We start from the raw sequence: 57,671 nt of genomic DNA, 5'->3' as shown, positions 1-57,671 counted from the left end.
GCCGAAGGCGATGAGATAGCTGGGCAGCGGCTGCGTGCGCGCGAAGCGGTAGGTGCGGCCACCGTCCGGGCGCACCTCCTCCGACTCCTGCGGCGTGTTGGTGACGGCCACGACGCCCGCGGGCACGTGGAAGGTGAGCTGCCACGGCACCTTGAAGCCGGGTTCATCGAAGGAGGGGAACACACGGCGCGCGTCCACCGGCTCGAACTGGGTGTAGATGTACCAGTCCCCGCCTTCATTGACGCGGAAGGCGCCGTCCGTCTCCTTCTCCGACGCGACGCCTTCATAGTTGATGACCAGCCTCGCCCGGCCGGCGGCCAGCGGCTTCGCCACAGAGAAGCCGAGGAAGTCCTCCTCGCCCTTCACGGGCGTCCCGATGAAGGCCGAACCGTTCTGGATGAACACGGCCCCCGTCACGTTGAGGCTCTTGGCGTGCAGCCACACCACGGACGTGGGCTTCGTCACGTCGAGCGTGATGTCCATCGCGCCCTTGAACGAGGACACCTTCGGGTCCAGCGTGAGCGCCACCTTGTAGCCGGTGGGGCGCACCTCCGTGGGCAGGCGCAGCTTCGGTGACGGCGGCGTGGCGGAGACGGCCTGTCGTGACGCCTGGGCCAAAGGGGGTTCAGCGGTGGCGGGAGGGTTCTGCCGGGCACCGCACGCACTGAGGAGGGCGACAGCGGCCAGTGCCGCTGGACGGAGCAGGTTGGGCATGGCGCGCAGTGTGTCCCATGCCGGGCAAGCAAGGTAGCGCGCAACAAGCAGGTGTGGCCTTGCCGTCATCTCCACTTCGAGGTGGAGTGCGTCACGTGTCCCAGATTGCGCCTGCATCCCCGCCCCCTGACTCACCCGCCGTGACGCAGAAGCTCCCGTCCGAGCACCTGCGCCGCATCGTCGGCACACCACCTGGACGGGTGGTGGGATTCCTCACGCGCTTTGTCTGGGCGTTCTTGACGTGGCTGTCTCCAGAGTCGCGTGACGCGCTCGCTCGCTTCGTGGGCAACCTCGCATACAGGCTGGGTATCCGTCGTCGCGTGGCGTTGGAAAACCTGGCCATGGCGATGCCGGAGAAAAGTGACGCGGAGCGCCGGGAGATTGCGCGCGGCGCCTACATCAACATGTCGCGCGTGGTGCTGGAGTCGCTGCCCTCCGGCGACCGGCTGCCGCTGGACTGGGCCGAGCAGGGCGTGGAAGGCGATGCGGCCTGGCAGGCGCTGAAGGCGCGCGTGGCCACGGGCAAGGGCGCGCTGCTGGTGACGGCGCACTTCGGCAACTGGGAGTTGCTGGGGGAGATGCTCATCCGCCATGGCGTCCCGCTCGATGCACTGGTGCGTCCGCTGAAGGGCGCGCTCAACACGCGCATCGCGGAGAACCGCGTGAGAATCGGCGCCGGCCTCATCTATCCGCGAGGCGCCATCCAGGAAATCATCGACGCGGTGAATCGCGGCGAGTCCCCCTTCATGCTGCTGGACCAGGCGCTGCCGGCGAAGGGGGCGGCCTTCGTGCCCTTCTTCGGCAAGCTGGCCTCCACCACGCCGGCCATGGCGGTGGCGGCGGCGCGCACGGACGCCCCGGTGTTCGTGGTGATGGGCGTACGCAACGGCCGAGGCGGTGCCCGCTTCCGCATGGAAGTGGAAGGCCCCATCCTCCCGCCCGCGCCGGGTGAGTGCGCCGACCCGATTACGGAGCACACCGCGCGCGTGACGGCCGCGCTGGAGCGCTGCATCCGCAAGTACCCGGACCAGTGGATGTGGCTGCACCGCCGCTGGAAGGTGCAGCCGCCACCGGAGGCCGCCCTGCCCGCCGGGACTACGCCACCACCGTCCGCTTCAGGTGCGCCCCCAGCCGGGTGACGAGTTCGTAGTGAATCGTCTGGGCCCAGCCGGCCAGTGACTCGGCGGGCACGGACTCCTCGCCATCGCGGCCCATCAGGGTGGCCGTCACGGGACGCTCGTCGGATGTGGCGCGTGTCACGTCCACGATGAGGTGATTCATCATCACCCGCCCCAGCACCGGACACCGGCGGCCATTCACCAACACGTGCGCCTTGCCCGACACGAGGCGCGGGTAGCCGTCGTAGTACCCCACCGGCAGCACCGCGATACGCGTGGGCTCCGGACACCGGTACGTGCAGCCGTAGCCCACGTAGCTGCCCGCGGACAGCCACTTCACCACCTGGCTGCGGCACCGCCACGACAGCACCGGCTTGAGCACCGGAACCTCACCCAGCACCAGCCGCGCCGACAGCCGCGTCTCCGGCGACGGCCACAGCCCATAGAGCGAAATCCCCACGCGCAGCGCCTCATAGCGGGCGCGGGGCAACACCAGCGTCGCGGCGCTCGCGGCGATGTGCCTTTGCAGCGGCCGGGCCGGCGCCAGTTGCTCGGAGAGGAACGCCAGCCCCTTCTCGAAGGCGTCCACCTGCGCCAACGCGTAGCCCTGCTCCGTCACATCCTCCGTGTTGGCGAAGTGGCTGAGCACGCCCACCACCTCCAGCACGTCGCGGGACTCCGAGAGGAAACGAGACTCCGTGGGCAGCCCCTCCAGCGTGAAGCCCTCGCGCCCCAGACCGGTGTCGAGGTGGACGTGGACCCGCAGGGGACGCTCCAGCTTCGCCGCGCGCAACACCGCCGCCGCGTCCGCCCAGCCACGGTCCGCCACCACCGCGTCCACGCCCTCGCGCGCCAACACCACCGCCTCATCCGGCGCCACCGCGCCCAGGACGAGCACCTGCCTTGGCCCCAGTCCCTGTGCCCGCTCGTACTCCCGCACCTTCAGCGCGTCCTGCGGGGCAATGACATAGAGGAGGTCCACCTCGCCGTGGACCACGGGCAACACCTGCGCGAGCCCGTGCCCATACGCGTTGCCCTTGAGCACCACCCCCAGTGCTCGCGGCGCCCCCTGCCCCTCCAGGGCCCGGAACACCGCGACGTTGTGCCGCAGGGCGGACGCACTCAACTCCAGCCACGAGGAATGGACTGCGTCTCCTGGGCCACTGCCGATTGACTCCACGTTCACCTCCACCACGCTCGCAGCCATACCAGCAATGCGCGGGCCATGCGCCAGGCGCGGCCCATACGCCACACCCGCCCGCGCGCGGAGCAGGCGGACAGCGGTGGCAACGCCCCGGGTCCATGTCGCCTCCTTGCTGGAAGGGCCGCTGGGGAAGCATTGTCGCCCCCGACGGTTGAACCGCCCGGAGCGGTTTTCCGGAGGCGGTGCCATCGACTCGCGCGTGTCCCCCATGGACTTATCCCTGGCCCAGGCCTTCGTCGCGGCACGCGGTGGCGCGGAGGCGTCTTCGCCGGAGTCGCTGGCCCCACTCCAAGCACGGCTGGCCCGGGCCCTGGACATGGCGCGCGCGCCCTGGCCCGGGGTGGACCTGGAAGGCCGCCGCTTCGTCAGTCACCTCGCCCGGCTGCTCCCCGGTGACGACACGGCGGTGGCGGTGGAGACCCTGAGCCTGCCGGACGTCTACCTCGCTCGCGCGGCGGCGGACGGGCTGCCCACGGCGCTCTCCGCGTTCGAGGCGCGCTACCTCCCGGAGGTGAATCTCGCGGTGGTCCGGCTGAAGCTGCCGCCCTCCGGCCTGGACGAGGTACGCCAACTCTTGCGTCAGCGCATGCTCGTGGGCAGCGCGGAGACACCGGCCCGGCTGGCGGCCTATCCGGGCACGAGGCCCGCTGAGTGGCTGGGTGCGCGCGGCGGCGCTGTGGCTCGCCCTGGACTGGCAGCGGCAGCGCGGCGGACCGGCGGAATCCACGGACGACGGCGACCTGTCGATGCTGGTGTCTCCCGAGGACGACCCCGAGCTGGCCTACCTCAAACGCACGTACCGCGCCGAGTTCAGCGACTGCTTCTCCACCGCGCTCCTCGCGCTGGAGCCGCGCCAGCGCAACGTGCTGCGCCTCAAGTACCTGGACGGCCTGAGCATCGACCAGCTCGCAGCGCTGTACGGCGTGCACCGCTCCACCACGGCGCGCTGGGTGCTGGGCGCGCAGGAGACCCTGCTCCAGCAGACGCGGCAACGGCTCACCGAGCGCCTGCGCCTCACGTCCTCCCAGCTCGACAGCGTACTGCGCCTCATCTCCAGTCAGCTCGACGTGAGCCTCAGCCGCCTGCTGCGCTCGCGGATGAACGACTGACGCGCGCGTCCCATGGCCTGCCTGGATGAAAACACGTTCGTGGCGCTGCTGATGGGGGACCTGCCTCCCGCGCGCGCGACGGAGGTGGATGCGCACCTGGACACCTGCTCCGCCTGCCGCCGCATGGTGGCCGAGGCCCTGCGGGCACAAGCCCCCGACGACGACCCGCCCGGGGCCACCACCCCGCTGACGAACTCCCGGCCGCCCTCGGGAAAAGGTCCCTCGTTGGAGCGAGGCACCGCGGTGGGCCGCTACCTGGTGTTGGAGCGGCTGGCCTCCGGAGGCATGGGCGTCGTCTACAGCGCCTACGACCCGGAGCTGGACCGGCGCGTGGCACTCAAGCTGCTGCGCGTCGCGGCCCTGGGCCTGGAGGCGGAGCAGGGCCGCGCGCACCTGCTGCACGAAGCGCAGGCCATGGCACGCGTCTCCCATCCGCACGTGGTGCCCGTCTACGACGTGGGCACCTTCGGGCCGCAGGTGTTCCTCACCATGGAGCTGGTGGACGCGCGGACGCTGCGCCCCTGGCTGAAGGACGCGCCTCGGACGTGGCGACAGGTGCTGGCGCTGTTCCTGGACGCGGGCCGGGGACTCGCGGCGGCGCACGCGGCGGGCGTGGTCCACGGGGACTTCAAGCCGGAGAACCTGCTGGTGGGCCAGGATGGCCGCGTGCGCGTCACCGACTTCGGGCTCGCGCGCAACGCCAATCCATTGGACGACGTGTCACCCCTGGCGGGAGGCACGCCCGCGTACATGGCTCCCGAACAGATGGAGGCCCACGCGCCCGCGGATGCCCGAAGCGACCAGTTCGCCTTCTGCGTCACGCTCTTCGAAGCCCTCTACGGCGAGCGCCCCTTCGCCGCCACCACCCCACACGAACTGCTGACCGAGGTCCGCGCCGGCAAGGTGCGGCCCGCGCCCCGGGGCACGCACGTCCCGCCGTGGCTGCGGCGCGTGCTGCTGCGGGGGCTGTCCGCCAGCGCCATGGACCGGTACACGGACCTGAATGCCCTGCTGGTGGCGCTTCAGCACGACCCGGCCTCGCGCTGGAAGCGCTGGCTGCCCGCGGTGGGCGGCACGGCGCTGCTGCTGATGGCGGTGGGCCTCACCCACGCGGTGCACGCCAGCCGGGCACGGGCATGCCAGCGCGCCGACGAGGCCATGTCCTCGGTGTGGGGGCCGGAAGCGCAGCAGACCATCGAGTCCGCCTTCCTCGCGACGGGCAAGCCCTTCGCGCCCGCCGCATGGCTCCGCGTGCGGCGCTCGCTGGATGCGTACACCGCGGAGTGGGCGTCGATGCGAACCTCCGCTTGCGAGGCCACGCGCGTACGGGGTGAGCAATCCGAGCAGGTGCTCGCGCGGCGCATGCACTGCCTGGATGGGCGGCTGGCGGAAGTGGCCGCCCTCACGCAGCTCTTCACCCGGGCGGACGCGGGCACCGTGGAGCTGGCCGCGCGCGCCGCGGAGGCCCTGCCGCCGCTGGGCAAGTGCTCGGACCTGGCGGCACTGGCGGCGCGTGAGCCCCAACCCACGGACGGCGCCTCTCTTGAACGGGCACGGACGCTGGTGCGGGTGCGAGCCCTGAAGGCCGCGGGCAAGTACACGGAGGCGGTGGCGCTGCTGGAGCCCGTGGTGAAGGCGGCGAAGGACGCGGATGACCGCCACGGCGGCGCGGACGCCCTGCTGCTGATGGGACAACTGCGGGAGGAGACAGGCCAGCCGCGCGACGCGGAGACCACCTACTTCGACGCCGTGTGGAACGCGGAGGCCGGGCGCAACGACGTGGCGGCCGCGCGCGCCTGGACGCGGCTGGTGCATGCCTCCGGCTATGTGCTGGACCAGCACGCCCTGGGACACCGGTGGCGTGAGCGCGCGGAGGCCGCCATTGAACGACTGGGCGGTGACGGCGTGCTGCGCGCGCAGCTCCAGGCCCGGGTCGGCGCGCTCCTCTTCGCGCAGGGGCGCTACACGGAGGCTGCCGAGCAGCAGGAGTCCGCCCTCTCGCGCTTGGAAGCCACCTATGGGCCCGACAGCCTGGAGGTCACCGACGTCCGGCTCGAGCTGGGCGCCACGCGCATGGCGCAGCTGCGCGCCGACGAGGCGATGCGGCTCTTCGAACAGGCGCTGAGCACGCGCCGCGCGGCCCTGGGGCCCAGCCATCCGGACGTGGCACGTGCCCAGTTGGAGCTGGCCTATGCGCACTGGCGCAGGTCTGACGTCGAACAGGTGGAAGCCCTGGCCCGCGGCGCGCTGGAGGTCTTCGAGCGCGCGCTCGGCCCCGAGCACCCGGACGTCGCCTCCGCCATCAATCCCCTGGCCGCGGCCCTCCAGCGGATGAACCGCTCCGATGAGGCGCTGCGGCTCCAGGAGCGCGCGCTGGACATCGCGCTCAAGGTCGAAGGCGCGGACGGCGCGGGAGCGCTCATCACCCTGGGCAACCTGGCCACGCTGATGGCGCGCGTCGGCCGCTCCGAAGAGGCCCTGACCCGCTTCCACACCATGCTCGCGCCGTTGGAGCAGCGGCTGGGCGCCCAACATCCCTACGTGGCCCAGACGCTGAGGGCCACGGGAAAACTCTTGATGATGGACCAGCGCTACACCGAAGCCCTGCCCTACCTCGAGCGCGCCCGCGCCATCCTCGATGCGCGCGAGGATGATGCCTACGGCTACCGGACGGGGACGCTGATGGACCTGGGCCGCGCACTGCTCGCGCTGGACCGGCCTCTTCAGGCCGCCGAACTCCTGGAGCGGGTGGTGGCCAGCGGAGCCCGGTCGCCGCAGGCACCCAGCGAGCAGGCACGCGCGCGATTCTTCCTGGCGCAAGCGCTCTGGAACGCGAAGCGCGACCGGCCTCGCGCGCTTCAGTTGGCGGAGGAAGCCCGTGAGTCATTGGTGACGCTGGGGACGTCAGGACAGGAGGCGCTGGAGGAAGTGGATGCCTGGCGGGCACGCCTGCCCAGGCCCACACACATTCCCGCCGCGCGAGCCCCCTGAATGCCTGACATCCGACAGAGGGTTTCCGGATAGATGCAAAGCGCATTAAAGGGAGGGCGGATGCGAACGCTCTTCATTGGAGACGTGCACGGGTGCGCGGAGGAACTGGACGCGCTTCTGACGCAGTGCGCCTGGCAGCCGGACGACCGCGTGGTGCTGGTGGGGGACCTGGTGGCGAAGGGCCCGGACTCCGCCGGTGTGGTGCGCCGTGCGCGTGAGCAGGGCTTCCTGGCGGTGCGAGGCAACCATGACGCCCACGTGCTGCGCTGGCACGCCGGCCGGGGGCCGCGCGGCAAGAAGCTGAAGCCTGAGCACCAGCAGGTGCTGGATACCCTGACGCCCGAGGACTGGGCGTGGCTGGAGTCCCAGCCGCTGTACCGCTTCTTCCCCGAGCTGAACGTGGTCGCCGTGCACGGCGGGCTGGTGCCAGGCGTGCCGCTGGAGGCGCAGAAGGAAGACGAGCTGCTCAACCTGCGCAGCATCCTGCCGGATGGGACGCCGTCGAAGCGCGTGGACGCGGGCGCGCCCTGGGCCAGCCTGTGGCAGGGGCCGGAGCTGGTCATCTTCGGCCATGACGCCATGCGGGGCATCCAGCGGCACCCGCATGCGGTGGGGCTCGACTCCGGCTGCGTGTACGGCGGCAAGCTCTCCGCCTACGTGATGCCGGAGGGCCGCATCGTGTCCGTCCTGGCGAAGCGCGCCTACGTGGATGTGGACGCTTCCTGATCGAAGGAAGCGTCCACGCGCGTCATCACGTCGCCGGGGGCCGCACCACCAGCACGGGCCGGTCCGTGCGCAGCAGCAGGGACTGCGTCACCGAGCCCAACACGGCGCGCTTCCAGCCCGACCGCCCATGTGTGCCCATGACGATGGCGCTCACACCGAGCCGCTCGGCCGTCTGCGCCAGCGTGGCCACCACGTCCTTGCTGCCGGGGATGATGTTCAGCCGCACGCTCCGGTCGTTCGCGCTCTTGGGGACGAGCGCCGAGAGTTGCTCGCGCATCTGGGCCTCCTCCTCGAGTGACGGCTTCGATTCCGTGGCGTGCACCAGGTGCACCGTGCCGCCCGGAGCCGTCAACGCGAAGGCATGTGCCACCGCGCGGTTGCCCGTCTCCGAGAAGTCCGTGGCCACCATCACCTCGCGGTACTCCGGCAACGGCGTGTCCGTGCCCACCGCCATCGCCTGCGCGGGCACGCACACCACGGACATCCGCGCCAGCCGCAGCGCATGACGCGACACGCTCCACAGCCGCCCCAGCGCGCGGCGGTGGTGCGTGCCCACCACCAGCAGGTCCGCGTGCTCCTGCTCGGCCAGGTCCACCAGGTGGTCGGCGATGCGCCCCACGCCCATCTCCACGCGAGCGCGCACGGGCGTTCCGCCCTGGGCCAGCGGGGCCAGCAACTCCGCGCACTCCCGCTCCAGCACGTGCTGCAGCTCGGGCAGGGCATCACCGAAGGCCAAGGCCTGCCGCAGCCCCAGGCGGCGGGCTTCCTCCTCGGGCCAGTAGACACGTCCGCCCACCACGTCCACCCGGCCACCCTTGCTCAACGTCAGCACCCAGTCGCGCGCCGCCTCGAAGGGCAGGGAGCGGTCCACGCCGAGGAACACCTTCAGGGACCGCTCGCCCCGGACCCACGCCTCCAGCGGTGCGGGGTCACGCATGACGAGCAGGGGCACCGTCAGCGACTGCGCCATCCGGTCCACCGTGCCACCTTCGCCCCCGAAGGGCGATTCGTCCGCGGCTCGCGAGGCCACCACCAGCGAGGCCCCCTGCTCCCGGCAGAACCCCTCCAGCATCACCGCCGGCTCGCCGGTGAGGAGCACGGGCTCCACCTTCACCCCCAGCTGTTCCAGGCGCTTCGTCTCGTCGCTCAGCACCGCCTCGGCGGACCCCAACAGGGCTTTGCCGAAGGCGCGCACGGAGTCGGGGTTGAGGACATGAACCAGCCACAAGGACGTACCGGCCTTGCGAGCCAGCTCCGCGGCCAGCGTGGAGGCCCGCCGCGCGGCGTCGGAGAAGTTGGTGGCACAGACAATGGACATGGCAGCTCCAGGTTCGAATGGGCGTGGAGTGGAAATCAACGCGCGCGGAGCACCTGCTCGGCGCGCACCTCGTTCACCAGGGGCTCGCCACGCTCAAAGGCCTGAAGGCTCGCCAGAGTCGTCTCGGCGATGTTGGCGAGCGCCTCATGGGTGAGGAAGGCCTGATGCGACGTGACGAGCACGTTCGGAAAGGTGAGCAGCCGCGCCAGCACGTCATCCTGGAGCACCTGCCCGGAGAGGTCCTGGAAGAAGACGCCCTCCTCTTCTTCATACACATCCAGTCCGGCGCCGCCGATGTGGCCGGACTTGAGCGCGGCGACCAGCGCCTTGCTGTCGATGAGCGCGCCTCGGCCGGTGTTGACGAGCACCACGCCCCGCTTCATCCGCGCCAGCGCCGCCGCGTCCACCAGGTGCCGCGTTCCCGGCGTCAGCGGGACATGCAGCGAGAGGATGTCCGACTCGGCGAAGAGCGTGTCGAGCGGGGCATAGCGCACGCCCAGCTCGCGCTCGAAGGCCGCGTCCGGCGCCACGTCGCAGCAGAGCACATTGCAACCGAAGCCCTTGAAGATGCGCGCCGCCACGCGGCCGATGCGGCCCGTGCCCACCACGCCCACCGTCTTGCCGGCGAGGTCGAACCCCACCAGCCCGTCGAGCGAGAAGTTCCAATCACGCACGCGAGAGAAGGCACGCGGGATGTGACGGTTGAGGGACAGCACCAACGCCACCGCGTGCTCGGCCACCGCATGGGGTGAGTACTCCGGCACGCGCGTGACACGCATGTCCAGCCGCCGCGCCGCTTCGAGGTCCACGTGGTTGTAGCCCGCGGAGCGCGCCGCCACGAGCCGCACCCCACCCGCGTGCAGCACCTCCAGCGTGGCCGCGTCCACCTTGTCGTTGACGAAGGAACACACGGCGGGGAAGCCCTCCGCCAGTGGCGCCGTCTGGAGCGTCAGGCGCGGCTCGAAGTAGGTGAGCGCATGTCCGAAACGTGCGTTGGCGGCCTCCAGCGCGTCCCGGTCGTATCGGTGTGTGTCGAAGACAGCCACCCGCATGCCCGCTCCCCTGCCCGGCGAGTCATCCTCGCCGCGTGCCACCAGCGTCAATGCAAGGCCTGCTCCATGCAGCCCCCCAGGCCGTCGGACCTCGACAGTCGCGCAAAAGATGCGCAGCCAGGGGGCGTGCTGCAAAAGCTGCACGAGCGGCGGGCGCCTGCTCGCCGGGCAGCGGACTTGCGGGAGCGCGCGTCGAGGCCAGGGCCTAGCTTGAGTTTCAGGCGCCAGTGCCCCTTCGAGCGGAGCCCCGACATGACCTGGCCGGAAGAGACCGCGCTGCTGACAGACCTCTACCAACTGACGATGACGGAGGCCTATCTCGAGGAGGGAATGTGGGACGAGGCCGTGTTCAGCCTCTTCGCGCGCAAGCTCCCGCCCCGGCGGAACTACCTGCTGGCGGCGGGGCTCGACGATGCGCTGAGGTACCTGGAGAAGCTGCGCTTCGGCACGGAGGCGCTGGACTGGCTGGCATCTCGAGGCCGCTTCTCGGACCGGCTGCTCGGGTGGCTCGAACGCTTCCGATTCAGCGGTGACGTGGACGCCGTCGCGGAGGGAACGCCGGTGTTCGCCGAGGAGCCGCTGCTGGAGGTCCGCGCGCCCCTGCCAGAGGCGCAACTGGTGGAGACGTACCTCCTCAACCAGGTGCACTTCCAGACGACCGTGGCCTCGAAGGCCGCGCGCGTGGTGACGGCCGCCGCCGGACGCCACGTCATGGACTTCGGCTTGCGGCGCTACCACGGCACGGACGCCGGGCTGAAGGTGGCGCGCGCGGCGTACGTAGCGGGCGTGGACTCCACCTCCAACGTGCTGGCGGGGAAGACGTATGGGATTCCGCTCGCCGGAACCATGGCGCACAGCTACGTGCAGTCACACGACGACGAACTGGAGGCGTTCCGCGCCTTCGTGCGCGTCCATCCAAACGCCACGCTGCTGGTGGACACCTACGACACGCTGCGCGGCGTGCAGCACGTCATCCGACTGGCGCGGGAGCTGGGCGAGGACTTCCAGGTGCGCTCCATCCGCCTGGACTCGGGCGATTTGCTCGCGTTGTCAAAGGCCGCGCGGGAGATGCTCGATGAAGCCGGCCTGGAGCAGGTGCGCGTGTACGCGAGCGGCGGACTGGACGAAGACGCAGTGGCGAAACTGGTGGCGCGCGGGGCGCCCATCGACAGCTTCGGCGTGGGCACGGCCATGGGAGTTTCGTCGGACGCACCCGCGGTGGACATGGCCTACAAGCTGGTGGCGTACGCAGGGCGACCCCGAGTGAAGCTGTCATCGGGGAAGCTGCTGCTCCCGGGCGCGAAGCAAATCTACCGGCGGGAGGTGGACGGCGTGGCGCGCGGCGACGTGCTCACGTGCAGGCAGGACACCGCGCCCGGAAGGCCCTTGCTCCAACCGGTGATGCGTGGGGGACAGCGGTTGCCCGAGGCATCACCGACACTAGAGGCCATCCGCGAATTCGCGCGAAGCGAACTCTCAAGGCTTCCGCCCGAGATTCGCGCCTTGTCCCCCGCCAAGCCGCCCTATCCCGTGGCGCTGGGACAGGCGCTGCTGCGGGCTCGCGAGCACGAAGTGGAGCTGTGGTCCGCGGCGACGTGAGCCTCGGAGATACGCACGGCGCGGAGTCACTTGCCGGCATTTTTCCGAGGCGGTAGGCAACGCCATGTCGACCAAGAAGACCGCTCCACCACGAGCTTCCTCGGCGAAAGCGAAGAAGCCAGACAAGGCGCCGCCCGTCCCCATTGAGACCGCGTGGCAGGACCTGGAAGCGAGTCTGCGGAACACCTTGGGACAGAACGCCGCGGGCCAGCACCCGGCGGACCTGGAACCCATGCACATGACTTTCGAACATGCGCCTGACCTGAGCTCGCTCCTTCCTGGGCACCTTCCCCCGAGACACGAAGGACATCTTCCTCCTGGGGCGGAAGCTCGGCGTCGTCCCGGAGCTGATCGGCGAGTTCTCCGAGCTGGAGCGCCTGACACTGAAGCACGCACAACTGACGCAGGTGTCCGGCGCGCTGAGCCGGCTCACGAAGCTGAAACAACTCGACCTCGCCTGGAACCCGAAGCTGGAGACGCTTCCTCCCGAGCTCGGGCAGTTGGAGGGACTGGAATCCCTCAACCTGGACAACACCGGCGTCCGCACGCTCCCGGAGGCGGTGGGCCAGCTCACGCGCTTGAGGTCCCTGGGCCTCAAGGCCACGCCCATGACGACCCTGCCGCCATGGCTGTCCCGGATGAGCAGCCTCAAGAGCCTGGACCTCTACCAGACCTCACTTCCACCCGAAGAAGTCGAAGCCCTGCGCAAGGCGCTCCCCGAATGCAACGTGGGCTTCCGGACGTGAAGCGCGAACCCACCATGGAGGCAAGCGACGAGGTCCAGATGACCCCGGTACGCCTTTCGGGTACTCCTGGGGTGGCTTCCTCTGAGGCCCAACCATCTGCCATGGTGGAGGGCCGCTTTCCGCTGGAGCGCAACATGAGTCGCCATCTCGGCCCCGCCGTCATCCTTGGCTCGACGCTGCTTCTGGGCAGCGCCTGCAAGAAGTCCGAGGACCCCGCCCCCGAGCCCTCCGCCACTCCGCCTCCGGCACCCACCGAGCCCGCGCCTGGCTACACCCTGTCCTTCCTCGAAGCGGCGTCGCCCTCGGGATGTACCTGGATTCGCCATGAGTCGTCGGGCACACGCAAGCCGCTCGCCACCGTGGACGCGGTGTGCGAGCGGCTCAAGCTGGCCTGGGGGCCGCGTGGCCGGCAGGGCCTGGTGATGGACCGGGGCAACGGCGAGCTGCCTCCGCGCGCCTGGCAGGTGGACTTCGAGTCCGGCCAGAGCACCCGGCTGCTGCTGCCCGAGCTCGGCCACACCGACACGCTGGGTTTCGACGAAGCGGGCCACGTCGTCGCGCTGGTGTCGCAGTTGGAGGACCTGCCACGGAAGATGGAGAGCGGCAGTGAGTACTTCCTCTTCGACGGCAAGCGCTTCCTCCTCCCGGAGGCGGAAGGCAGCCCGGGCCTGGCACACGCGTACCGCCACGAGGCCGGCCAGTGGAAGCACCTGGAGACGGTGGCCACGCTGTATGAGATGGACGGTGCCCTGGGCACGGAAGCCCTGGCCACGGCCAGCCGGCTGACGTCCTCCACCTTCAGCCAGGATGCGGACCGGCTCTCCGAGTCGGAGTTGGAGGAAGGCAACGAAGACGCGGCCCGGCTGGACGCGGTGGTGAAGGACCGGGGCCACACGGCCTACGGCATGTGGGTCTCCATGGAGACGCACCAGGGCCCGCTCTACTCCTGGGAAGCCACGGGCGAGCTGCCCACGCTCATGCTCCCGCTGCGCTGGGAGGTGAACGACCGACTGGTGGAGCCTGAGCAACTGGCGCTCGCGCCCACGTCGACCGTGGCGCTGCGGATGCGCGGACGCCTGCTGCTGGTCTCCGCCGAGCAGGCCGCCCGCGTCTACGACGCGAAGACGAAGAAGCGCATCGCCGCGTTGGAGAACGTCCACGGCACGCGCTTCTGGCCCCAGCAGCGGACCGTCACCGCGGCGGCGCCCGCCAGCACGGTGACGGAGCCGTAGCACCCGCGCGGCGAACTACCCGCCGATGCTGGCGCCCACGACCGCAATCACCGCGTAGGCAGCGAAGAACAGACCACAGGAGAGCAGCGGCACCGCCAGGGCAGCCACCGCCGCGGTGCTCCAGCCCGTGCGGTGCAGGCTCCGGTACGCGTAGATGCGCAGCCCCAGGGCCCAGAAGGGCGCGCCATACATGCCACAGAAGGGAATCAGCCCCATCATGTAGGGCGACAACGACAGGGCATTGGCGCGCAGGGTGACTACGAAGGGCTGACCGGTGCCATCCATCCGGAACACGACGTGGTCCAGCGCGGAGTTGATGAGCGCGACGAGCATGCCGATGACAGGCGCCAGCACCATCATCACCCCGAACACCCCGACTCCGGCCAGCCGGAACCAGCTCTGGGAGACGTTGTCGCCATCCATCATCTCACGCGGGATGGCGAAGAGGAGGGCCAGGTAGAAGAGCGCCGTGGTGAAGGAGGCGGCCAGGTTGGACAGCGCCACGAAGCCCAGGGAGCTGCCCACCGAACCCTCCGGCCGCGCGCGCTCGAAGGTGGCCGAGGGACGCAGCATCACCGCCACACACGTCTGCCAGTACGCCCGCAGCGTCCCCAGCTCATCGCGCCGGTCCCACGGCAGGGCATCCGCGGGCACGCGGTCATGACACGCGGCGCACAGGGGCTCGTCCCAGGGCCCCTTCCGCAGGCACTGCGCGCACGCGAAGCTGCCGCACCGGCCACACGCATGCAGACTGAGCAGCTCCGGGTGGACGGCACACACGGGGTCCGCGGAGCCTGGCGTGGCCTCCTGCAGAAGAGACGCGCCGCACCACGCGCAGCTCTGCGCGCCTGGGACGGCGAAGGCCTGACAACGGGGACACGGGATGCGCATACGTGCCCTCATCCTCGCACGGGTGCCCGCTGGGAAGTCAGGGTGTCGGCATCACGCTTTCGCCCCACCCCACTCACGCTTAAAGGAGAGACCATGCACATGCCCGGGCTTGTCTCCCTCCTCCTGCTGTCCGCGCCCGTCCTGGCCGCCGAGCCCGCGACGCAGGACAAGGCGGTATTCGAAGCCGAACTCCAGCGCAACCTGGAGGCCTTCGAGAAGAACATGGACCGCAGCATGCCCATCCCCTGCGGCCACCCGCCGATGCGCCCCGAGCGAATCAAGGGAGAGGACCTCCAGTTCGCCCCCTCGCAGCTCACCCGCATCAAGGAGACCACCTATCAGCTCAGATGCACCTTCCATCTCGACGGGACGGCCACCGACTGCCAGATGCTCAAGCCCGGAGTGGACCTGGACGCGAAGAGCCGCGAAACCATCAAGCAGTGGCGCTTCAAGCCGGCCATCTACAAGGACAAGCCCATCGCGACGACCTGCACCGTGTCCGGCAAGCTGAAGCGACGGCCGGAGAACTGAGCCGCCTCCGCCGGAGTCACGGGCTCCGGCGGTGACGCTCACTTCCCCGCGGGCACCAGCCCGTGGTCATCCGGAACGGGGCCGCTGGCGCCCGGCACCTCGGGGACGGAGGGCACCGGCGCGGCTTCCGGCCTGGGCGCCTCACGCGCCCGCTTCGCCTCACGCAGGGCCGCGGTGGCCGCCGCCTTCCGGCCCAGGGACTGCTCCCGCTTCGCCAACGCATCCCACAATTCGGGCGCATCCGGATGCAACGCCACGCCCGCGCGCAGCAGGCCCGCCGCCACCGCGGTGGACTCCGCGTTGATGAGGCGCTTCAGGAAGTTCCGAGGCGCGAGCGCCAATGTGCCCTGCGGCGTGGCCACGGCCTCGCGCAGATGCGGCAGCACGGCCTCCTCCGGGTTCGCCGCGAGCAACGCCTCGGCCAGGGCCCAGCGCGCATCCAGGCCCCGGGGCTGCAGCTCCACCGCCCGCTCCAACCAGCGCCGCCGCGCAGCGGGCTGCTTGCGCCAGGCGAAGCCCTCCGCGATGCGCAGCAACTCGTCTGAGTAATCCGGATGGAACCCCGGCGACGCGGTGACGGACTTGCGCAGCGCGGCCCAGCGCGCCTCCGGGTTCTTCTCCTCGTCCAGGCGCAGGCGCTGGAGCTCGGGCAACTGCGCGCGCTTCCAGCTCGCGGCCAGACGGAGCACGTCCGCGCGCAGCGACTCGCTGATGCGCTCCGCCTCTGGAACCTGCTTCGCGTCACAAGCGGCCAGGTAATCCTCGAAGAACGCCAGCGGTCCTTCGACGGTGTAGTCCTTCAGCCGAGCCCCGCCGTGGACCTTCTCCAACGTGCGGGCCATGTGCGCGCCCACGCGGATGAAGAGGGCGCGCAGACGCGGGTCATGCCCGCTTCGGACACGCTCCAGCGCCGCCCGGGTGTCCCGGCCAATCTCCTTCCGGTTCAGCATCGCGGACACCTGGGCGAAGGCGCCGGGCAGGTCCGTCTCCTCCGGCAGCACGCCCGGGCCTCGCGTGGCCCACTGGTGATAAGACAGCCCATAGCTGGCGACGCGGCTGAGCCCTTCGTGCACCACCGCATCCACCGGGTCCGCCACGTAGACATCGCGGCGGGTGTTGCCCTCTTCCAGCACCTGCTCCAGCAAACGGATGGACAGCCGGCGCATGCGCCGCGCCTCGCCCTCCACGTTGGAGGCCAGGGCAATCACCGTGTCCTCGGCGGGGAGCATCATCAGCAGCGTGGTCGTCTCCGGCTGGCCGCCCGCGTGGGCCACCACGTAGTGGCCGCGCAGCGGATACGTCGCGAAGCCCATGCCGTAGTCGGTGAGGCGCCCGTCGAGGGTGGACATGGACGTCTGCATGCGGCCCATCGTCTCGCGCGACACCAGGGTGTGCGACAGCACGGCGCGGCCGAAGCCCAGCATGTCCCCCACCGTGGCGCGGGTGCCACCACCGGCGAAGCGGCTGGACACGTCGAGGAAGCGCGACGGCTTCAGCGCCGCCCCCTGGATGCGGTAGCCCTTGGCCTGGTGCTCATCGCGCGTGGCGGTGATGTCCAGGTCCGCGTTCGGCATGCCCGCGGGCTTGAAGATGTGCTCGCGCAGGTAGTCGCGGTAGGACTGGCCGGAGGCCGTCTCCACCGCCGCGCCCAGCAGGTTGTAGCCCCACGTCGTGTACAGGTAGCGGGTGCGCGGCTCGAAGGCGAGCGGCTTGCCCGCGAAGGCGGCGATGGCCGCCTCCGTGCTCACCGCCTTCACGTTGCGGGTGGATGCCACCCCGTCATAGGTGGGGACGCCGCTCACGTGGCCCAGCAAGTCCCTCACCGTGACGGGCCACTGCTTGGCCGGATAGGTCGGCACCAGGGTGGAGATGTCCGCGTCCAGGTTCAGCTTCCCCTGCTCCACCAACTGCAGCACCGCCACCGCCGTGAAGGACTTGGTGACGGACGCCATGCGGTACGTGGTGCGCGGCGTCGCGGGCAGCTTGCGGCCCACGTCGCGAAGGCCATAGGCACACACCCAGCGCTCCGCGCCGCGTGTCACGCCCACGGACAGCCCCGCGACGGGCCCCTGTGACAGCTCGGCGCGGACGACCGCGTCCAGGGCGCCGCGCACTTCCTCGGAGAAGGCCCGAGGGGACTGCTCGGCGTCGAGGCTGGCGGGCTCACACACCATCCCCAGCGAGGCCCGAGGCGCCGCCAGGGACACGGGCCCCGCGAGCCCCAGGAGCACCGCGGCCCCGTACCGTACGAACGCAAGTCTCATGGCGTGGCCTCCGCGCTGGGCTCGGACACCCCGGTGGGCGCGGCTCCCGCCCCCGAGGGCGTGGGCATCACCGCCGCGACACCCCGCGCGGACGGCGGCGTCTCCACATAGGCGCGCAGCAGCGCGTCGGTGACCAGGTGCCCCAGCACGTCCAGCCCCGCGCCGCGCGGATGCACCAGGTCGTCATGCATGTAGCCGGACGCATGGAAGCGCGCGAGCGCCCCCTTTCCGCCCATGGCGGCGTAGAAGTCGAAGAATGCACACCCTTCGGCGAGCGCGACCTCCCGCTCGGCGGCGTTGACCGCCTCCAGCGAGGAACGCTGCGTCAGCGCCTGAGCCTTCGCGCCGGGCCCCTTCACCGCGTCCATGGGCCCCACCAGCAGGCACGCGCTCCCGGGCGCCGCCTCCCGCGCGCGGCGGAGCAGCGCCCGCAGGTCCGTGCGCAGCTTCTCCATGTCCAGGCGCTTCCATTCGATGCGCTTGGACTCGTTGCCCCCCAGGAAGAAGACGAGCAACTGGGGCGAACGCTCCGCGAGTTGGGACGTGAGCGTGGCGCCGTCGATGCGTGCATAGAGGCTCGCGTCCGACGAAGGCACGCCCAGCGTGTCCAGGACGATGCCGGGCCGCGCATGCTGCAACACCACGCCCTGCACCACCGCGCCCTGTCCCTCGGCCACCACGTCCAGCGTCTGTGCGTCCTCGGGCAGCTCGAAGTGGGTGGCGCGCGACAAGCCACTTCCCGTGGGCTCGGTCCGCGCCAGCACCTTGCCGCCACTGGAGAGGCTGACCGCGCCAGCGCCTGGCACATCCAGCCACCACAGCGTTCCGCGCGGCTCACCATCCAGCTTGAAACGGCTGCGCGCCTTGGCGTTCGTGGCCACGTGATACACGCCGGTGACACCGAAGGCGTGCGGAGGCGCGCGCAGCTCGCCCAGGGTGCGCGGCTGCCACCCACTGCTGCTGGCGCTGGTGCGGCCTCGCCCGCCGTAGGGCGCCATGCGGTCCACGAGCAACACGCCCCGGCCCGCGCTTCCGAACGCCGTGGCCAGGTCGTCGCGCAGGACGTCCACGATGCGGTCCCCGGCAATCAGCGAGTTGCCGAAGGCCTCGATGACGACGGGGCGGGTGGCGGTGCCCGTGGCCAACGCATCCAGCGACGCGAAGAAGGGCGCCAGCGCCGTGCGCGCGCAGCCGTTCCCCAGGGGTGCCACGCAGGGGTCTTCCACCTTCGCACCGGGCGCGCCCAGCTTCTCGGCCAGGGCCTGGACCTCGGCGGTCCGTTCGGGACGAACAGGCATCCGCCGGCGAACCTCTGGCGCGGGGGACGGTCGCGGCGGTTCAGCGGGGCGCACGACCGGTGCCTCTGGCGCGGAAGCAGGGGGTGTGGCGGCGCGAGGCGAGGACCCGATATCACAGGCGGTCAACAGGCCACCGAGCAGGACCGGGAACCAGGTCCGCCGGCCGCTCCGCCCGACTTCCGAATGCGTCATGTAGTCGGCAGCGTAGACGAAAGCCCCTGCGTGCGCATGTTCCCGGCCAGCGTCTCCCCGTCTGCTGGAGGAGCAGCCCCAGCGCCCACACTCCGCGGTCCTGGCAGCGGTGGAGTGGATGCCTGTGAGTCAACGGAAGTTGCGGGAGAAACAGCCCGGCGCAAATGCAAGGTCAAGCCCCGAACATCCTCCCTTCACTTGCGACCGAGATACCCCAAATTATCCGCTCCCTCTTATGGAGAAACGGAACAACAGGGTCGCGAACTGGACGCGGTTGCACCGCCGGTTTGGCGACCACGTGCGCAAGCTTCGGACGGCCCGGGAGCTCACGCAGGAAGCGCTCGCGGAACGCAGCGACCTGTCCGTGGACGCCATCCGCCGGATTGAGCGCGGTTCGTTTTCTCCGTCCCTGGACACCCTGGGCAAGCTCTCCAAGGGGCTCGACGTCTCCTTGAAGACGCTCTTCCAGGGCTTCGAGCGCGAGCGCTCCAACGCCGTGGCGGAGATCTGCGACTTCCTGTCCCTTCGCTCGGGCCGCGAGGTCGAGCTCGCCTGGCGCGTCATCCAGGCCATGTTCGAGGACCGCTGAGGCCCGCGCGGGCCTGTCACGCTCCCATCACCCTGTGTCGGTACACCTGGATTCGCGGCTCATGGAGAGCCGCGACGTGGCTGTCTTCCACAGGAGCAATCATGAACACGCTGACGAAGTTCCTCGCGGGCACCGCCTTCCTGTTCTCGCTCACCTTTGCCCCTGGCGCGCAGGCGCAGGAATGCTACGAGGCCTGCGGCTGCAACGTGCCCTGCAACAGGGTCTGCACGGATAACGGCCAGCCCTCCCGGTGTGGGCTCGCGGGCGCTCCGTGCCTCGGTGACTGCGCGAAGAACGACCCGCAGGCCTCCGCGAGCGACAAGAAGGCGTCCGACAAGGCCGCTCCCGCGTGCGGCCAGCAGCAGACGGACAAGGCCTCGGAAGAAGCCGAGAGCTGAGCCCTTCACGGGGTTTCCAGTGGGTCAGGACGTTCCCACCCGTCCTGACCTCCGCGGTCCGACATCATCCTCACAGCTCGTTTTGAGGGTGCGCCAACCCCAGTGGTAGCGTGCGGCGCCTGATGACTCCGCTGATGAATCGAGTCGCGAGCCTGCTGTGGACCCTCGCCGTCATCGCGGTGCTCGGCGGTGCGGGCGTGTGGGCCTACCGGCACTCCTCACTGGAGGCCGCCACGCTGCTCCAGGAAGGCGGGCGCTACCTTCAAGCCGCGATGTCGCCGCTGCTCGCCGGGAGCGTGGCCCTGGCCTTCGGGCTGAGCTACGCCTCCGGCGTGGTCGCCCGCCGCGCGCGGCACCGCCCGGCGCCGTCGAAGCCACCGCCGGCGGGCCCCAGCCTCTCCCCGCTGGAGGTCCTCACCCCCGACACGGCCACCGCCGTCAGGACGCTGCTCGTGGACCTGGGGCAGCGGCTGCGCCGCATCGCCGCGAAGCCAGACCCGGACATCATCGGCTTCAAGAACCTGTTGATGGATGGCGCCATCCGCCTGGGCGCCAGCGACATCCACATCCACCCTCTGGAGGCGGGGACGCGCATCGCCTTCCGCATGCACGGCGTGCTGGAGGAGGTCCTCTCCTTCCCACGCGAGCACCACTCGCGCCTCATCAACCGCGTGAAGGTGCTCGCGAAGCTGCCGCTGTACGACCTGGACAAGCCCCAGGACGGGCACTTCCCCTGGACCACGCAGGACGGGCCCGCGGACATCCGCGTCTCCATCCTGCCCACCAACCACGGCCCCGCGGTGGCGCTGCGCATCGCCCGCACCGGCGTGCGGCTGCCCCAGCTTCCGGCGCTCGGCTTCCCCGAAGCGCTGCTCACGAAGTACCAGGAACTGCTCGCGCTGCCGCAGGGCCTCATCCTGGTGGCGGGCGCCACTGGCAGCGGCAAGACGACGTCGCTGTATGCCTCGCTGGGCCACATCCAGCAGTCGCGCGGCGAGCTCACGCGCATCGCCACCATCGAGGACCCCATCGAGTTCGACGTCCCGCTCTTCGCGCAGACGCAGGTCAACGCCGCGCAGGGCTTCAACTTCGCGCACGGCCTGCGCGCGGTGCTGCGGCAGGACCCCAACGTCATCATGGTGGGCGAGATTCGCGACTCGGAGACGGCGCGCACCGCCATCCAGGCGGGGCTCAGCGGCCACCTGCTGCTCAGCACCATCCACGCCAACTCCGCCGCGGGCGCGTTCAACCGCCTCATCGACATGGGCGTGGAGCCCTTCCTCCTCGCCTCCGCGACGGCCGCCACCCTCTCCCAGCGCCTGGTGCGCGGCCTCTGTCCGCACTGCCGCGCGCCGCAGCCGCTGACGCCCGAGGAGGCGGTGCGGCTGGATGCGGCCGGGATTGCGCGCGGGAACTTCTTCGGCCCCGTGGGGTGCGAGCACTGCGAGGGCAGCGGCTACCTGGGGCGCACCGCGCTCTACGAGATGCTCGTCATCTCCCAGGCCATCCGCGACGCCGTCAACGCCAAGGTGCCCAGCACCCGCATCCAGGAGATTGCCGTCCAGGAGGGCATGGTGCCCCTGCTGGCCGCGGGCGTCGAACGCGCGCGGGCGGGCGACACGTCCCTGCGTGAAGTGTTCCGCGTCGTTGGCGGCTGAGCGCTCTTCCCAAGGAAGCGACCCACGTGAACACCCCTCCCCATCCCCGCGGCACGCTCCCAGATGCGTCCTCGGAGCCCGATGCCTGGTCCCAGTCCCTGATGGGACGCACCGAGGAGCTGGCCCACCTCCAGGCGCAGACGCCTCGGGATGCCGACCCCCACGAGGCGCCCCGGGCCCAGCCCCGACTCGACGTGGCGGAGACGCCCCGCAGATGGCACGTGCCCGCCCCACCACCGCCGCCTCCGCCCAGTCCGCTGGCCGCCGTCCTCCGGCTCTGCGGCGCGGCCGCGGGCCTGTTGGCCGCGAGCCTCCTCGTGCTCCCCGCGCTCCGGCAATCCGGAGAGCCCCCCGTCACCCCGGAGGGGGTGGCCGCCGCCCGCCCCGAGACGACACTGGCGCCGAGCTTCGACCCACCTTCGGAGGTCCGCGAGGGAGAGGTCCGTGAGCAGCGCGCGTTCATGGAAGGCGCCAGCCTGCTCATGGTCGACTCCGCTCCGTCGGGCGCGACAGTCTCTGTGAATGGTCGAACCGAAGGCACCACGCCGCTGTCAGTGACGCTGGAGTGCGTGACAGACGCGCCGGTTACGGTGAAGCTCACGCGCCGAGGCTTCAGCTCCCTGGAACACACGCTCCCATGCCGTCACGACACCATGACCCAGCTCTTCGGAAGGCTGCGCAAGGGGAAGAGCAGCGCGAAGCCGTGAGCGCCGCGTCCCCTACCGTGCTCGTCGTGGACGACGACGCCGACATCCGAGAGGCCGTCCAGGACATCCTGTCCTTCGAAGGCTACGCCGTGGCCCAGGCCGCCAACGGCCAGGAGGCCCTGGAGCTGCTGACCGGACCCCACGCGGTGCGGCCGTGCCTCATCCTGTTGGACCTGATGATGCCCGTCATGGACGGCGAGGAGTTCGTCGGCCGGATTCAGCAGGAGCAGCGCCTGGCGGAGCTGCCCATCATCCTCGTCACGGCGAGCGGCCGCGCCCACCTGCCCGGTGTCCGCGCCATCCTCAAGAAGCCCTTCGACATGGACGTGCTGCTGAGCACGGTGGGCGAACACCGCCACTGACGGGCGTCCCCTTCAGGAGCGCCGCTCTCCCGTCAACATCGCGGCCACCTGGGGGTCCAACTGGAAGGACTCGAAGAAGCGGTCCGCGTCCTGGGGCGGCTTGCCCTCCGGGTGTAGCAGCAACTGCTGGTAGAGCCGGGGCCCCACCAGGAAGAAGCGTCCTCGCAGGTGGCGCGGGCCGGACACGCCCTCCACCTCCCAGCCCGGGAAGCCACTCAGCACCAGCGGCCGCGCGGACAGCCCGGTGGCGCCCAGCGCCTCCAGCGCCCCGTGGCTGGCCCGGGCCACCACGTCACGCGGATCCGCCTGGGACACCGCGGCCGCGGGGAAGTCCGTGTAGGAGACGTAGTAGGCGGTATCCACCTCCGGCCGCACGGCGATGAAGGTGTGGAGTGTCACCGCGCCGACATCCGTCTCCTGCGAACGGCGCTCCTCGCTCACCGGCCCGGGAATCGCGACGGAGAAGCCCCCTTCCGTGGACCGGACGACAGGCTCGGCGGCCCGCGGGGCTTCGGGCTTCGCGGCGGCGGTCGGTGCCTGCTGGCGGGAGGCACACGCCCCCAGCCCTCCCAGGGCCAGGAGGGCGGCGAGCGGCGCGGCGCGGCGCGGGGTCTTCATAAGGGCAGGCGACTCCTGAAGGTTGGACCCCGAAGGTACGTCGGGCCTTGCGGGAACGCATCCGCCGTCTACACGCGGACGCGCGCCATGCGACGCTTCGCGCCAACCTGGGGGCAGCCCCCTCAGTGCAGGGTGTCCTCGAGGGACGTCAGCCCCGCGTCTTCTTCGGCATGCCGAACGGCCTCGGTGGCCACGGCCAGCCGCACGCAGAAGACGGAGCCGTGGCCGGGCTGGCTCGTCACGTCGATGCTGCCCCCATGCCCCTCGACGATGCGCCGGGCCACCGACAGGCCCAGGCCCACGCCCGGGGCGCGCTGACGGGCGTTGCCGGCGCGCTGGAAGGGCGCGAAGAGCAGGCGCATCTCCTCCTCGGAAATGCCGATGCCCTGGTCCGTCACGCAAAGGACAGCCGTGTCCTTTTCGCGGCGCACGGACACCTCCACGGTGCTGCCCGCCGGCGAGTACTTCAGCGCGTTGCTGATGAGGTTGTGGAGCACCTGCTCCAGCCGGGCCGGGTCCGCGCGAACCGGCACGGACACGTCCGGCAGGCTGAGACGGAGGCCATGGCCGGTGTCGCCGGAGCGGTAGAGCTCCACCACCTCGCGGGCCAGCTCACGCGCGTCCCGCACCTCCGGGCGCAACTCCAACCTGCCAGCTTCGATGCGGGTGGCATCGAGCAGGTCGCCCACCATGCGGTCCAGCCGCTCCACCTGCCGCCCTACCAGGGACAGGGTGCGGTCCATGCGCTCGGGCGTGAGCTGGGCGCGGCTGCGGTCCGACAGGGCTGTGGACAACTTGAGGGCGGACAGCGGATTGCGCAGCTCGTGCGCCACGCCCGCGAGGAACGCGAGCTGCTGCTCCTGCTGGTGGGCCAGGCTGTTGGCCATCTCGTTGAACGTGCGAGCCATGTCCCGCAGCTCGGTGGGCCCGGCCTCCGGGGCCCGGGCGCGCCTGCAGCCCGCGCCGAAGCGGCGCATGGACTGGCTGATGTCCCGCAGCGGCTGGAGCGCCACGCGCCGCAGCAGCACGCTCACGACGAGCACGCCCAAGAGCAGCAAGCCGCAGAGCACCACGCCCACGGAGTCCGCCATGTCGTTCCACCGCTCCGCTTCCGAGCGGGCCACGCGCGCGCGCTCCACGTTGATGGAGCTGACCTGTTCCAAGCCACTCAACGCGGCGTCCAGCGCCGGGCCCGCCTCCTGCTCCGCACGCACCGGGTCCCACTGGGCGGAGAAGTAGACGTCCACGTCCTCGCGGACAGCGTCGAGCCGCTGACGCTCCGCCGCCGTCGAGGCGATGCGCCGCAGCTCACCCATCTGCCGGTACAGCGAGGCCTCCAGCTCGAACCGCGACAGCCCGCCCGGGCCACGGGGCACCTTGACGGGGCCTTCCCGGACCATCCGGTCGTGCGCCAGCAGACCCACCTCCAGCTCCTCGGACACCCGGATGCCCCCGAAGGCGACCCCCAGGGTCGCGGCCGAACGGTCGAGCACGCTCGTCAGGACGATGAGCAGGGTGGCGGCCGCCAACGTCACCAACGTCAGCACCCCCATGGTGGCGGCGAGCCAGGAGCGCAGGCTCATGGAGCCGCCCCGGGCTGAACAAGGGCCATCTGAAACACGGGGCAGACCCGAAGAGACCTTCACGCACGCTCCTCACGGGGTTCCCAGACACGAGGGCCACCCCCATTGCTGAGAGGAGCAACACCGCCAATGCCCAGGGGATTCGCGGACCGGACAGCAAGCGGACACGCCTGACCCGTTCCCTGAAAGGGGACATCACCGGATGGCGCCAGCCGTGCTAGGGAGGGGCGATACGTGGCCGGCAAGCGCCCTGGCCGACGAGCGAGAGGTCTCCATGGACATCATCTCCCAGCCGGTACGCACCTTGAAATTCGATGGCTTCTGGCGCTGGCTCCAGGAGCACACGCACTGCATCCTGCGGTGCGGCTCCGTGGACGCCATGCTGTATGACCACGACGACTTCCACTGGGCCCTCCTGGAAGAGGAGCGCCAGCACATCGTGCAGGTCCTCAAGGGAAAGGTGCTGGTGGGCGAGCTGGTCATCCCCGGCCGCGAGGTGACGGAGGTGAACATCGCCCCCGACCCGGACACGGGCGCCCAGGGCCACTTCCTGGTGGAGCTCATGGGCGGGCCCAAGGAAGACCCGCAGGCGCTCTACCACTTCATCATGGCGCACGGCATCGACCCGGCGCCGGGGCACAAGGACCTCAAGCACTGAGGACGGTGCGCTCGATGAGCGTCACCGCGTCGTCCGTCCCGTTGACGTAGGGCCTCAGGCTCCGAGCCGGTCGGGCACGAGCGAGCCCGGCGGCACGCGTCACCAGCGCCTCCACAGAGCCCGCCCGCTCCTCGGGGCGCAGCCGCAGGGCCTGCCTGTCGTAGAGCCGGGGCCGCGCGAGCGCCACGAAGGGCGTTCCGGTGACGCGGGCCTCCTGCACGGTGTTGTACCCTCCCGCGCCGACGAGCACGTCCACGCCGGGGAGCACCGCCAGCGCGGGCCACGTGGCCATGCGCAGGGCCAGGCCCTCCTCCAGGGAAGCCCCAGCCCGGCTGCCCTGCTTCGCGCGCGGCGCGGGCACATCCATCGCCGCTCCGGGCGGCACCAGCCACCGGACCACGGCCTCTGGCCCCAGCATCGCGTCCAGCCGGGCGGCGATGTGCCCCGCCTCCCCCACTTCCTCGGGGGTGCCACAGCCCATCACCGCCACCAGGGCGCGCGGGTCCTCCGCGGGCACGCCCAGCCGCGCGCGGGCCTTGTCACGGGGCAGCAGCTCGCTGGCCCGCAGGAGCAGCCAGGGCGCGGTCCTCACGGCGCGAGGATGGTTCGCGAAGGGCGCGGCCTCACCTGGGACGAGCAGCAGGTCGAACGCGTCCACCGCCCGCGCCAGGCCGTACTGCTTCACGTACGTGGGATTCACGTCGCGGTGAATCAGCACCTTGCGCGCGCGCACGGAAGGCAGCATCGGCGCCAGCTCGCCTCCGAGCCCCCGGGGAAAGGTGTCCACGACGAACAGGTCCGGGCGCACGTCCGCCAGGCACTGCTCCACCACTTCGCCCACGGCCTCGCGTCCCAGCGCGGGGTTGAGCCGGAACACCTCGACACCAGTGCCCAGCACGTCCTCCAGTGGGAGCCCGCTCGCGAACGGGCTGTTGGTGAGCAGGACGACGGCGTGCCCTCGGCGCGAGGCCGCACGAGCCAACGCGGAGGCACGGGTCAGGTGCCCCATGCCGCCTCCCAACGCATAGACGAGCCAGCGGCCAGCCATCAGCTACCGCCCATGTCCTCCTCGAAGGAGGCGTCGTCCTCGTGGCGGAGGCTCGCGCCGTCAGCCTCGGTGAAATCGTTGGCGTCATGGGCCCTGCCGCTCCCCGACGAGGCGGAGGCGCCGTAGTACCCGTAGTTGTCGTAGTAGTAGCTCGGGTGGTCCTCGTCCTCGCCGTTCCGGTCCCCCGTGGAGTCCTCATGGTGCCGCGCGCACGTCGCGCAGAGCATCTCCGCGCCCACGGACGTCACGTGCTGCTCACACAGCGGCATCGCGCACTGCATGCACGTCATGGCAGCGGGGCTCCCGCAGCCATGGGAGAACAGGAAGCCCACGTTCTCCTGGCAGACCAATCCACTCATGGCTGGGCCAGCTCCTGGGACGGCGGCGCCTGGAGGTGGAAGAGCAGCGCCATGCGCAGCGGCAGCTCCAGCGCCTCGAAAGCGAGACACGCGGCGGCCTCCGCCGCCAACAGCGACTTGGTGGCGAGCAACGTGCGCCCCTGCGCATCACGCAGGGAGACCTTGCCCTCGCGCACCTTCACGCGGGCCACGTCCGCGCCAGCGCCGTCCTGGATGCGAGCACCGTCATCCTCCGGCCACACGGAGTACAGGAGCGTGCCCTTCATGTCGTTGAGGCGCCAGCCCGGCCCCTGCCGCGCGAGCGTGAACAGCACCTGCCGCTGCTCACCGTCCCGCACGGTGAGCGCCCCGCCCGCGGAGCCGACGACATATCCCAGCGCCACGTCATCCGGGCCCGAGACCTTCAGCGACGCGCCCTTCCACTTGTAACGCGCCAGCTCGCGCTCCTCGCCATCCACCAGCTTGGCGCCGTCGTCCTTCGGCTTGAGGGAGAAGCGCTCGCGGTCGGCGTCGTCCTTGAACTTGAGCTTGCCCTCGAGGCCCTTTACGTCCGCGGCGGCGACGGGGGCGCCGGCGGCCTCCTGCGCGCGAACGGCTCGCGGCACCTCGGCGTCACCGGGCTTGGAGCACCCGGCGGCGCCCGTGAGCGCGACCAGGGAACAACAGAGAAGGAACCGGCCCATGCCCATCATCACGAAGCCTTCGCCTGCTGACGCAGTTGTCTGGAGTAATTGAGGACCTGGTAGAGGCTCAGCAGCATCATCACCACCGTCTTCGGCGCATCCACCGCGTCCCCCTGCACATTGGGCCCGGCATCCCAGTCCTTCTCCACGAGGGTGCGCAGGAACATCCGGTCCTCGCCCAACTGGAGCTTGTCCACGGCGACGTCCCCCGGCAGGCGCATCGCCTGACGGGCCTCCGGCTCGAGCAGTGCCAGGTCCTGATGACGCGCCGCCTTCACTCGCAATTGGACCTGGAGCAACGCCCAGCTGTCCTGCCGGTGCTTCGTCTTGTACTTGCCGCTGGCGCTGCGCCGGGTGCGCGACCGCTTCATGAGCCGCTGCACCATGGCGATGCGCAGGTGCGTGCCGTCCAGCAGCCGCGTCTGGAGGGAGAACCACGGGTCGCTGAAGTTCTCCGCTTCCCAGCCGCTGGGCGTGGTGTGCTTGCCGAGCAGCTTCTCCGGGCTGTCCACGGGCGTGAAGTCGAGCTCCAGCCTCACCGACGCATCAGGGCCGATGTCACGGCGCAGCCGATGGATGACCTGAGAGGCCAGCGTGTACCGCCGGTTCTCCAGGTCCAGGCGCCGGAAGCGAAGGTACACGACGAAGCACCCCACGGTCCCCGCGAGCAGCACGAGGCCCGGCCACAGGGTGAGCCGCCACGCGAGCGCGTCCTCGAGCCCCTCATCCAGCGTCATCCGATAGATGAAGACGGCGACGGTGGCGGCCAGACACACCCAGGCCGAATTCCGCCACTTCCGCCGCGACTGCTCCACATCCATGTCCAGGAGGCGCAGCCGCTCGAGGTCTTCCCGCAACTCCCGGATGGGGCCGGTGCATCTGTAGACGCGTTCCTCGCGGAAGCGGTCGATGTTGAATGCCACGGTGAGTCGCGCCCCCTCGGCGGAACGAAAGAAAGGGGAAGCGTAAGGGCCCGTGCCGTAGGGGTCAAACCCTCCTGTTTGCCGGCCCGGCCGAGCCGCGATAGCAACGCGAGTGTGTCTCCCCACCCCGGCACCGGAATCGTCTACGCCTCGTTCGACCGCTTCCCTTCGCCCAAGGGCGCAGCGGTGCACATCCGGGCCTTCGTGGAGTCACTGGGCGCAGCCTTTGGCCGAGTCGACCTGGTCGCGCTCCGGGACAGCCCCACTGCGCCCACCGGGCCGCTCGCGCTGGTGGAGGGCGTGACGTACCACCCGCTGGAATCACGCGGGAAGGACCTGATGGCCCAGGCCCTGTCGTTCCGCTCGCACCTGGCGGCATGGTGGCGCGAAAGGCCGCGAGCCTCCGTCGTGCACGTGCGCTCCATCTTCGAGGGCTACCCCGTCGCCTGCCGGAAGGAAGCGCTGACGGACGCGCTCGTCTTCGAGGTGAACGGCCTGCCCTCCATCGAGCTGAAGTATCACTACCCGGACGTGGCGGATGACGCGGAACTCTTGCGCAAGCTGGTGGCGCAAGAGGACGTCTGTCTCTCGCGCGCGGACCTGGTGGTGACCCCGAGCACGGTGACGGCGGAGTACCTCGTGACGACACGGGGCGTGGACGCCTCGCGGGTGCGGGTGATTCCGAACGGCGCCGACCTGGAGGTGTTCCGGTACGCGCCGCCGCGCCCTCTGGAGCTCGGGCGTCCCGTGCGACTGCTGTACAGCGGGACGATGACGTCCTGGCAGGGCGTGCACCATGCCATCGAGGCCTGCCGGTTGCTGCGGCGGGACATGCCCACGGTGCTGACGCTGGTGGGCCCGCTGCGCCGGCACACACGACGGGCGCTGATGGACCGGTGCGGTGACCTGCTGCTGGAGGGCACAGTGGAGTTGCTGGAGCCCCTGCCCCAGGCGGAGCTGGCGGCGCTGCACCATGCCTGCGACGTGGTGCTGGTGCCCCTGCCCTTCAACGACCGCAACTGCGTGCAGGGCTGCTGTCCGCTGAAGCTGCTGGAGGCCATGGCCACCGGGACGCCCGTGGTGGCCAGCAACCTCCCCGTGGTGAGCACCCTGGCCGCGCCGGACGAGGTGATGCTGATACGGCCGGGCTCGGCGAAGGCGATTGCTGAAGCAGTGAAGGCCCTGCGGGCGGACCCCACCCTGGGCCCCGCGATGAGCGCGAAGGCACGGGCGCGAGTGGAGCGCGACTTCCCATGGAGCCGCGCGGGCGAAGCCCTGGTGAGCGCCTACGAAGAGCGGCTCGGGATGGCGCGAGCCAGCACGCGACGGAGCACCTCTGCCTCCGCGTGCGCCTGAAAGCGCTCCTCGATGCGCTGACGGGCGGCGGCGCCCATCGCGGCGCGCTGTTCGAGCGGCAGGGAGAGGACATCCAGGCACGCCTGCCCCAGGTGATTGAGCAGGGCCTTGGAGACGATGAAGCCGTTGCGTCCGGCGTCCACCGCCTCGGGGATGCCGCCAGCGTCGCTGGCGATGACGGGCCGGGCACAGGCCATGGCCTCCAGCAAGGCGTTGGGCATGCCCTCCCACAGCGACGGCTGGAGGTAGACGTCACACAGGCGCAGGTGCGCGGCGATGGCCTCCGGTGTGTCCAGCGGCCCGGAGATGAGGATGCGCGCGGCGTCCTCGGGATGCTCGGCGCGGAAGGCGACCAGGTGCTCGGCGTCGCGCGGCCGCACCTCGCCGATGACGAGCAGGCACGCGGGCCGGACGCGGCGCACCTCGGTGAGGGCGGAGAGCAGGAACGGCAGCCCCTTCTTGTGCCGAAGTTCACCGGAGAAGCCGAGCACGGCTTCGTCTGGCGCGATGCCCAACCGCTCCCGGAGCGCCGGGTCCGCGGGACCGGGGGAGAAGATGCCGGTGTCGACGGCGTTTGGGATGACCTCCACGGTTTCGTCCCGTCCCAGGAGCATGCACATCTTCCGGCCCAGGTCCGCGGAGGCAGCGGTGAGGACGCGGGCACGTTGCAGCGTCCACAGCAGGCGCGCGAAGTCGCCCGGGGGGAACATGAGCTGGTCCACGTCGTTGCCCCGGGCGCTGACGGTGGAGGCAATGCCCACGGACTCGGCGAAGGCGACGGCGAGGAACCCGGGCGGAGACAGGTAGTGCCCCCACACCAGGTCATAGCGTTGCTTCGCGTGCAGGTAGCCGAGCACGTCGAGCGTGTGCTGCATGGACAGGTCCGTGCTGCCGAACAACCCCAGCCGGTGGAGCGTCACACCCCGCGCGAAGGGTGAGACGTCCCCGGCGTCCTCCACCGTCTGGAGCGCGCCTGGCGCCGCCGTGCGCGTCCAGGCCAGCACGTCCACCCGGGCGCCCAGCTTCACCAGCGAGCCCGCGGTGCGCGCGCCACTGCGGGCCAGGCCGCCGATGTCGGGAGGAAAGCGTTCAGCGATGAGGAGGACGCGCGGGCTGTCGGACATGGCCGCGCAACGCTACCTCCATCACGCGCCATCGCCACCCGCAACCTGGGCCTGGAGCCGGTGTCTTGCGTGAGACGCCCAGGAGCACGGTCACCTCCCCCTGGGTGAGCCCCCTCACTGCCCGAAGCCCCCCAGCGCCGTACGGCTGAAGCTCGCGGCCCCCTGACTCACCCGCGCAGCGGACTGGCTGAACACCTGGAACGCCGCGCGAATCTCCTGTGCGCTCTGCCCTGGCGTGAGAATCCACTTGTCGTCGATGCCCATCTCGCGGAACACGCGCCGGAAGTCCGTGCTCCCGTCGTTGATGCCCATCGCCGCGACGATGTGATTCTCCGCGCGCTTCAGGTCATTCACCAGCGCCGCCACGTCCTTTGCCTTCGCCGACGTCGAGTGCTGGTCCGAGCCATCCGTAATCAACAGTGTCACTGTCCGCACCGGCACGCCGTTGGCGCTGAACTCCTGCGCCTTCGCCAGCACCGTACCCAGCAGCACCACCGACTGGTCGTACAGCGGCGTGCCATGGTCCGCCCGGTAGTTCTTGCCATGCATCCGCACCACGTCCTCCACCGGCCGGTACGGGTTCAGCACGAACCCGTTGAGGTAGCGCGTGTGGAAGAGGACGCCGTCCTTCTGTTTGCTCGCCAGCAGCGCGTCCAGCACCAGGTTGTGCCCGTCACACACCGTCTTCGAATGCCCGGAGTAGTCGATGCTCCCCGAGTCATCCGGCATCACGGTCACCAGCACCACCTCGCTGGACTGCACGTCCTCCACGCAGACGCCGAGCCCCGCCTGAATCTGCGCGCCCAGGTCCACCACCGTCAGCGCCTGCAATCCCGCCGGGCTCAGCACGCCCTCCGCGTGGGCGTCCTCGAAGAGCTTCCGGATGCCACTGCCATTCGCCTTGCTGCTCATGTCCCGTGCTCCTTCTCCCTCTCCCGAGGGCAGGGCTCCGCCTGCCCCGCTCGCGCGAGCACAGGCGAAGCGATTGCTGTGTGTCGTCACGCCTCGCGCCGCGAGGCTCAGGCGATGCGCAGGTCCGGCCAGCTCGCCAGCGGGTCCGTGGACTTCACCAGGTGCATCCCCGCGTCCGCGAAGCGCTTCAGCGATGCCTCCGCCTGCGGGGTGAAGTCCGCCGCGAAGCCCCCCTTGCCGTCCGGCACCGTCACCGACGACATGCAGTCCGTCAGCAGGTACACCTTGCGAGCCAGCGCCGCGTCCTGCGCGACAATCTCGCCGAGCAGGTCGTCGATGGAGCTCTTCACGCAGTGGCTCGCCGCCTGCCCTGCAATCACCACCGCGTCCGCGGTCAGCAGCGTCTTGAGGAACTGGGTATTGCGCTGCGCCAGCGGCTGGCCGTCATGCCGCCCCAACACCTCCGGGCGCAGCACCGAGTAGTTCTCCGTCAGCGGATTGCCCCCCTTCACCTCCGCCCACGACTGCATGCCACGCGCGAAGGAGTGGAACAGCCGCGCCTCCTGCACCACCCCCGCCAGCGCGTGCCCGTCGCTGCCCAGCAGGCAGTGCGGCGGCCACAGGTACAGCGTGTACTTGCCCGCCCGCTCCAATTCCTCGCAGTAGTACTTCACCTGCTTGAGCAGCCAGGGGTAGTTGCCACCGCACAGCCACTTCGCCATGGCGGGGTTGGGCCGCGCCTGCCCACGCTCAATCTGCTCGCGCGTCACCTCGCGGTACGGCGTCAGCGGCTGGTCGTCCTGGTCCACCCAGAAAGACGGGAAGAAAATCTGGTACGCGAAGTGGGTGTCGAGCGTCGCCGTCACGTTCGTCAGCGCGCCGAGGTTGCTGTAGATGAACTCCGCGATGCGACGGCTGTCATCCACGGCGCCGCGCCCGCTGCGTCCCGCCACGTAGAGCGAGCCCTCTGGGAAGCAGAAGTCCTTCTGCACGTCGATGAGCAACAGGTGCAGGTTGAACGCGTCCGTCGCCGACATGGAGACGTCGTTCGCCGCGCGCCAGCGCTGGGCCTCCACCTGGAGCTTCCCCGCGTCAGGGCTGTATCCGAACTGCCCGGCATGGGCCGCGTCGTAGAACCTCGGAAGCGGAAGCGCCTTCACTTGCGTCTTCATCGTCCTACCTCCTGTGAGGCGTGGAGGCACCCGCTCCACGCGGTTGAGAAACGTCCCTTCAGTTCATTCGCAGCACGGTGATGTCCTGCCGCCCCACCACCGCCAGCCCCTGCCGCACGAGGAAGAGCGAGCAGCCCGCGTCCACGAAGGGCTCGGCATCCGGGAACTCGCGCACCGCCTCCAGGCGGCCCTGCCGAAGCTCCACACGGGTGAGCCCCGTATCGGTGGCGCAGAACAGCGCGTCGCCCGCCGCGCACCGTCCACGTGGCGCGCTGCCCAGCCACGAGCCGTCACCGGCCTCCGCCACCGCGCTCGCGCGCACGGCCCCGTCGTGGCCCACCACCACGCAGTGATGCAGCGTGCGCCCACCGGCTTCCTCCACCAGGAACAGCCAGGCGGAGGGCCCATCGAAGACACAGTCCACGTCCACGAGCTTTCCCGTGGGCCAGGGGAGCGACAGTCCATCCTTCAAGCCCAGGCGCTCCGCATCGAAGACGAAGGCGCCGCGCAGACCGCCCGCGCGATGGAAGCCCAACCCGAAGCGTGGCCCCACGAAGAGCCGCGTCTGTCCTTCGAGCACCGCGCCCACGCGCTCCGGCCCATATGCGCCGTCCCGCCACAGCCCGCCGCCCACGGCCCAGTACCGGTGCCGCGCGTTGGTGGCGAAAGCGGACTGGCCCTCCGGCGCATCCACGCCCATCCGGTCCGGGGGCCGGCCGGGCGCCAGCACCGCCACCTCACCGCCCCGGCCCACCAGCGTCACGTCCCCTTGCAAGGCCCAGCGCAGCGACGGGTCCAGCGCCCCGCGCAGCACCACGCGTCCGTCCTCGCGCCGGTACGCGCCTTCCGCGTGGTAGAGCCAGCGAAGGATGCCCGCCTCGTTGCTCGCGTGCACCAGCACGCCTCGCGTGGAGAACAACCGCGTCGCCGTCACCTGGCCTCGGACCGACGTCACCGGCGTGGCAGTCGCGGTGGCGTGGGGCTGACACGTCGGGCAGGCCGCTCGCGCATGCTCCACGCCGCACGATGCGCAGGGGGTGAAGCGCAGCCCCTCCAGCAGCGGATACGGAAAGACGCCGCGAAGGTCCTCCACGAAGACGCGGTGCAGGTGGTGCAGCACGTCGTCCGGCAAGGTCGCCAGCGGCAACGCGGGCTTTGGATACTGCACTTCCGGATGGAACACGGTGATGCGTTGGAGCACCCGGCCCGCGGACGTCGTCCGAGCAGCCGCGCTCCTGGGCTTGTAGACGCCTCCGTGCGGCCCCACGCACAGCAGCGACTGCATCACCGCGACGGCATAGGCATACCAATCACTCTCGATGGAAGCGGGGCGGCTGGGTACCAACCCTTGCGTGCCCGTGCTCCCGAGCCGCAGCGGGTCGAGGAAGCGCTCCGTGAACACCGGACAGAGGAACCCGCCGAACTGGAAGCTGTCCGCGTCGATGAGGTACGCCTCCGACGTCCCCGCCACGAGCACGTTGAGGTCGTTGAAGTCCCCCACCACCACGCCCGACGCATGCACCGCGTCGAGCGTCCGATGCAGGTCGCGCAGCAGGTCCACCACCCGCCCGGACGCCGCGCCTGCCCTGCGGAACGACGGCTCTCCGAAGCGCCGCAAGGGCTCCACGCCGTCCAGCTTGCGCATGGCGTATCCCAGGACCTCGTGCGCCTTCTTGTCCGTCGCCAAGGCCTGGGGCGCCACCACCCGGCCGGGCAGTCCTGCCGGGAAGACGCGCAGCTTGCGTTGGTGCTCGTCCAACCGGACACGCGCCGCGGCCTGCTCCGCGGGCAGGCCCGTGTAGTCGGGGTGCTCGGGTGGCTTGAACACCTTGAGGGCGCGGCCATCCCCCATGTCGAACACGTCCGCCTCGCCGCCCTTGCCCAGCGCTCGCGCGGGGTTCAACCGCACCTTCTTGCCTTCGAGCCAGACGTCCATGGCCTCACGCCCTCCCCATGCGGCGGCGCAGCACCACCAGCGTGGTGTCATCCGGCAGCAGGCCCGGAGTTCGCGCCAGTTGCTGGGACGCGAAGTCCGCGCGCACGGCTTCTCGGTTGAGCAAGGCCAACCGGCGGCGCAGGGCATCCGGGTTGGCGAAGTACCGGTCCTCCGTCCAGAGCCGCGACAGCGGCCCGACGAGTTCGTTCCCCGCCGGCATGCGCGTGGTGGCCAGCCGCTCCAGGTCCACCACACCGTCGGTGCCCAGCAGCAGCGCGTGGACGTCCTCCGTGGGCACCAGGGCCCGCGTGGTCAGCGCGACGTCCTCTCCGTGCATCAACGCATAGGCGAGATACGGCGGCGCGTTCCCCGGAAATGGCCCGAGCGGATGCACCTCGCCATTGAGTGCCCACACGCCGTCTCCCGCGGAGAAGACGAGCGTCAGCGAGGGCGTCACCACCGCGCCCACCACGGTGAAGAGGAAGTCCCCCATCACCTCCCGCCCCAGGTCCGCCCGGAGCTCACTGAGCAGGCACAACACATCCTCACGAAGGCCTGGAAGGAAGGTGGGCTCATCCACGCGCTCACCGTCCGCGAGCCGCACCAGCGCGGCCCGCGCCAACCTGCGCGCGCCCAGTTGTGCGCCCAGCTCACTGCAGGGCTGGCTGCCACAGCCATCCGTCACCACGGCCACCAGGCCATGCTCACTGGCGCGGATGCACAGCGCATCCTGGTTGTTGCGACCCGCTCGGGCGTGCTCCCGGCCCAGCACCGAGGCAGCGGCGACGTCGAAGGGCAGCGCGGACATGGCTCTCCCGTGGCCCTGAAAGGGCACGTGCGGCGAGACAGGCGGCGATACGGCGGCACGCTTCAGCCAGTGGACACCCCACGGGCAGCGGCCTCTCACGAACCTGGGTCGCACCCATGTTCGTGTCTCGATGACACCAACATAGTGTCCAAATCACACGATGTCAATGTCACGAGCTGCCGGGGGCTCCCTCGAACCCGCAGCGGGTCAGAGCTCGAAGTTGAAGCCCGCCTTCTCCAGCTGCTTGTACTTCTTGTGGTCGAACCGGTAGAGGCGCGCTGCCCGATGGGAGACGTCCTGCTCCACCTCGTCCAGCTCCTCGAGCAGGTCCATGGCGAGGATCTTCTTGCGGAAGTTCCGCTTGTCGAGCTCCCGCTCCAGGATGACCTCGTACAACCGCTGGAGCTGCGTCAGCGTGAACTTGGGAGGCAGCAGCTCGAAGCCGATGGGTTGATAGCGGACCTTGCCCTTGAGCCGCTGCAGCGCCGTGCCGAGCACGTCCACGTGGTCGAAGGCCAGCTTCGGCGTATCCCAGACGGAGAACCACGCCGCGTCCCGCGCGTCCGTCGCCGCATGCGGCACATGGTCACTGAGCTTCACCAGCGCGAAGTACGCCACCGTGACGACGCGCCCGCGTGGATCTCTCCCCGGGGCGCCGAACGTGTAGAGCTGCTCCAGGTGGTTCGGCCGGATGCCCGCCTCCTCATCCAACTCCCGGCGCGCGGCGTCGTCGAGCGACTCCTCCATCCGCACGAAGCCCCCCGGCAGTGCCCACCGCCCGGCGAAGGGCTCCACCCCGCGGCGGATGAGCAGCACCTTCAGGTCCTCGTCATCCAGACCGAAGACGACACAGTCCACCGTCAGCGCCGGCCTCGGGTACTCATAGGTGTAGCTCACGGGTCCCGGCATAGTGTCCGGAACACACCCGGGTCAAGTCGCGGACGGAGTGGCCGCCGGGCCCGCGCGGCCTAGGTCCGGACCATGCGCGACAGCTGGCGCCAGTCGACGAGCTGAACGCTCTCCTCGGCCAGGTCGAACTCCAGCGAGCGCCGCATGCCGATGACGTCGCCGCCCATCTGGAAGGGCACTTCCCGGTCGAAGTCCATGCGCAGGCGCTGGACGAACCAGTCATGCATGTGGGGCATCGGGTGCTCGCCGCGCCAGAGGCGGAACATGTTCCGGGTGGCCTCGATCACACCGGCGCCATAGACGCGCACGGACAGCCGGTGGGGCACCGCCTGCGCGAAGGGGAAGGCCTTGAAGCCGAAGCCCCACTCGGGCGTGGTGGCCGCGCCGGCGACGCCCGCGGGCCCCCGGTACAGGAGCGCGCCCTTGTCCCCATGCGGCACGGGCTGCACGGAGCCCCGCGCGTCCACCGTGAGGGCGGGGTCGCCCAGGTTGTAGACGGACACTGAGGGGTTGCCCTCGCCGAAGAGGTGGCGAGGCACCGTCCGGGTGAACATGGCGCCCAGGTAGCCGCGCAGGCCGGCCTGGGTGCTGCGCAGCGGACCGGAGGCGGCGAGCTGGTTCTTGAAGTCCTGAATCATCTCCGCGTCCCAGCCCGTGCCGGCGAAGGGGGCCACCTTGCCCTCCACGCGAACCAGGGCGAAGGGGCGCAGGGGCGGCAGGCGCTCGCCCACGGCGGCGATCTGCTTCAAGGCCTCCGCGGGCCGGGGCGCGCCGGTGACGCGGGCCCAGGCGTTGCCGGTGCCCATCGGGAGCACGCCAATGGCCGGCAGGGCCACCCCCGCGGTGCGCAGCTCGTTGAGCAGCCCCGTAATCGTCCCGTCACCACCGCCCGCCAGGAGGAGGGAGGGCGGATTGGGCCGGAGCGTGTCCGAAATCCAGGCACGGGCCTCGTCGAGCGAACGGGTGAGCGCCACGCGTGCCCGGGGCAGGAAGCGCTGGACCAGCCCTCCCATGCCTTCGGAGCCCCGGCGTGCACGCAGGTTGACGAGGACGGCGATGTCATTCATGGCGAGCGGGACTCTCTCCACGCTTTGTCATGGCCCGGTCACGGCGCAGCAACCGGTGACGCGTCGTGACGCAAAAAGGACCCTCATACTCCCAGTGCATGGGCGAAACGGGCCTTCAGCCCCCGTGCCTCCCGCTTCTTTCCGAGGGAGAACGCCGCCGCGGCCACGCCCCCGGCGACCAACAGCCGGCGCAGCCATTGCTTGCCCGCCGCGTGGTGGCCCCCCGAGGTCCCCGTTCCCTCCGCCATCGGACGGAAGAGCGTCCCAGAGGTGTGGCCCTGGCGCTCCTTCTCAAAGTGATGGGCCTCGGTGACGCCGTTCATGGTGCGCTCGAAGGTGCGGGGCAGCAGGCCGTGCATGGCGGCGAAGCTCCGAGCGGCGGGGCCGACGAAGACCTCGTGCTTGGGGCTGCGGAGGACCCGGAGGATGGCGCGCGCGACGCGCTCCGGCGTGTAGACGGGCTCCACGGGACGGATGCGCCAGCCGGTGTAGTTGGCGGTGTGTTGCCACAGCGGCGTGTCGATGGCCGCGGGGAGCACGGTACACACGTCGATGCCGGTGCCGAGCAGTTCCTGGCGGACAGACGCCGAGAAGCCGCGCACGGCGTGCTTCGAGGCCACGTAGGCGCTGACATACGGCGCGGCGACCGCCCCAAAGGTCGAGGAGACGTTGACCAGAGTGCCGTAGCCCTGCCGGCGGAACTGGGCCACGGCGGCGCGAGCGCCGCTGACAGTGCCGAAGAAGTTCGTCTCCATCACCTGTCGGAAGGCGTCATCCGGTGTCTCTTCGAGACGGCCCATGAGGTAGACGCCCGCGTTGTTGATCCACGCATCGAAGTGGCCGAAGACGTTGCGCGCCTCGTCCGCTAGGTGCTGCACGGCGGCCACGTCGGACACGTCCGTGGGCACGACGTGGGCCTGGACGCCGAGCCCCCGGCACTCGCGAGCCAGGTCCTCCAGCGGCTCCTCGCGCCGGGCGGCCAGGACGACGTGGGCCCCCTTGTTCGCCAGGGCCAGCGCGGTGGCGCGGCCAATGCCACTGGACGCGCCGGTGACGACGACGACTTGGTTCTTCCAGGCTCGCTTCATGTCCGCGTTCTCCTTGTCGGGCCGAGCCCCAGCGCATGGCCTGAGTTCCCCTCGCGAAGATGGCGATTGCACACAGCGACGCACCGGGTCATCGAACACCTGGTTGGAGGGCAGGCGGCAGAGCGGCGCGAGGGTCCACGTCCCAGACCGCCGCCGGGGATGGGGGTCCACTGCCGGGACGGGGGCTGGGCGCGAAGTGATGCGTCCGCACGGGACGTGGAGGCGGGGTGGCACGCGGGTAAGGGGTGGAGATGGCTCGGCTTTTCGCGGAGCACGGGTGGGTTGGAGGAAGCGGAGCGGGCTTGGTATGTGCGAGCGACTGTCGGGCAGGAAACGGAACGCAACCTGCACTCGGCCCGCGAGCCATGAACATCTCCGAACGCTTCCTTCCGCCGCCCTGGACGGCGGCCGTCGTCCTCCTGTGTGCGTCCGCGTGCATCAACGTGCCGGCCGTCGAGCCCGCACAGGCAGAGGTGCGAATCACCGCGCCGGCGGGAACGGCCTACACGAATGGTGTGGTCGAGGTCCGACTCGACGTGACGGGCCATACGCCGGACCGCGTGGAACTGCTCAAGGACGGCGAAGTGATGGCAGAGCTGGCGCCGCCATACACGTACACCTGGGACACGGCGGGAGAAGCGGAAGGGACGTACCGGCTGGAGGCGCGCGCGGCGCTGGGAGATGTCGCGTACGTGAGCGCGAACCGCGAGGTGGTGGTGGACCGGACGCCGCCGCGGGTGGTGTCACGCGTGCCGGAACCGGGCGCCCAGGAGGTCTGGGTGCAGAGCCCCATCCGCGCCGAGTTCTCCGAGCCCGTGAAGCAGAGCACCGTGACGACGGAGTCCGTGCACCTGACGGTGGGCGACATAGCCGTGGCCCACACGGCGTCCCTGTCGGAGGATGGGAAGACAGTGACGGTGGTGCCCGTGACACAGATGACCGCGCCGAGCACCGTGGCCCTGGCCTTCTCTGGAACTGTGACGGACCTGGCTGGGAATGCCGCTGTGAATCTGGAGGAGGCGTGGAGCTGGGCTGTTCCTGAGTTCGTGCCGTATCCGACGCACTCAATCGTTCCACGCCATCCCTATGCGGGAGTTACTGCCTACCTCAAGCTTGGCCCAAGCGGGCACCCTACAGTTCTGACACATCGGTTTGATGGTCAAACGGGGAACCTGTTCGTGAGCCGATGGGATGGTGACTCCTGGGAACAGCTCGGAGGCGGGCTGAAAACGAGTCCAGAAGAATTCACCATCTTTTCCCCCAATCTCCAAATCCTCCCAAACGGAAATCCAATCATCGCTTGGACGGAAAACCTCGGCGCAGAGTTCAACAATTACATCCACGTCGCACAATGGAATGGCGAAACATGGAAACGACTTGGAGGCAGCGAAGGAATCGTTCCTGAACGACCCCATGCCTGGGATGTCGCACTCGCGCTCACCAGCGACGGTCGGCCTGTCGTTGCAACCAGCATGGACCCAGAAGACGCCGAGGGCGGTATCCAAGTCTATCAATGGCTCAATGAGCAGTGGCAGCGAATTGGTCCTCCTGTGTATGACTCCCTCTACTGGGTACGGACGCCCCAACTCGCGCTCGACTCTCGTGACAACCCCACGATCGCCCTTGCGCATCCCGCAACTGAGATGCGGGGACGCATCGTCGTTTGGCGCTGGACGGGAAGCGAGTGGGCGCAACTAGGAGAGTCCGTCAACAGCAGCGCAAACCAAACCTCCAATTCCTCCGGTCTCAGGTCACTCCTTTTCAACTCAGCTGATGAACCCATCATCTCCTGGACGGGAAGCAGCACAGGCACACAAGATGACCTGTTCTCCAGCATTTGGTCCAACAACCAATGGGTCTCGCTAGGAACTCCGCCGCGGACGGACGCAACGAGCATCCGAACAGTCCGTGGGAGCACTCTCACCACCAATGATGCGCTCCTCCTGATGTCGACCGAACATGACACCCTGGGGGGAATGATCAACATCCATCGTCGAGAGAACAATCAATGGCAGCTCGTATGGAACAGCCGGGCGGCCTTTCCCGGGACGCAAACCTCCATAGGAGCACACAGCTTCGACGCAGACACCTCCGGAAATCTGGCATTGGCTTGGACCGAGCCAAGAGAAGAACAACACGTCGAAATTGTCGTATATCGCAGAAACAAATAAATCAAGCCTCAGCCCATCAGCTACGTATCCAAGAGAGTCAAAGATGAGGATCGCAACAGCAATTGTCGCATGCCTTGTGTCCACGACTGCATACTCGGCCCCCCGCCGCACGGTGGTGGCCAGTGGTGACTGCAAGGACGCGGAGCTGAGCGGGCAGGCCAAGGCATTCCTGGGTGCCCTCGCCTCGCGCCCCGAGCAGGACACCCTCACCGCCAACCAGTTCAGCGACCGGCTCTTCCCGCAGCCCACCAAGAGCTACGAGGACATCCAGCGGCAGCTCGAAGCGGCCCAAGACCAGTTCTACGAAGGCCGCAACGCCAGGACGCTCCAAGCCGTCGACGAAGCCCTGCAGCAGATCACTCGGCTCCCTGTGGGAGACGCCCGCTGGAAGCTCTACGTCGAAGCCCAGCTCCTCCACGGCCTCAACTACCGCGCCATGGGCAAGCCCAAGGAGAGCGACACCGCGTTCCGCAACGTGCTGCGGCTCCAGCCCGAGTACCAGCTCAACCCGGACTACTTCGCCCCTTCCGTTCGACAGAACTTCGACAAGCTCCGGAAGGAACTCGCCCAGACGCGCAAGGTGAAGTTGTCCGTGAAGTCCACGCTGCCCGCCGCGGACGTGTACCTGGATGGGCTCAAGCTTGGGCAGACGCCGCTGTCACTCGATGCCGTCCCGGGTACCTATCACCTCACGCTCGTCAAAGGCGCCACCACGAGCTTCCCACGGCACATCCAGGTGCAGGGCACGGAGACGCCGCTGCTCGTCGACGTCGCCTATGAGGGCGCTGTCTCCGCGAGCCCCTTCCCCTGCCTCGCCACCTCGGACGGCAATGACGAGCGCACGCTGAGCCATGCGGTCCGGCTGGGTGGAACGCTCGGAGTGGAAGAGGTCATCGTCGTCCGGCTCGAGCGCCCGAGCAGCGGGCCCAAGTGGTTCGCGGCCACCGTCCTCAATGTCGAAGGAGGACAGAAGCTCCGCGAAGGCGGCTTCAAGACCCAGGGCGCGGACGCTCCGGACGAGGCACTCGCGGCGCTGGTCGACTTCGTCACAACCGGCCGCTCACCCTCCAACCTCGTGGTGATGAACGCCAATGGAAAGGCCCCGTGGGAATCTTCCGGGAACGTGGGCCGAAACGGGAGCGCGTCAGCAGGCGGTATGGACCTGACGGCCCCCAACCTCATGTCAGAGGGCGACGCGTCCAGAACACGCTCCACCTCCGGACTCCGCACGGCCTCGTATGTCGCGCTGGGAACGGGTGTGGCCGCATTCAGTGGCGCAGGCATCGTCCGCCTTCTTGCTCAGAAGGATGTGAACGCACTGGAGAAGCGGCTCGACAACGGCCGGATTCTGTCCAGCGACAAGGAGGCGATGGGGCTTCGCGACTCGCTGGTTCAGAAGAGCAACGTCCTCAATGGATTGCTCATCGGTGGGAGCGCGGCGGTTGTCACGGGCGCGGTGCTCTACCTCCTGTCTCCTGATTCGAACTCGGCGCCGCCCGTGTCGGTCGGACTCTCCGCGGACAGCCACGGCGCGGCGGCCTCACTGTCCGGTTCGTTCTGACGCACTATTCACGAATCCAAGGACACGCATTCCGCGAGAGGTGGACCATCCGAGCCAGTCCACCTCTTGAGCAGGCAAGCAGACACGTCGAGTGCTGGATGGGAAAGGAGCGTCAACACACACCCGCGGGCGACCACGGCGCATAGAGTGCCGCCCATGATGCGAGCCCTCTTCGTCCTGCTGCTGGCCACGAGCGCCTCCGCGGCCTCTCCCCGAACCCTCCGGGTCGACTACTTCCACACCGGGAACGCCACCGAGGAACGGTTCAGCCTCGACAAGGTCGTCATCGAGCCGCTGCCCTGGCCCGGCCACCCGGAACGAGCCATCGACGAGACGAACCTCGGCAAGTACCTCTTCGAGGTCCGAGGCCGGGAGAACAACCGGCTCCTGTTCTCGCGAGGCTTTGCGTCCATCTACGGCGAGTGGGAGGTCACGAACGAGGCGCGCAGCAGCAACCGCACCTTCCATGAGTCCCTCCGCTTCCCCGCGCCGGAGCGCCCCGTGCAGGTGCTCCTCAAGAAGCGGGATGCCCAGAATGCCTTCCGCGAAGTGTGGTCGCTGGTTGTCGACCCGAAGGACATGTTCGTCGACGCCTCGTCTCCCCCCGCACCCGGGCCGCTGCTGAAACTGCTGGAGAACGGGCCGTCAGCGCAGAAGGTCGACCTGCTCATCCTGGGGGACGGCTACACGAAGGCCGAGCACGCCAAGTTCGAGAAGGATGCCCGGCACATGGTGGACATCCTCTTCACCTTCTCTCCCTTCAAGGAGCGCAAGTCGGACTTCAACGTGTGGGGGCTCGTCCCCGCCGCGGCCCAGTCCGGCATCTCTCGCCCTTCAACGGGAGTCCACCGGCGCTCTCCCATCGGTGCCACCTACGATGCCTTTGGCAGTGAGCGATATGTGCTCACCTTCGACAACAAGGCCTTCCGCGAGGCAGCGGCCTTCGCGCCCTACGAGTTCGTGGAGATCCTGGTCAACGGCAACACCTACGGCGGCGGCGGCATCTTCGGGCTCTACGGCACCGTCGCCTCGGACAGCCTGTGGGCACCCTACGTCTTCGTGCACGAGTTCGGCCACCACTTCGCCGGGCTGGCGGACGAGTACTACACCTCCGAATCCGTCTATGCGCCCGCCGCGGACCGCCTGGAGCCCTGGGAGAAGAACGTCACCGCGCTCCACTCCCCGGAAGGCCTGAAGTGGAAGCACCTGGTGTCACCAGGAACACCCCTGCCTACCCCCTGGAACAAGGAGGGATACGAAAAGCATGCCACCGCCGTGCAGAAGCAGCGCGGCCACATTCGGGCGCAGCGAAAGCCCGAGTCAGACATGGACAAGCTCTTCCTGGCCCAGCGGGACTGGGAGGAAAAGTTCCTTTCCTCACAGAAGTATTCAGGCCGGGTCGGAGCCTTCGAGGGGGCCATGTACGAGTCGAAGGGCTACTACCGACCACAGGTCGACTGCGTGATGTTCACTCGGGATCGCGTCCCATTCTGCGCGGTGTGTCAGAGCGCCATCTCCGAAGTCATCGACCTGTATTCCGGCCCTCCGGCCATGTCTCCTCAGGCCAATCCCTGAACGCCTGAAAATCCGGGCACCCCTTGTGTGAAATGCCCATGTCACCAGGAGCGGACATTGGATTGCCCTCCGGTTCAGGTGTAAGGGGGACGCAACCTGCTTCCCATGGAGGGGAACTCATGCAGAGACGATTTTGGCTCCCGGCGGTCGTCACGGCCGTGATGGTCACGATGGGCACGGGATGTGGCGACGAATGCGTTGACCAGTTTGACTGCCGCACGGACAAGGGCACGCCGGCCGCTGGCAAGCAGTGGACCTGTAACTCTGGAACGTGCGAGCAGCGCGACATCACCCAGGGCCCGGATGCGGGCACCGAGGAAGACGCGGGCACCGAGCCGGATGCCGGCGAAGGCGACGCGGGCACCGACCCGGAGGGCTGCACCAGCAACGCGACCTGCGGTCTGACCGAGACCTGCAACACCACGACGAGCACGTGCGAGGACTCGGGCTTTGTCACGCCGGTGGCGACGACCAGCACGCAGATCCAGGCGGTCCGGGATGCGGCGGATGGCGCGCTCGACCCCGCGCTGGCCATCGAGGGTGCGTTCGTCACGTTCATCAAGCCCGCGGTGACGGGCAGCAGCGAGCTCCCCGGCTTCTTCGTCCAGGCCGAGGCCCAGGGCCCCGCCCTGTTCGTGTCCGACGCGACGGCGCTGGCCGCGGTCGCCGTGGGTGACCGGGTCAGCTTCTCCGTGTCGTCGAAGGCGACCGACGGCGGTCTGCGCTCCGCGTCCGCCGTCACCGGAACCACGGTCATCAGCCAAGGCCACCCGGTTCAGACCCAGTCGACGGCCACGCCGGCCGGCCTCGCCGTGAACCGCTCCGCGGACACGTCGGACACGCTGGTGACCGGTCTGGACTCCGTGGAGTCCGAGCTCACCTACCTGACGGGCACGATTGCCGCGGCCGGCAGTGGCATTGGCGCCGGCTACACTGGATTCCAGATCACCACCGCGGGTGTCACCGCTGGCGCCGCCAACTTCCGGCTCCGCGTGCCCGCGACGCTCGCCACCGAGCTCGACATCACCCAGGGCTGCACGTTCACGCTGAACGCGGGCCCCATCTGGCGGTTCGACGCCAACGCGCAGCCGTCCGCGTTCACGGCGTCTGAGCTCACCCTGTCGGGCTGCGCCGCGCCGACGTTCGAGTCGGCTTCCGCGACATCGCTGACGGAGCTTGTGCTCAGCTTCAGCCGCAACATCTCGGCGGCGAGCATCACCAACGCGCCGGAGCAGTTCACGCTCACCGAGAGCCTGACTGTTTCCGCGTTCCGCGTCGAAGGGAAGCAGGTCTTCCTGACCACGAGCGAGCAGACCCCGGGCACCAACTACTCTGTCACCGTTGCGAACACCGTGACGGACTTGGCGGGTGGCGTTGTGGCCGCCGAGGGCAGCACGCAGGCGTTCCGCGGCTTCCGCACGCCGGCCGTTCTCCGTCTGACCGAGGTGCAGCCGAACGCCGCGTCGCACCAGGATCTGGTCGAGCTGCAGGTCATTACTGCGGGAACAACCAACAATATCACCGTTGAGATGGATGTGACTACTGCTCGGCTGTTGGCGAGGCTCCCTGACGTGGACGTCGCTGCGGGAGACATCATCGTGGTGCATATCAATGCGCCCGCCACCGTGAAGGCGGAGACCACGTCCAAGGACCAGTTCCCCACGAGCACCGCGGCTGGCAACTACGACACGGCTTGGGACTTCGTCGGCGAAAGCAAGGGCACGGACTCCGCGATCACCTACTCCAGCCGCGTCATCCTCGTGAAGGACGCCGCAGGCGCTATCCAGGATGCGGTGCCCTTCCGTGCCGCGGGAACTCCGCCTGGTGCATTCCCGGGCAACCTGCAGGCCATGCAGGCCGCTGGTCAGTGGTCCCCGGTGGATTGCAACGGTGCCCCCTGCACCAACACGTCCACGCCCTCCGCTGGTGACGTGTCCGCATCCTGGGCGGGCATTCCGAACAACGCTGATGCCACGAGCAACAGCGTCCGCCGCATCAGCGCGACGGACACCAACATGAAGGAAGACTGGGCGGTGGGTGCTCCTTCGTGGGGCGTGCCCAACCTGTAGTCTAATGGTTTCACTCTGAAGCCTCCGGGCCGCGGCTCCTTGTGAGCCGCGGCCCTTTTCTTTGCTCTGGGTACAGTGGGACCCTGTGCGCCGTCGTCACGGCTGCCTCTACAGTGCCGACACCTCATCCGTGGGCCCGACTCCTTCGCGGGCCGGAGTCTTCATGCGCGCCCATCACGCCCTGCTTCCCATCCTCGCGCTGCTGCTGACCGCATGTTCTGACTCCGCGCCTCCCCGCACTGACGAGACTGGACCGGGACTGGCCATCACCACGGAGGCGCTCGCCGCCGCATCCGTCGCGCAGGCCTATCGCAGCTCCCTCACCGCTTCGGGAGGCACGCCTGCCTATTCGTGGCGCGTCGCGCAGGGCGCACTGCCCACCGGACTCAGCCTCTCCACCCTGGGCGAAATCACCGGGACGCCCCAATCGGCAGGCACCTCATCCTTCGACGCGGAGGTCCGTGATTCCCGCGGACGGACTGTTCGCGCCACGTTCGAGCTCGAGGTGCTCAACGCCGGCCTCCAGGTCGCGTCATCCACGCTCCCCGATGCATACGTCGGCGACAACTACGCCGCGCAACTCGATGCTTCGGGCGGCACGACGCCGTACACCTGGACGCTCGCGGAGGGCACCCTCCCGTCGGGCGTGCGCCTCGATACACAGGGGCACATCTCCGGCGTTCCCGCCAGCTCCGGCACCTTCTCCGTCACCGTCCACGTGCAGGACGCCACCGGGCTTTCGAGCCAACGTGTCCTCTCGCTCTCCACTTTCACCGCGCCCTATCTCGCGAGCGACACGCTCCCCTCCGCCTCGCTCGGAGCGGCCTACTCCACGGAGCTTCACGCCGTTGGAGGGCGACCACCGCTCACGTTCCGCATCACCTCAGGTGCCTTGCCCACGGGCCTCCAACTGGATGCCAGCCGTGTCCGAGGGACACCCAGCGAACCAGGAGCCGCCTCCTTCACGGTCGAAATCCAGGACGCCAATGGCCGTGCGTCGTCCGCCACGTTCAACCTCACCGTCCAGGGCGGCATCACCCTCACCCCCAGCGCGCTACCGGATGCCTATACCGATGCCGCGTATCGACAAGGCCTGTTGGTGATGGGTGGACGGGCGCCTTATGCATGGGTGCTCAGCGCGGGTTCGCTTCCCGCCGGCATCCGGCTCACCAGCGCCGGCCTGCTCGAAGGCACCGCGTCCACGACGGGTACCTTCTCCTTCTCCGTCCAAGTCACCGACGCCGACGCACGCGTCGGCACCCGGGCGCTCGACCTTGTCGTGCACCGGCCTCCGTCCGTGGATGGACCTGCGATTCAGCTCGACGGGTATGTCTCGCAGTCCTTCAACGCCACGTACTCCGTCACCGGCGGAAAGGCGCCGTATTCGTTCGCTCCAGCCAGCCCCCTTCCCTCCTGGCTGCAGCTCTCCGCCTCCGGACGGCTCTCAGGCACGCCTCCCGCTCCCGGCACCACCAGCGGACAGGCCGTCGTCACCGACGCGAACGGACGGACGGGCACACGCGCCTTCACCCTCACGGTCTACGAACTCCCCACCGTCGTCACCACATCGCTGCCCGATGCGCGCAAGGACCTGCCCTACGCCACCCAACTGCAAGCATCCGGCGGAAAGGCGCCGCTTTCCTGGCACATCGTGTCGGGGATGCCGCCTTCGGGGCTCACGCTCTCAACAGCAGGCACCCTCAGCGGCACCCTCTCGGAGCTCGGGTACTCAGCATTCACAGTCACGGTGACGGACGCCACGGGCAAACAGGGCTGGCACGCGATGGTCCTCCACGTGCGCACCGCCAGCGCACCCCTCACAGTGGGCCATTGGAACCTCGAGTGGTTCGGTGCCCCCACCCAGGGCCCGCCGGACGACCTTCAGATGGCCCACGCGCGCGACATCATTCGCGACTCGGGGGTCAACGTGTGGGGCCTCGTGGAGATGGTGGACGCCGCGGACTTTGCCACCCTCAAGGAGCAGCTTCCCGGCTTCAATGGCTTCCTCGCCAATGACACGTCCTTCGTCCCCAACGGAACGGCCTACTACAGCAATGGCGAGCAGAAGCCCGGCATCCTCTACGACAGCACCCTCACGCTTCAGGAGGCGCAGCTCATCCTCACCGCGAACGCCGCGGACTTCGGTGGCCGGCCGCCGCTGCGCGTGGACTTCACCACCACCGTCGACGGAGTGAGCACTCCACTGGTCGTCATCGTCGTTCACCTGAAGGCGTTCGACAACCAGACCGCCTACGAACAGCGGCAACGCTCCAGCGCGGCGCTCAAGTCGTATCTCGACACATCCCTGCCCTCCGAGCGCGTGCTCGTCATTGGCGACTGGAATGACGATGTCGACCAGTCCATCACCCAAGGCAGCGACGGCGCCCCGCTGCCCAGCCCCTTCGCGCCGTTCGTGGCCGACACGCAGCGCTACACCTTCATCACCGAGCCACTGTCCCTGCGCGGCTTGCGCACCACCGTCGACTATCCCGACGCCATCGACCACACGCTCGTCTCCAACGAGCTGGCCGCGAACTACCTGCCCGGCTCCGTCGAAATCCTGCGCCCGGACGCGTGGATTCCCAACTACGGCGACATCGTCAGCGACCACTATCCCGTCATCAGCAGCTACGACCTGGGAGACTCCGGCGGCGTCACGGACCCGGAGCCCTTGTCCAACCTCATCATCAACGAGGTCCTGCCCAACGAGCCCATCCCACCCGGGCAGACCGTGTCGGACACCCACTACGAATTCATCGAGGTGTACAACGCGGGGACCTCCACCGCGGACCTGTCCCGCTGGAGCCTGTCGGACTCCGCATCCGTGCGGCATGTCTTCGCCCCCGGCACCACGCTCGCTCCCGGCCGGGTCTTCGTCGTCTTTGGTGGCGCTCGAGGCTTCCCGGCCGGTACGCCCGATACCGTGGCCGCATCCTCGGGCGGCCTGGGCCTCAACAACGATGGCGACGTCGTCAGGCTCCTCTCGCCCGATGGGAGCAACGTCAATGAGATGTCCTACGGAGGCACCTTCGACAACATCTCCTTCAACCGGTCGCCCGATGCCACGCCCGGCGCGGCGTTCGACTACCACCACCTGATAACCCCAGGGCTCAGCTCATCCCCGGGCCTCCGTGTGGATGGCCGGGCGTTCTGACCCGCTCCCGCGAAAGACGCCCCCGACCTCGGTTTCAGCGAAGTGAATCGAGCGGCGCGCCTGGGCCCGCGGTGTCCTCGCGTGGGGCTGACTCTTGCTGACGCGGTGGTTCGGCACCGGGCCCCGGCATCCCATCCACGCGGTGCGCCACCAGACCTCCGGGTCCATCGCCGTAGGTGACACGAACCTCGTCTCCCTCGTGATACTCCCGCAGGCCCGTGACGAGCTCGCCCTTCATGAAGAGGCGGGTCTGCTCATCCACTCCGACGTCGTACTCCACGCCGTCAGCGCCGCGGATGAGCAGCTCGTTGTCGCCCACCCACTCCACGCGGCCATGGAGCTGCTCCGTGGGCGCTGGTCGCCCTGAACCTCCCTGCCCCGCCCCCTGCGTGCCCACGGGAAGTGAGCCGGAGCCAGGCGCCCCGGATTCCGGGGGCCGCTCGCGTGAGGCCACGAGGCCGCGAAGGACATCCGAGCGGCCTTCTCGCTCACTCGCGGATGGAGGCCCCCGGCTCTCGTTCCGCTGGCCGCAACCGAGCCACACGGCGAACAGCCCGAATGCCATCAGCCTCCAACCGCGCGTTGCCCTCATGCGCTCGTATCCCCCGCGTGTGGAAGTTCATCGCGACGGCCGGCCCGCGCCGGCCCGCTCCTGTCTCTTCCTCAACATGCGGATGGCCCTGGCGGCCGAGAACCTGGTGCTTCCCAAGGTGCACCTTGATGGCGACCGGGAGGGCGGTAAAGCGCTCCACCGCACGGCCCCTCGGCCTGCGTGGATGCCCCGACCTCGAACGCACCAGTCGGCCTTCATCCTCGTAAAGCCTGCCCGAGGAGTACCTCCCGCGCGGGTGTCTCAGCGCAACAAAGCCCTCTCGGAGCGGCTGCGCGCCAGTGAGGAGGAGCAGGCCATGCTGCTCGACGCATCATCGCCCTGGTCTCGTTCGTCAGCGCGGACGAGCGCTACGGCCGCGTCAACAAAGCGCATGAGGACGGGTTCGGGCTTTCGCAGGAGAAACTCGGAGGGGCTGCCTACGGCGTGCCGAGCCCCTTCGTGAAGCGGAGGGAGCGGAGTTCGAACAGCAGCGCATCGGCATCCATGCGCTCGTCCGGACCGCCGTGAAGGAAGGGGAAGAAGCCGCACGTCGTCCCACCACTCGACGCGCGCACTCCCGTCGGGGGCACCGGTCAGCCCCCGACGGCCCTCGGAACTACTCGATGGCGAAGATGAGCGTCACCTTCGCCTGCACCGTCTGCTCCTCGGGCTGGATGGGCGTCGCCATCGCGCGGGCATCCGCGACCTCGGCCATCGCGAAGCGCGCCGGGTAGAGCTGCGGCGGCTCCGTCACCGTGCTCGCGTCGAGCACCGCGCCCAGCTTCACGTTCAGCGACGCGGCCAGCACCTCCGCCGACTTGCGCGCCCGCGCCACCGCCTGCCGCAGGGCCTCGCCCTGCACCGCCTCCTGGCGGCTCAGCCCGAAGCGCACCGAGTCCACCCGGTTCGCGCCCGCCGCCAGGGCCTGGTCCAGCAGGTTCCCCACCCGCGACAGGTCCTTCACGTGGACGCTCACCAGGTTGCTCACCCGGTAGCCCTTCAGCTTCGGCTCCGTCTGGTTCGGCAGCGGCGGCGCGTACTCCGGGTACACCGAGTAGTTACGCGTCTGGATGTCCCGCCGCGCGATACCCGCGGACGTCAGCGCCGCAATCACCTTCTCCATCCGCTTCGCGTTCTGCTCGCCCGCCGCCTTCGCGTTCGGCGCCAGCGTCTCCACCGCCACGTCGATGAAGGCCTCGTCGGGCTGCGCCTTCACCTCACCGGTGCCTTCCACGCGAATCGTCCGCATGCCCGCCGGGGCCTGCGCACGCGGCGCGGAGACGGGCTGGGGCTGCGCGAAGGCCGTCAGGCCAGTGAGCAACATCGCTGTCAGCAACAGGGGTCGAACAGGTCGAGCGAACATGGTGCCTCCTCAGGAATGGGCCGCTGCGGGTCGTACTGCAACGTCCTTACCCCTTGGAACGGCCGTCAACGGGTGACATTCATATTCCTCGTGCCCGTGCCCGGGGCGCTCCTTCTCCCTCCGGGAAGAAGGAGCGCCGGACTGGCCGGAATCCTGTCCCGGCGGAATGTCACGGACCGCTGGCTTCGGCGCCGGCCATCTCCCGCACCACCTGACCGGGGCCCCGGCTCGCCACCGAGCGCACCTTCGTGGTGGCCTTCCGCCGCGCGGCCCTCAGCGCATCCCGGCCCATGTCCATCACCGCCGACACCGCGCCCACGACCAGGTTGCCGGGCGGCGTGTCCGGCGCCATCGGGTGCGGCCGCGTGGGCGCCGCCTTCCGCGACATCTCCAGCACGTCGCCCATCGTCCGAAGTTCCTGCGGACGGAAGACCTTCTTCAGCGCCGGGAAGAGGTCGCTCTCCTCCTGCAGGACGTGCGCGCGCACGTTCTCCATCAACACCTGCACCTTCGCGTCGAAACGCTCGGCTTCCGGAGACATTCCGTCCAGCTCCGCCAGCAGCCACTTCACCACGTGGTGCTCCTCCAACGAGCGCAGCACGTCCGGCCCCAACTCCTCCGAGCGTGAACGAACCGCGGGGTAGAACACCTGCTCCTCGATGACGGCGTGCACGGCCAGTTCGGTGACCATCTGGTCCACCAGCCGACGCTTCAACTTGTGTGCATTGGGGCCCGCCTTCTCGAACTTTCGAAACAACTGCTCCGCCGTCTTGTGGTCCGCCTTCAGCAACGCGATGGCATCCATGGACTCACCTCCCTGAAGAGTTCGTTGGCCGCTGGCCCCCTGGCGCAGCGCGGCATGTCGTGGATGGTGGGGATGACGCCGCTTGGATGCGCGAGCGGCACATGGGCGGCCTGGCCGCACGGCCGCTCAACGGGCAACCCGCCACACCGCTGGGGATGCGACGGGCTCCGAGACTCCCGGGCAATCACCCGTGGGCGTTTCGCGGGCCAATGTCCGTGCCACCGTACCTCGGGAGGATGGGGTGCGCCGCTGGTGGGACTGGGGAAGGGAGAGCACCGTGATGAATGACATCCTGCGCGTCCGGGTCGCGCGCGTGACTCGCGAGGCCGAGGACATCCTGTCGTACGAGCTGGTCGCGACGGAGGGAGGCCCCCTGCCCCCCTTCGAGGCCGGCGCCCACCTGGAGGTCCGCGTCCCAGGTCCGGGAGACTTCCTGCGCGCGTATTCACTCTGCAACGACCCGGAGGAGACCCACCACTACGTCATCGCCGTGGCCCGCGATGCCAAGGGCCGCGGGGGCTCGAACGCCATGCACGAACGGGTGCACGAGGGGGACGTGCTGGAGGTGAAGCCTCCTCGCAACAACTTCCCCCTGCTGTTCGCGCGCAGCTACGTGCTGGTGGCGGGAGGCATCGGAATCACCCCCATACTGTCCATGGCGCGCGTGCTTCAGCGCACCGGCGCGGACTACACGCTGCACTACTGCGCGCGCGCGCCCGGCCGCACCGCCTTCCACGAACTGCTCTCCCAGGCGCCCTTCGCCGAGCACGTGCGCTTCTCCTTCGACGGAGGGGACCCGGCCCGGGGCCTGGACGTGAAGGGACTGCTGGCCACGCGACAGCCGGGGGCCCGGCTGTACTGCTGCGGTCCCACGGGGTTGATGAAAGCCGTGCGCGACGCGGCCACCCTGCACCGCTGGCCTTGGGAGAAGGTGCACTTCGAGTCCTTCACCGCCGAGGGCACCAGCGCCGCCACGGGCCGGGAGGAGCAGGGTTTCGAGGTGACCATCCGCAGCACGGGCCAGGTGCTGCAGGTACCCGTCGGCCAGTCGGTGCTCAACGTGCTGCGTCGCAACGGTGTGCGCATCCCCAGTGACTGCGAGGCCGGGACGTGCGGCACCTGCGTCACACGGGTCTGCGATGGCCAGCCCGACCACCGCGACACCTTCTTCCAGGCGGAGCCCGCGGGTGACCAGCGCATGCTCGTCTGCGTGTCACGCGCCCGCTCCAAGCGGCTGGTGCTGGACCTCTGACACGGCCGGGCCAGGAGCTATGCCGCCCGGCCCGACGCCTCCCGGCGAGCACGCGCCACTTCGGACCGGACGAGCTGGCGCAAGGCTTCCGGGTCGAAGGGCTTCTCCACGCGCGGATTCGCCACGCGCTCCAGGAACGTCCGCGCGGTGGCCGTGAAGGCACCGCCGGTGATGAACACGATGCGCTCCGCCGCTCGCGAGTCCACCTGCGCGAGCGCGTCGTACAGGTCCATCCCGGTCATCTCCGGCATCATCAGGTCGCAGAGCACCACGTCGTAACGGGCCTCTGTCCCGGTCAGCTTCTCCAGGGCTCGCCGCGCGCTCACCAACACATCCACGTCGTTCTCTCGCGCGAGAGTGCGGCGGATGGCGCCACTCACCAGGGCATCGTCGTCCACCACCAGCACGCGGCCTCGCGTTGCCGCCTCGGTAGCGGAGAACCGTCCATCCTCGCCCATGCGGTCTGGAGGCGACCCCTCCGCGCTCGCATGGGTGGACGACGGCTCTCCCTGGTGCGAGCCCACGGTGCCCGCCTCCGATGACCGTGACATGCCGGACGTGACACTGGCGTTCTGTGCGGCCATCCGCCCTCCGTTCTCCTGGCTCGCCGCCAGGGCGGCGGAATCCGCTGCCCGGCCGTCCGTGGACTTCGCCTGTGGAGGAGTGATGCCCCACCCAGCGCCTTGCGTCCGCTCCGGAGCAGAGGCCTGCGGCGTCGAGTCCAGTTCGGCACGCGGGGCGGCCTCGCCACGCAGGCGCATCGTGGTCGCGTCGCTCGCCGCCACACCGTGCTCGACAGACACATCGGGCACCGTTGCGATGTCTCCCGAAGACGCTGGAGTCACAGGCACGGCGGCCCCCGGCACGCCTCGGTCCGACGTCGCGGGAGGCTCCACCGAGGCACCGTCCCCGCCAACCCGCTGCGCCTCCGCCGCGGCCCTCAGCGTCACGCGGAACACCGAGCCCCGCCCGGCCTCGCTGTCCACGGCGATGGTGCCGCCCATGGCCGTCAGGTAGGCGTGGCACAGCGACAGCCCCAGCCCCGTGCCCACGCCCACCGGCTTCGTCGTGTAGAAGGGGTCGAAGATGCGGCCGAGCAGCTCCAGCGAAATCCCGCTGCCCGTGTCGCGCACCTCCGTCACCACCCGCCCATCCGGGCCCCTGCGCGTGACGAGCCGCACCTCGTTCGTCCCCGCCTGTCCCTCCGGCAGCGCCTGCGCCGCGTTGATGAGCAGGTTGAGGAACACCTGTGCCAGGCGCGCCTCGTTGCCCTCCACGCGCGGCACGTCGCCGTAGTCGCGCACCAGCTTCGCGCGTGGGCGCAGCTCGCCCATGGCAATCTTCACCGCCGAGTCGAGCACCGCGTGCAACTCCACCGGCCCCTGCTTCTCGTCATCCGGCCGGGAGAACATCTTCAAGTCCTGGACGATGCGCCGCACGCGGTCCGCGCCCAGCAGCGCGTCACGCAGCGCCTGATTCACATCCTTCAAGCGAGCGCCCACGTCGCGCGTCCCGTCCAACTCCCGCGCGAGCGCGTCCGCCTCCTCGCTGGCGTGCTCCAGGTTCGACACGATGTACGCCAGCGGGTTGTTGATTTCGTGCCCCACGCCCGCCGCGAGCTGTCCCACCGCCGCCAGCCGCCCCGTCTGCACGAGCTGCGCCTGCGCCTGCCGGAGCGTGTGCATGTTCGCCTCCAGCTCCGCGTTGGCCCGCGCCAGCGCCTGCGTGCGGTCCTTCACGCGCTCCGCCAGCCACCGCTCGCGGTCCTTCAACTGCCCCACGCGCAGCAGGTACACGCTGACGCCCAGAATCCCCACGCCCAGTACGCACAGCAGCCAGAAGCCCGTGCGCTGCCACAGCTTCGGCTCCAACACGACGTCCAGGGACACCGGCTCGGTCCACCCGCCGTCCCGGCCCTTCGCCTGGACCTCGAAGCGGTAGCTGCCGGGCCGCAGGCCGTTGTACAGGGCCCGCCGCGACTCCGCGTGCACCCAGGTGTCGTCATGGCCCGCCAGCCGGTAGCGGAAGGGCAGCCGCGCCGCGTCCACCGGCGTGAAGGCCGTGAAGCGAATCTCCAGCCGCGAGGCCCCGGGCTCCAGCTCCACCGGCCCCTCCATCGGCACCGGCGTGCCCTGGACGCGCACCTCTTCAATCCGCACCTCGGGCGGCTGCCGGCTCTCGCGCACCCGCACCGGGTCCACCACGATGGCGCCGCGCAGGTTGGTGAACCACAGCCGCCCGTCCTCCCCCCGCCACGCCGACGGCTGGGTGTTGCCGTTGCACTCCGCGCTGCGCATGCCGTCGCGCGTGTCGAAGTCCATCGTCGTCAAACGCGGACGCACGCCAGCCGCCACGTCCTCCAGGTCGCGCCGGGACACGCGGGACACGCCCTTGTTGCTGCTCATCCACAGCGAGCCGTCCCCGTCCGGCACCAGGCTGAACACCGCGTCGTCGTACAGGCCCTGCGCGACGGTGAAGCGCGCCCAGGTGTCCTCGCGCCACCGGCCCAGCCCCGTCTCCGTGCCCACCCACACCGTACCGTCAGGGTCCGCGTGCAGCGCCAGCACCAGGTCGCCCGGCAACCCGTCCTGCTGCGTGAAGCGCTGGAAGCCCTTCTGCTCGCCGTCCCAGCGCACCAGCCCCGTGTCCGAGCCGAACCACACCCGGCCGCGCGAGTCCTCCACCATGACGATGATGGGGTTGGTGAAGCCGTGCTTCGGGCCGTACACCGTCACGCCGCCGCCATGCATCCGCGCCAGGCCCGCTTGCGTGCCCAGCCACGTGTCCCCCCGCGAGTCGACCAGGATGGCCGTCACCACGTCGTGCGGCAGCCCCTGCGCGCGCGACACCCGCGTGAAGCGCTGGCCGTCATACCGGTATGCACCGGTGAGGGTGCCCACCCAGAGCGTCCCGTCATGCGCCTCGTGCATCGCGGGGATGACGCTCTCCGGAAGCCCTTGCTCGGTGCCCACGTGGTGGAACGTGCGGTTCTCGTACCGGAACAGGCCGCTGGTGGTCCCCACCCACAGCGTGCCGCGGCGGTCCTCCAGCACGGCGCTGACCGTCTCGTCGGCCAGGCCCTCGGGGATGCCATATGTGGCGAAGGGACCGTCACGCAGGCGCATCAGGCCCGAATAGGTGCCCACCCAGAGGTGGCCGTCCCGGTCCTCCAGCAGCGACAACACCGCGGACTCCGCCATCCACTCCATGCCGGGCACCGGCTCGCTGAAGCCCTTCGAGTTGTGCCGCGTCAGGCCGCCGCGATGCGTGCCCACCCAGAGGTTGCCGTCACCGTCGGCGTACAGCGCGTTGACGGACAGGGACGGCAGGCCTTCGTCGGTCGTGAAGCGCGAGGCCACCAGGCCATTCCACGAATAGAGGCCCGCTTTCGTCCCCAGCCAGAGCACGCCCGTCGCATCGCGACGCAGCGCCATCACATAGGGCCGGGACTCCGGCCCGGGGAAGGGGAACGGCGCCGGCTCCACGCGCCCATCCACCCACCGGGCCAGCCCCTCCGGCGTGCCCACCCAGAGCGACGTGCCCTCACCGGGCGTCAGCGCCGTGATGTGGGAGGCAGGCAGGCCATCCGCCTCCGTGTACTGGCGCGCCACGCCCTCGCCCAGCGGCACCTGCCAGAGGCCCGTCGTCGTCCCCACCCAGAGCACGCCATCCGCGGCCACCAGCGTCTCCACCCGCGCGGAGTCCAGCGACGCGGCGGCGCCCGGCGCGCGCTCGAAGTGGCCCTTGCGGTACGCCACCAGCCCCTGGCCCGTGCCCACCCACAGCGTGCCCGACGCATCCTCCGCGAGCGCCTTGATGGTGTGGTTGCGCAGCTCCGGCGCGTTGCGCTTGTCGAACACCGTGAAGCGCGCGCCATCGAAACGGGCCAGCCCCTCCCACGTGCCCAGCCAGAGGTAGCCGTCGCGCGTCTGGACCATGGACAGCAGACTGTTCTGCGGCAGCCCGTCGTCGCTGCGCCACATGTCCTGGCTGTACTGCGAGACACGACGCTGGGGGTCCAGGGCCATGCCCGGCGTTGCCAGGACGAGTCCCACGACGAAGAACCACCCGATGAACCCCCGCCCGAGAGCGCGGGCTCGCTGCCCCGGAGTGCGCATGTCGCCCGCAGTGTCCGGCAGAAACGGCCCAGAGGCCACACGCCGCCGAATTCACCTGAGCTGGAACG

47 protein-coding genes (1 of these 47 running past the window's edge) are annotated in these 57,671 nt (G+C 69.6%); 21 read left to right on the top strand and 26 right to left on the bottom strand.

The genetic code is table 11. The annotated features are described in order from the left end of the window. Positions 1 to 714: the 5' end (the start) of a M1 family metallopeptidase gene (locus FMQ63_RS18795; RefSeq protein WP_011557077.1), read on the bottom strand. 2,040 nt of this gene lie to the left of the window's left edge; only the first 714 of its 2,754 coding nucleotides appear in the window; its start codon is at positions 712 to 714; its stop codon lies off the left edge, out of view. A 17-nt stretch (positions 715 to 731) separates the two neighbouring features. Here FMQ63_RS18795 and FMQ63_RS18790 point away from each other — a divergent pair, with 17 nt between their 5' ends. Continuing rightward, positions 732 to 1,853: a lysophospholipid acyltransferase family protein gene (locus FMQ63_RS18790; RefSeq protein ID WP_020478061.1), complete on the top strand. Its 1,122-nt coding sequence runs from the start codon at positions 732 to 734 to the stop codon at positions 1,851 to 1,853. Here FMQ63_RS18790 and alr read toward each other — a convergent pair. Then, positions 1,810 to 3,039, bottom strand: a complete 1,230-nt coding sequence (gene alr, locus FMQ63_RS18785; protein ID WP_011557079.1) for an alanine racemase — start codon at positions 3,037 to 3,039, stop codon at positions 1,810 to 1,812. The two genes, FMQ63_RS18790 and alr, sit on opposite strands and share 44 nt — an antisense overlap. A gap of 656 nt (positions 3,040 to 3,695) precedes the next feature. On the opposite strand from alr, the gene FMQ63_RS38020 reads away from it, so the two are divergent. From FMQ63_RS38020 to FMQ63_RS18770, 3 genes are read left to right on the top strand one after another with little or no spacing between them, the layout of a single operon-like run. Beyond that, a complete protein-coding gene (locus FMQ63_RS38020; protein WP_011557080.1) occupies positions 3,696 to 4,145 on the top strand; it encodes a sigma-70 family RNA polymerase sigma factor in 450 nt (149 codons plus the stop codon). A 12-nt stretch (positions 4,146 to 4,157) separates the two neighbouring features. Next, entirely contained in the window at positions 4,158 to 7,136 is a 2,979-nt protein-coding gene (locus FMQ63_RS18775) for a tetratricopeptide repeat protein (protein ID WP_011557081.1), read from the top strand. Positions 7,137 to 7,196: 60 nt separating this feature from the next. Further along, positions 7,197 to 7,862 carry a metallophosphoesterase gene (locus FMQ63_RS18770; protein ID WP_011557082.1) on the top strand — a complete coding sequence of 222 codons (666 nt, stop codon included), beginning with the start codon at positions 7,197 to 7,199 and terminating at the stop codon, positions 7,860 to 7,862. Positions 7,863 to 7,887: 25 nt separating this feature from the next. Here the strand turns inward: FMQ63_RS18770 and FMQ63_RS18765 are convergent, their stop codons facing one another. Continuing rightward, the gene (locus FMQ63_RS18765; RefSeq protein WP_026114097.1) at positions 7,888 to 9,180 is read right to left on the bottom strand and encodes a universal stress protein; all 1,293 of its coding nucleotides are present in this window, start codon (positions 9,178 to 9,180) and stop codon (positions 7,888 to 7,890) included. 35 nt (positions 9,181 to 9,215) lie between these two features. Then, a complete protein-coding gene (locus FMQ63_RS18760; RefSeq protein ID WP_011557084.1) occupies positions 9,216 to 10,232 on the bottom strand; it encodes a 2-hydroxyacid dehydrogenase in 1,017 nt (338 codons plus the stop codon). A 252-nt stretch (positions 10,233 to 10,484) separates the two neighbouring features. Here FMQ63_RS18760 and FMQ63_RS18755 point away from each other — a divergent pair, with 252 nt between their 5' ends. The 3 genes from FMQ63_RS18755 (at position 10,485) to FMQ63_RS18745 (ending at position 13,809) form a co-directional block, all read left to right on the top strand. Next, complete coding sequence (locus tag FMQ63_RS18755) at positions 10,485 to 11,831, top strand: nicotinate phosphoribosyltransferase (RefSeq protein ID WP_011557085.1); 1,347 nt, start codon at positions 10,485 to 10,487, stop codon at positions 11,829 to 11,831. A gap of 407 nt (positions 11,832 to 12,238) precedes the next feature. Continuing rightward, on the top strand, positions 12,239 to 12,577 hold the full coding sequence (locus FMQ63_RS18750) for a leucine-rich repeat domain-containing protein (protein WP_011557086.1): 339 nt from the start codon (positions 12,239 to 12,241) through the stop codon (positions 12,575 to 12,577). 134 nt (positions 12,578 to 12,711) lie between these two features. Next, on the top strand, positions 12,712 to 13,809 hold the full coding sequence (locus FMQ63_RS18745; RefSeq protein ID WP_225909628.1) for a hypothetical protein: 1,098 nt from the start codon (positions 12,712 to 12,714) through the stop codon (positions 13,807 to 13,809). Between the two features lie 15 nt (positions 13,810 to 13,824). On the opposite strand, the gene FMQ63_RS18740 is transcribed toward FMQ63_RS18745, so the two are convergent. Beyond that, complete coding sequence (locus tag FMQ63_RS18740; RefSeq protein WP_020478058.1) at positions 13,825 to 14,700, bottom strand: YIP1 family protein; 876 nt, start codon at positions 14,698 to 14,700, stop codon at positions 13,825 to 13,827. A 99-nt stretch (positions 14,701 to 14,799) separates the two neighbouring features. Between FMQ63_RS18740 and FMQ63_RS18735 the strand changes: the two genes are divergently transcribed. Beyond that, a complete protein-coding gene (locus FMQ63_RS18735) occupies positions 14,800 to 15,231 on the top strand; it encodes an energy transducer TonB (protein WP_225909629.1) in 432 nt (143 codons plus the stop codon). A 38-nt stretch (positions 15,232 to 15,269) separates the two neighbouring features. Here the strand turns inward: FMQ63_RS18735 and FMQ63_RS18730 are convergent, their stop codons facing one another. Beyond that, complete coding sequence (locus FMQ63_RS18730; protein WP_011557090.1) at positions 15,270 to 17,495, bottom strand: serine hydrolase; 2,226 nt, start codon at positions 17,493 to 17,495, stop codon at positions 15,270 to 15,272. Beyond that, positions 17,492 to 18,985 carry an SGNH/GDSL hydrolase family protein gene (locus tag FMQ63_RS18725; RefSeq protein WP_011557091.1) on the bottom strand — a complete coding sequence of 498 codons (1,494 nt, stop codon included), beginning with the start codon at positions 18,983 to 18,985 and terminating at the stop codon, positions 17,492 to 17,494. Before FMQ63_RS18725 ends, FMQ63_RS18730 begins: the two co-directional genes overlap by 4 nt. Before the next feature lie 235 nt (positions 18,986 to 19,220). Between FMQ63_RS18725 and FMQ63_RS18720 the strand changes: the two genes are divergently transcribed. From FMQ63_RS18720 to FMQ63_RS18700, 5 genes are all read left to right on the top strand, one after another. Next, complete coding sequence (locus FMQ63_RS18720) at positions 19,221 to 19,574, top strand: helix-turn-helix domain-containing protein (RefSeq protein WP_011557093.1); 354 nt, start codon at positions 19,221 to 19,223, stop codon at positions 19,572 to 19,574. A gap of 101 nt (positions 19,575 to 19,675) precedes the next feature. Then, on the top strand, positions 19,676 to 19,972 hold the full coding sequence (locus FMQ63_RS18715; RefSeq protein WP_011557094.1) for a hypothetical protein: 297 nt from the start codon (positions 19,676 to 19,678) through the stop codon (positions 19,970 to 19,972). 134 nt (positions 19,973 to 20,106) lie between these two features. Beyond that, complete coding sequence (locus FMQ63_RS18710; protein WP_225909631.1) at positions 20,107 to 21,630, top strand: GspE/PulE family protein; 1,524 nt, start codon at positions 20,107 to 20,109, stop codon at positions 21,628 to 21,630. Positions 21,631 to 21,656: 26 nt separating this feature from the next. After that, entirely contained in the window at positions 21,657 to 22,337 is a 681-nt protein-coding gene (locus FMQ63_RS18705; protein WP_011557096.1) for a PEGA domain-containing protein, read from the top strand. Beyond that, a complete protein-coding gene (locus FMQ63_RS18700; protein ID WP_011557097.1) occupies positions 22,334 to 22,699 on the top strand; it encodes a response regulator in 366 nt (121 codons plus the stop codon). Before FMQ63_RS18705 ends, FMQ63_RS18700 begins: the two co-directional genes overlap by 4 nt. A gap of 12 nt (positions 22,700 to 22,711) precedes the next feature. On the opposite strand, the gene FMQ63_RS18695 is transcribed toward FMQ63_RS18700, so the two are convergent. Next, on the bottom strand, positions 22,712 to 23,317 hold the full coding sequence (locus FMQ63_RS18695; RefSeq protein WP_011557098.1) for a hypothetical protein: 606 nt from the start codon (positions 23,315 to 23,317) through the stop codon (positions 22,712 to 22,714). 122 nt (positions 23,318 to 23,439) lie between these two features. Beyond that, positions 23,440 to 24,900: a HAMP domain-containing sensor histidine kinase gene (locus FMQ63_RS18690; protein ID WP_020478056.1), complete on the bottom strand. Its 1,461-nt coding sequence runs from the start codon at positions 24,898 to 24,900 to the stop codon at positions 23,440 to 23,442. Between the two features lie 274 nt (positions 24,901 to 25,174). Here FMQ63_RS18690 and FMQ63_RS18685 point away from each other — a divergent pair, with 274 nt between their 5' ends. Continuing rightward, positions 25,175 to 25,558, top strand: a complete 384-nt coding sequence (locus tag FMQ63_RS18685; RefSeq protein ID WP_026114098.1) for a hypothetical protein — start codon at positions 25,175 to 25,177, stop codon at positions 25,556 to 25,558. Here FMQ63_RS18685 and FMQ63_RS18680 read toward each other — a convergent pair. Genes FMQ63_RS18680 through FMQ63_RS18665 form a run of 4 tightly spaced genes read right to left on the bottom strand, consistent with a single transcriptional unit; the run spans position 25,548 to position 28,571 of the window. Beyond that, complete coding sequence (locus tag FMQ63_RS18680; protein ID WP_011557101.1) at positions 25,548 to 26,606, bottom strand: hypothetical protein; 1,059 nt, start codon at positions 26,604 to 26,606, stop codon at positions 25,548 to 25,550. The genes FMQ63_RS18685 and FMQ63_RS18680 overlap by 11 nt on opposite strands. Continuing rightward, positions 26,606 to 26,965, bottom strand: coding sequence for a hypothetical protein (locus tag FMQ63_RS18675; protein WP_011557102.1), 360 nt, complete (start codon positions 26,963 to 26,965; stop codon positions 26,606 to 26,608). Before FMQ63_RS18675 ends, FMQ63_RS18680 begins: the two co-directional genes overlap by 1 nt. Beyond that, entirely contained in the window at positions 26,962 to 27,660 is a 699-nt protein-coding gene (locus FMQ63_RS18670) for a hypothetical protein (protein ID WP_011557103.1), read from the bottom strand. The genes FMQ63_RS18675 and FMQ63_RS18670 overlap by 4 nt, the downstream gene beginning before the upstream one ends. Beyond that, entirely contained in the window at positions 27,657 to 28,571 is a 915-nt protein-coding gene (locus FMQ63_RS18665) for a hypothetical protein (protein WP_225909633.1), read from the bottom strand. Before FMQ63_RS18665 ends, FMQ63_RS18670 begins: the two co-directional genes overlap by 4 nt. Positions 28,572 to 28,685: 114 nt before the next feature. On the opposite strand from FMQ63_RS18665, the gene FMQ63_RS18660 reads away from it, so the two are divergent. Beyond that, positions 28,686 to 29,927, top strand: coding sequence for a glycosyltransferase family 4 protein (locus tag FMQ63_RS18660; protein WP_011557105.1), 1,242 nt, complete (start codon positions 28,686 to 28,688; stop codon positions 29,925 to 29,927). Here the strand turns inward: FMQ63_RS18660 and FMQ63_RS18655 are convergent. The 8 genes from FMQ63_RS18655 to FMQ63_RS18620 all read right to left on the bottom strand — a co-directional run bounded on the left by FMQ63_RS18655 (position 29,858) and on the right by FMQ63_RS18620 (position 38,943). Then, positions 29,858 to 31,051 carry a glycosyltransferase gene (locus tag FMQ63_RS18655; protein WP_011557106.1) on the bottom strand — a complete coding sequence of 398 codons (1,194 nt, stop codon included), beginning with the start codon at positions 31,049 to 31,051 and terminating at the stop codon, positions 29,858 to 29,860. The genes FMQ63_RS18660 and FMQ63_RS18655 overlap by 70 nt on opposite strands. A 114-nt stretch (positions 31,052 to 31,165) precedes the next feature. Further along, complete coding sequence (locus tag FMQ63_RS18650; RefSeq protein WP_026114099.1) at positions 31,166 to 31,963, bottom strand: hypothetical protein; 798 nt, start codon at positions 31,961 to 31,963, stop codon at positions 31,166 to 31,168. A 107-nt stretch (positions 31,964 to 32,070) separates the two neighbouring features. After that, positions 32,071 to 33,135 carry a nicotinamidase gene (locus FMQ63_RS18645; protein WP_011557108.1) on the bottom strand — a complete coding sequence of 355 codons (1,065 nt, stop codon included), beginning with the start codon at positions 33,133 to 33,135 and terminating at the stop codon, positions 32,071 to 32,073. A gap of 58 nt (positions 33,136 to 33,193) precedes the next feature. Further along, a complete protein-coding gene (locus tag FMQ63_RS18640; protein ID WP_026114100.1) occupies positions 33,194 to 35,071 on the bottom strand; it encodes a hypothetical protein in 1,878 nt (625 codons plus the stop codon). A 4-nt stretch (positions 35,072 to 35,075) separates the two neighbouring features. Continuing rightward, the gene (locus FMQ63_RS18635; protein WP_020478055.1) at positions 35,076 to 35,879 is read right to left on the bottom strand and encodes a protein phosphatase 2C domain-containing protein; all 804 of its coding nucleotides are present in this window, start codon (positions 35,877 to 35,879) and stop codon (positions 35,076 to 35,078) included. 207 nt (positions 35,880 to 36,086) lie between these two features. Further along, positions 36,087 to 36,776 carry an NUDIX domain-containing protein gene (locus FMQ63_RS18630; protein WP_011557111.1) on the bottom strand — a complete coding sequence of 230 codons (690 nt, stop codon included), beginning with the start codon at positions 36,774 to 36,776 and terminating at the stop codon, positions 36,087 to 36,089. A gap of 71 nt (positions 36,777 to 36,847) precedes the next feature. Then, the gene (locus tag FMQ63_RS18625; protein ID WP_026114101.1) at positions 36,848 to 37,855 is read right to left on the bottom strand and encodes a diacylglycerol kinase family protein; all 1,008 of its coding nucleotides are present in this window, start codon (positions 37,853 to 37,855) and stop codon (positions 36,848 to 36,850) included. Between the two features lie 83 nt (positions 37,856 to 37,938). Continuing rightward, positions 37,939 to 38,943 carry an SDR family oxidoreductase gene (locus FMQ63_RS18620; protein WP_011557113.1) on the bottom strand — a complete coding sequence of 335 codons (1,005 nt, stop codon included), beginning with the start codon at positions 38,941 to 38,943 and terminating at the stop codon, positions 37,939 to 37,941. A gap of 365 nt (positions 38,944 to 39,308) precedes the next feature. Here FMQ63_RS18620 and FMQ63_RS18615 point away from each other — a divergent pair, with 365 nt between their 5' ends. The 5 genes from FMQ63_RS18615 (at position 39,309) to FMQ63_RS18595 (ending at position 49,473) form a co-directional block, all read left to right on the top strand. Then, a complete protein-coding gene (locus FMQ63_RS18615) occupies positions 39,309 to 41,114 on the top strand; it encodes an Ig-like domain-containing protein (protein ID WP_225909634.1) in 1,806 nt (601 codons plus the stop codon). Continuing rightward, complete coding sequence (locus FMQ63_RS18610) at positions 41,089 to 42,675, top strand: PEGA domain-containing protein (RefSeq protein WP_011557115.1); 1,587 nt, start codon at positions 41,089 to 41,091, stop codon at positions 42,673 to 42,675. The genes FMQ63_RS18615 and FMQ63_RS18610 overlap by 26 nt, the downstream gene beginning before the upstream one ends. 156 nt (positions 42,676 to 42,831) lie before the next feature. Further along, the gene (locus FMQ63_RS18605; RefSeq protein ID WP_171452196.1) at positions 42,832 to 44,250 is read left to right on the top strand and encodes an IgA Peptidase M64; all 1,419 of its coding nucleotides are present in this window, start codon (positions 42,832 to 42,834) and stop codon (positions 44,248 to 44,250) included. 119 nt (positions 44,251 to 44,369) lie between these two features. Then, positions 44,370 to 46,319, top strand: coding sequence for an Ig-like domain-containing protein (locus FMQ63_RS18600; protein WP_011557118.1), 1,950 nt, complete (start codon positions 44,370 to 44,372; stop codon positions 46,317 to 46,319). 163 nt (positions 46,320 to 46,482) lie between these two features. Next, on the top strand, positions 46,483 to 49,473 hold the full coding sequence (locus tag FMQ63_RS18595; protein WP_011557119.1) for a putative Ig domain-containing protein: 2,991 nt from the start codon (positions 46,483 to 46,485) through the stop codon (positions 49,471 to 49,473). A gap of 34 nt (positions 49,474 to 49,507) precedes the next feature. Here FMQ63_RS18595 and FMQ63_RS18590 read toward each other — a convergent pair whose 3' ends face one another. From FMQ63_RS18590 to FMQ63_RS18575, 4 genes are all read right to left on the bottom strand, one after another. Continuing rightward, positions 49,508 to 50,038: a hypothetical protein gene (locus tag FMQ63_RS18590; RefSeq protein WP_020478052.1), complete on the bottom strand. Its 531-nt coding sequence runs from the start codon at positions 50,036 to 50,038 to the stop codon at positions 49,508 to 49,510. 464 nt (positions 50,039 to 50,502) lie between these two features. Then, positions 50,503 to 50,655 (bottom strand): hypothetical protein, encoded by a 153-nt coding sequence (locus FMQ63_RS18585; RefSeq protein WP_011557121.1) that lies wholly within the window; start codon positions 50,653 to 50,655, stop codon positions 50,503 to 50,505. A 26-nt stretch (positions 50,656 to 50,681) separates the two neighbouring features. Then, positions 50,682 to 51,428 (bottom strand): SIMPL domain-containing protein, encoded by a 747-nt coding sequence (locus FMQ63_RS18580; RefSeq protein ID WP_011557122.1) that lies wholly within the window; start codon positions 51,426 to 51,428, stop codon positions 50,682 to 50,684. 169 nt (positions 51,429 to 51,597) lie between these two features. Continuing rightward, entirely contained in the window at positions 51,598 to 52,233 is a 636-nt protein-coding gene (locus FMQ63_RS18575) for a hemerythrin domain-containing protein (RefSeq protein ID WP_026114102.1), read from the bottom strand. Between the two features lie 280 nt (positions 52,234 to 52,513). Here FMQ63_RS18575 and FMQ63_RS18570 point away from each other — a divergent pair, with 280 nt between their 5' ends. Further along, positions 52,514 to 53,485 (top strand): PDR/VanB family oxidoreductase, encoded by a 972-nt coding sequence (locus FMQ63_RS18570; RefSeq protein WP_011557124.1) that lies wholly within the window; start codon positions 52,514 to 52,516, stop codon positions 53,483 to 53,485. 17 nt (positions 53,486 to 53,502) lie between these two features. On the opposite strand, the gene FMQ63_RS18565 is transcribed toward FMQ63_RS18570, so the two are convergent. Next, the gene (locus FMQ63_RS18565; RefSeq protein ID WP_216608447.1) at positions 53,503 to 57,603 is read right to left on the bottom strand and encodes a two-component regulator propeller domain-containing protein; all 4,101 of its coding nucleotides are present in this window, start codon (positions 57,601 to 57,603) and stop codon (positions 53,503 to 53,505) included. Between the last annotated feature and the right edge of the window lie 68 nt (positions 57,604 to 57,671).

Origin of the sequence: Myxococcus sp. CA005, from assembly GCF_006518205.1 — a bacterium.
Lineage (GTDB): Bacteria > Myxococcota > Myxococcia > Myxococcales > Myxococcaceae > Myxococcus > Myxococcus xanthus.
The sequence above is the reverse complement of the archived record's forward strand: the minus strand, read 5'-3'. Positions and strand labels throughout refer to the sequence as shown.

Bases quoted from the DNA above. Each gene is read 5' to 3' on its own strand.
- FMQ63_RS18675 (WP_011557102.1), bottom strand. From the start codon at position 26,965: ATGAGTGGATTGGTCTGCCAGGAGAACGTGGGCTTCCTGTTCTCCCAT.
- FMQ63_RS18590 (WP_020478052.1), bottom strand. From the start codon at position 50,038: ATGGCATTCGGGCTGTTCGCCGTGTGGCTCGGTTGCGGCCAGCGGAAC.
- FMQ63_RS18565 (WP_216608447.1), bottom strand. From the start codon at position 57,603: ATGCGCACTCCGGGGCAGCGAGCCCGCGCTCTCGGGCGGGGGTTCATC.
- FMQ63_RS18730 (WP_011557090.1), bottom strand. From the start codon at position 17,495: ATGAGACTTGCGTTCGTACGGTACGGGGCCGCGGTGCTCCTGGGGCTC.
- FMQ63_RS18680 (WP_011557101.1), bottom strand. From the start codon at position 26,606: ATGGCTGGCCGCTGGCTCGTCTATGCGTTGGGAGGCGGCATGGGGCAC.
- FMQ63_RS18770 (WP_011557082.1), top strand. From the start codon at position 7,197: ATGCGAACGCTCTTCATTGGAGACGTGCACGGGTGCGCGGAGGAACTG.
- FMQ63_RS18765 (WP_026114097.1), bottom strand. From the start codon at position 9,180: ATGTCCATTGTCTGTGCCACCAACTTCTCCGACGCCGCGCGGCGGGCC.
- FMQ63_RS18580 (WP_011557122.1), bottom strand. From the start codon at position 51,428: ATGTTCGCTCGACCTGTTCGACCCCTGTTGCTGACAGCGATGTTGCTC.
- FMQ63_RS18755 (WP_011557085.1), top strand. From the start codon at position 10,485: ATGACCTGGCCGGAAGAGACCGCGCTGCTGACAGACCTCTACCAACTG.
- FMQ63_RS18620 (WP_011557113.1), bottom strand. From the start codon at position 38,943: ATGAAGCGAGCCTGGAAGAACCAAGTCGTCGTCGTCACCGGCGCGTCC.
- FMQ63_RS18655 (WP_011557106.1), bottom strand. From the start codon at position 31,051: ATGTCCGACAGCCCGCGCGTCCTCCTCATCGCTGAACGCTTTCCTCCC.
- FMQ63_RS18775 (WP_011557081.1), top strand. From the start codon at position 4,158: ATGGCCTGCCTGGATGAAAACACGTTCGTGGCGCTGCTGATGGGGGAC.
- FMQ63_RS18625 (WP_026114101.1), bottom strand. From the start codon at position 37,855: ATGAATGACATCGCCGTCCTCGTCAACCTGCGTGCACGCCGGGGCTCC.
- FMQ63_RS18790 (WP_020478061.1), top strand. From the start codon at position 732: ATGCCGGGCAAGCAAGGTAGCGCGCAACAAGCAGGTGTGGCCTTGCCG.
- FMQ63_RS18720 (WP_011557093.1), top strand. From the start codon at position 19,221: ATGGAGAAACGGAACAACAGGGTCGCGAACTGGACGCGGTTGCACCGC.
- FMQ63_RS18745 (WP_225909628.1), top strand. From the start codon at position 12,712: ATGAGTCGCCATCTCGGCCCCGCCGTCATCCTTGGCTCGACGCTGCTT.
- FMQ63_RS18570 (WP_011557124.1), top strand. From the start codon at position 52,514: ATGAATGACATCCTGCGCGTCCGGGTCGCGCGCGTGACTCGCGAGGCC.
- FMQ63_RS18685 (WP_026114098.1), top strand. From the start codon at position 25,175: ATGGACATCATCTCCCAGCCGGTACGCACCTTGAAATTCGATGGCTTC.
- FMQ63_RS18695 (WP_011557098.1), bottom strand. From the start codon at position 23,317: ATGAAGACCCCGCGCCGCGCCGCGCCGCTCGCCGCCCTCCTGGCCCTG.
- FMQ63_RS18635 (WP_020478055.1), bottom strand. From the start codon at position 35,879: ATGTCCGCGCTGCCCTTCGACGTCGCCGCTGCCTCGGTGCTGGGCCGG.
- FMQ63_RS18595 (WP_011557119.1), top strand. From the start codon at position 46,483: ATGCGCGCCCATCACGCCCTGCTTCCCATCCTCGCGCTGCTGCTGACC.
- FMQ63_RS18740 (WP_020478058.1), bottom strand. From the start codon at position 14,700: ATGCGCATCCCGTGTCCCCGTTGTCAGGCCTTCGCCGTCCCAGGCGCG.
- FMQ63_RS18605 (WP_171452196.1), top strand. From the start codon at position 42,832: ATGATGCGAGCCCTCTTCGTCCTGCTGCTGGCCACGAGCGCCTCCGCG.
- FMQ63_RS18615 (WP_225909634.1), top strand. From the start codon at position 39,309: ATGAACATCTCCGAACGCTTCCTTCCGCCGCCCTGGACGGCGGCCGTC.
- FMQ63_RS18650 (WP_026114099.1), bottom strand. From the start codon at position 31,963: ATGAGCAGCAAGGCGAATGGCAGTGGCATCCGGAAGCTCTTCGAGGAC.
- FMQ63_RS18645 (WP_011557108.1), bottom strand. From the start codon at position 33,135: ATGAAGACGCAAGTGAAGGCGCTTCCGCTTCCGAGGTTCTACGACGCG.
- FMQ63_RS18725 (WP_011557091.1), bottom strand. From the start codon at position 18,985: ATGACGCATTCGGAAGTCGGGCGGAGCGGCCGGCGGACCTGGTTCCCG.
- FMQ63_RS18640 (WP_026114100.1), bottom strand. From the start codon at position 35,071: ATGGACGTCTGGCTCGAAGGCAAGAAGGTGCGGTTGAACCCCGCGCGA.
- FMQ63_RS18710 (WP_225909631.1), top strand. From the start codon at position 20,107: ATGAATCGAGTCGCGAGCCTGCTGTGGACCCTCGCCGTCATCGCGGTG.
- FMQ63_RS18760 (WP_011557084.1), bottom strand. From the start codon at position 10,232: ATGCGGGTGGCTGTCTTCGACACACACCGATACGACCGGGACGCGCTG.
- FMQ63_RS18735 (WP_225909629.1), top strand. From the start codon at position 14,800: ATGCCCGGGCTTGTCTCCCTCCTCCTGCTGTCCGCGCCCGTCCTGGCC.
- FMQ63_RS18600 (WP_011557118.1), top strand. From the start codon at position 44,370: ATGCAGAGACGATTTTGGCTCCCGGCGGTCGTCACGGCCGTGATGGTC.
- FMQ63_RS18575 (WP_026114102.1), bottom strand. From the start codon at position 52,233: ATGGATGCCATCGCGTTGCTGAAGGCGGACCACAAGACGGCGGAGCAG.
- FMQ63_RS18690 (WP_020478056.1), bottom strand. From the start codon at position 24,900: ATGAGCCTGCGCTCCTGGCTCGCCGCCACCATGGGGGTGCTGACGTTG.
- alr (WP_011557079.1), bottom strand. From the start codon at position 3,039: ATGGCTGCGAGCGTGGTGGAGGTGAACGTGGAGTCAATCGGCAGTGGC.
- FMQ63_RS18715 (WP_011557094.1), top strand. From the start codon at position 19,676: ATGAACACGCTGACGAAGTTCCTCGCGGGCACCGCCTTCCTGTTCTCG.